Below are 43603 nucleotides of genomic sequence, written 5' to 3'. Positions count from 1 at the left end.
GAATTTTTTGCACAACTCTTTTTTCGTGTTTTTTGCCTGTTTGAATACTTTTCACTCCTTACGTGCAGATCTTGGTCGATCCGCTGTATTTTCACGGCGATCCCCGTGCTCAATTGGTTGTAATTCCATCAGCAAAGGCTAGTATTGCCGGTAAAGTACTTTCTTATAAAGAGGCTATTATTATGTCCGATGCTATTCGCCCCTATCTTCATTACTTACCTACGTTAGGTGAACGCGTCATGATTGATAGATCCAGTGTGATCATTGGTCATGTTGTTTTGGGTGATGATGTCAGTGTATGGCCATTAGTTGCCATTCGGGGTGATGTGAATCAAGTTAGCATTGGCGCGCGTTCTAATATTCAAGACGGCAGCGTGTTACATGTTACCCATCATTCTGAGCATAATCCTGAAGGAAACCCACTGGTGATTGGTGAAGATGTTACTGTTGGCCATAAAGCGATGCTTCACGGTTGCACTATTGGGAATCGGGTATTGGTGGGGATGGGTTCTATTGTGCTCGATGGTGCGGTTATAGAAGATGATGTGATGATTGGAGCGGGTAGCTTGGTTTCCCCCGGTAAGCGGTTAGTTGGCGGCTACCTTTATATGGGTAGCCCAGCCAGACAAGTCCGCCCTTTAACACCTGCTGAATTAGAAGGCCTGCTTTATTCTGCGGGTAACTATGTGCGCTGGAAAGATGACTATCTGGCAGAAACTAAATAAGCATCAATAATAAGATTGCAGGGGGTAAATGCTTACTTTCCCTGCATAACTCAATATCTTTCTATTTACCTAACTCATCACGCAGCTGATTTAGCACTGGCGTTATCTCCGGCATCACTCCATGCCAAAGTTTAAAAGCATGAGCAGCTTGCCCCACCAGCATTCCTAAACCATCAGCATAACTTGTCATTCCCAACGGCTTGGCCCAAGTTATAAATGGTGTGTCACCTGTTTGGTAAAACATGTCATAGCAGCGTGTTTCAGAGCTAATAATATCCTGAGGTAAGTTTGGCACTTCACCATAAATACCCGAAGCTGTCGCATTGATGATTAAATCAAAGGACTGCCCACTCAGATCTTGCATCTCGACGGCATCTATATCCCCTAAATGGTGGAATACTTCTGCAAGTTGCTGCGCGCGAGCATAAGTCCGATTAGTGATAACAAGCTTGCAGCCATATGAAAGTAAAGGAAGAATCACGCCACGCGCCGCCCCACCAGCACCCACCAATAAGATACTGTCTGTCACTTGGATCAAATGCTGTCGTTCAAGATCACTGAGTAAACCGATACCATCGGTATTATCACCCAATAAGCGTCCATCTTCTAATTGCTTAATTGTGTTGACGGCTCCCGCCAGTGATGCACGATCAGTCAATTCATCACACTTTGCATGAGCGCGCTCTTTAAACGGCGTGGTTATGTTCGCGCCCAGAGCACCATCAGCAAAAAACGATATTAATGTTTCTTCAAATGAGTCATTGGGAGCAAGTACCATACCGTATTGATGCTCGATACCGGTTTGCTTGGCAAAAAGCGCATGAATCCTAGGCGATTTACTGTGCCCTATTGGGTTACCAAACACTGCGAACTTCTGATCCATGCTTTTTCCTACCCTTGACGGAATTGCTTACCGGTCAACGCATCTTTGATTTCAGATGGATTCAAGCGACCACCAACCTCGCCGGAAAGCACCGGTAAAGAAGAGCCAAATTGTATTCTAACTTCTTCTTCTGTACGGCAAGGTTCCTGACCGCTTAAGTTTGCGCTGGTTGAAACCAGAGGCTTGCCATATTGGGAACAGAGTTTCTGTACAAGTGGGTGAGCACTCACTCTCACTGCTAATGAGTCAAAACTGCCCGTGAGCCAGAGTGGTGTCTCAGGACTAGCGGGGATGACCCAAGTGACCGGCCCCGGCCAAACGGAAAAAATCGTCTCTCGCTGGGCATCAGTGAGTGCCGAGTCATCCACATACGGTTTTAGCTGTTCATAATTGGCAGCAATCAGAATCAGTCCCTTCTGCCATGGCCGCTGTTTTAAGGCGAGCAATGCATTCACGGCTTTTTCGCTATCAGGATCGCAACCTAGCCCAAAAACAGCCTCTGTCGGATAAGCGATGACTTCATCTTGTTGCAATGCCCGCAACACATTTTTCAGAGAAGTATCCTCCTCTGGTTTAATCACACTGTTATTACTCACTGACGACTGCCTTCCCACATAACTTGCTGGCGCAAAAACGTTTTACACCTTGTGCTGTTCTCTTTTCCATTAATAATGGATAGTGGCAATAAGCACACTCTCCAGCAATGGGCTGCTGATTAATGGTAAACTGGCAATCGGGGTAGCGATTGCAGGCGTGGAAAACCTTTCCAAACCGGGATTTACGTTGTAGCAATTTGCCTTGACCACATTGCGGGCAATCTATAGATGTTTCATCTGGTTTATCAATTACTTCCGTATGAGTACATTGCGGGTATTGGCTACAACCGATAAACATCCCAAAGCGTCCTTGCCGCAGCACCATATCTGAACCACATTCAGGACAATGTTGCCCTTCCAGCACTTTTACGATATGCCCGTCAGCCTGCGCTTTCAGTGGGCGCATGTATTGACAGCCTGGATACTGTGAGCAACCAAGGAATGGGCCATGACCACCGCTGCGGATGACTAATGCCGATCCACACTCTGGACACGACCCATTATCCTTGGCAGGAACTGTTTTTGTCATAACGCCTTCTATATAAAGTTATTTACCCGTGATATTACCACTTAGTGTAAATAACCTTCATTGACTTCAAAAAGTAGCTCTTCCATCTGCTGGTAGGCGCTCTCATAACCAGGGATATTGAATAGCACCATTAATACCACCCATTTGAGATCCTCCAGATCAAGCTCGGTGGTATCCAGCGCCATTATTCGATCAATAACCATCTCACGGGTATCGAGTTGTAATACCTGAATTTGCTCCAGAAATAAGATGAATCCACGGCAAGTCACATCCAACCGTTGAGACTCTTCCGCCGTATAAATACGTAAAGCCTGCGGATCAGCAGCATAGAGATAAGGTGTTTTGTGCCCTTCTTGTAGGTCGGCAAGAGCCTCTAACCAATTCAAGGCGTTGTTGATATCCTCACGATAGAAACCCGCTTTAGCAAGATCATCACTAATATTGTCTTGATCAACAAGCATTTCCGACTCGTTGTGCATATAAGTTTCAAATAAGTAAATTAGAACGTCGAACATGGCCTGCCCTCCTTATTCGGACATAACCGCCGGGTACGGCTGCTACCCACCCTGCTAACTCCAGTTCGAGCAACTTGCTGACGATATCTGGCACAGGCTGGCCGGCACGTTCGGCGACGACATCAACAGGTGTCACCTCATCTCCTACGTTAGCCAACACATCAGCAAATGGCAATTCAACTTGCGCTTCTGATGAAGAAATAATTTCTTCGGCAGGTAATGATATCCATTGCAACTGCCCACTGAGTTGCTCCGATACTTCTTGCGCCGATCGAGCCAGATAAGCGCCTTGCTGAATTAGCCAATGCACACCTTCACTGGTCGCACTTCCTAACGGGCCGGGTAGCGCAAAAACATCTCTGCCTTGTTCCATCGCATACCGGGCTGTAATCAGAGAACCACTTTTCAGCGTGGCTTCCACAACCAATACCGCAGTACTTAACCCACTGATAATACGGTTGCGTCTGGGAAAATGTGCGGCAATGGGTAATGCGGTTGTCAAAAACTCCGAAACCAAAGCCCCACCTTGGGATTCAATTTCGCAGGCTAAATGGCTGTGTTGGCGTGGGTAGATGTTCTCCAACCCACTGCCTAATACCGCGATAGTCTGGCCTTGGACAGTTAAGGCTGCCTGATGGCAAATTCCATCGATCCCCATCGCCAAGCCACTGGTAATAACCAGCCCCGCAAGCGCCAGCTCAGAGGCAAAATGCCTGGCCCATTGTTCACCATAATGGCTAAAATGGCGGCTCCCAACCATCGCAAGCTGTGGGCGGTAGAGAACATCCAGTTCGCCGGAAACAAAAAGGATCAATGGCGCGGCAGAGATGTGTGTCAAACGAGGTGGGTAGCCAGGCTCCCCGTAACTGAGTAAGTGGTGTGAGGGATGAGTTAACCAGATTAATGCAGCCTCTATATAGCGGGGGTCCACTTGCGTAAATTGCTGACATTGTAGCGTATTCAGGCCGTAAGCGAGTAATCGCCCAGGGTGAATATCGCCACTGGCAAGTAACCGTCTAGCCAACAAGCTGCTTTTCACCGTCCCAACCCCCTTTACTTGGCTCATCCTGAGCCATAATTCCGCCGCTAACATATCGCCTCCCTGGCTTGCTGCCTAAGCTGATACCGATTTGTTCAATTGGTAGACGATGCTGTCAATCAGAGCCGGAAATGTCTAGAATGAAGATTGAATATCATTCACTACTCGGACGCAGATCTAGATATTTATGTCAGTATTACAAGTATTACATTACCCAGACGAGCGGCTGCGCAAAATTGCAGCGCCGGTAAAAGAAGTTAATGGTGAAATCCAGCGTATTGTGGACGACATGTTCGAGACAATGTACGCAGAGGAAGGCATTGGTCTTGCCGCAACCCAAGTGGATGTTCATAAACAAATTATCGTGATTGATGTTTCGGAAAATCGTGACCAGCGTTTAGTGTTGATTAACCCTGAGCTGCTGGAAAAAAGTGGTGAAACCGGCATCGAAGAAGGTTGCTTATCAATACCAGAGCAACGAGCCTTAGTCCCTCGCGCTGAAAAAGTGAAAGTCAGAGCGCTGGACCGCGACGGTAAACCGTTCGAACTCGAAGCGGATGATTTATTAGCAATCTGTATTCAGCACGAGATGGATCATTTGGTGGGTAAACTGTTTGTGGACTACTTATCACCACTGAAACGTCAGCGTATCCGCCAAAAGCTGGAGAAAATGGCTAAGCTGAATGCGCGCGCCAACTAACCCCTTTTAATTCAGGAAACCAATGTGTCTGATTCTTTGCGGATTATTTTTGCCGGAACTCCTGACTTTGCAGCGCGCCATTTAGGCGCGTTGTTGTCTTCTCAACATCAGATTGTGGGGGTTTTCACTCAACCAGACCGCCCAGCTGGCCGAGGGAATAAACTCACGCCAAGCCCGGTTAAGGTCTTAGCTGAACAACACAACATTCCAGTATTTCAGCCAAAATCATTGCGACCAGAAGAAAACCAGTATCTGGTTGCTGATCTTAAAGCAGATATTATGGTCGTTGTCGCCTATGGTTTGATTCTGCCAGCCGCTGTTTTAGCTATGCCACGACTAGGCTGCATTAATGTACATGGTTCACTGTTACCGCGCTGGCGCGGTGCTGCGCCGATCCAACGTTCATTATGGGCAGGAGACACAAAAACCGGTGTGACTATCATGCAAATGGATGTCGGGCTAGATACCGGTGATATGCTGCATAAAATTGAATGTGGTATTCAGCCAGAAGATACCAGCGCAACACTTTACGATAAATTAGCTCAGCTTGGCCCTCAGGGCTTATTGATAACGCTGCAACAATTGGCTGATGGCACTGCGCAGCCTGAAGTACAAGATGAAACGCAAGTTACCTATGCCGAAAAACTCAGCAAAGAGGAGGCCAGATTAGATTGGTCACTTTCTGCTGCTCAGCTAGAGCGTTGTATTCGTGCTTTTAATCCGTGGCCAGTTAGCTATTTTGTCGTTGATGAACAACCCATCAAAGTTTGGCAAGCACAAGTGCTCGCTGCCGTTGAGAATGCTACGCCAGGAATAATCATTCATGCCGATAAGCATGGCATTCAAGTTGCAACCGCTGATGGTGTTTTGAATATCACACAACTGCAACCGGCCGGGAAGAAAGCCATGTCCGCTGCTGACTTATTAAATTCACGACGCGAATGGTTTACACCCGGTAACCAACTAGCATAAAAGATCTATTAAATCATATACCCAATGGATTTCATGGTGCAGGAAGGCGGCAAACGAGAGAATCCCGATGAGCTTATACAAGTAAGTGATTCGGGTGACAAATCTGCCCGGAGCAGATTTGAACGTTGCTTGCAGCGGCCTCGCAGAGGCGAGGCCCATGGACGGGCCGAGTAGCGAAGGCAGCCAACGCATCTGCAACTTGAAAGATGACGGGTATAAGTTTCATCGCCCGGTATATCATCATCGGGCCACTTTCCCTTTATTTGCTGACGTTTGTCGGCTTTTTTGGTTATGAAAAACACATATAATCTCCGCAGCATCGCTGCTAAAGCAATTAGCCAGGTATTGGATCAGGGGCAATCGCTCAGTACCGTTCTACCTGAGCTTCAGAAAAATATTTCCGACAAAGATCGCGCTTTGCTACAGGAGTTGTGTTTTGGCGCTTTGCGTGTTCTACCACAGCTTGAATGGTGTATCCAGCAGTTGATGGCACGCCCATTGACCGGCAAACAGCGCATTTTCCATTATTTGATTATGGTCGGGTTGTACCAGCTGATTTATACCCGCATTCCTCCACATGCTGCTCTGGCCGAAACCGTTGAAGGTGCGACAGCCCTTAAACGCCCACAATTAAAAGGGCTGATCAACGGGGTACTGCGCCAATTCCAGCGCCAACAAGTAGAATTACTGGAACGTGCTGCCAATAACGATAGCCGCTATCTGCATCCAAGCTGGTTATTGGCGCGGATTAAGCAGGCATATCCAGACCAATGGCAACAAATTCTGGAGGCGAATAACCAAAAACCTCCTATGTGGCTGCGTGTGAGCCGGCTACACCATTCACGAAATGAATATCTTGAGCTATTAAAACAAGCCAATATTGATGCTCTGCCCCATGACTTTTATTCCGATGCCGTACGCCTCATTACGCCATGTGCCGTCAATGATCTGCCGGGTTTCGAACTCGGCTGGGTTACCGTGCAAGATGCATCGGCACAAGGCTGCGTTGATCTGCTTGATCCGCAAGATGGTGAGCAGATCCTCGATTTATGTGCCGCTCCAGGGGGCAAAACGACGCATATTCTGGAAGCTGCGCCTAAGGCCCATGTATTGGCTATCGATATAGATGAACAACGACTCAGTCGGGTTAAAGAAAACTTACAACGCCTGAATTTACATGCGGTCGTAAGAGTCGGCGATGGACGGACACCCGATGAATGGTGCGGTGATCAGCAGTTTGATCGAATACTATTAGATGCACCATGCTCTGCAACAGGCGTCATTCGTCGGCACCCAGATATCAAATGGCTACGTCGGGACAGCGATATTGCTGATTTGGCCAAATTACAATCAGAGATTGTTGAAGCTATCTGGCCTAAACTGAAAAAAGGCGGCGTAATGGTTTATGCTACCTGCTCTATATTACCGGACGAAAATCAGCAGCAGATTGCCGCTTTTTTGCAACGGCACTCCGAAGCTGAGTTAGTGGAGACGGGAACTGCCGTTGCCCCCGGTAAGCAGAACTTGCCCCATCCTGAGGATGGTGACGGTTTCTTTTATGCAAAGTTGATCAAAAGATAGTTGTGGCTTTTGCTATGCCTCGAAACCTAATGTCAGTGTGAAACAGAGAACGCTATGAAAATCATTATTCTTGGGGCGGGGCAAGTTGGCGGAACCCTGGCAGAAAACCTGGTAGGTGAAAATAACGATATTACAGTCGTTGATATTGACTCGGGCCGTTTGCGTCAATTGCAGGATAAATTTGACCTGCGCGTGGTCCAGGGGCATGGTTCTCACCCTCGGGTCTTGCGAGAAGCCGGGGCAGAAGATGCCGATATGTTGGTGGCGGTCACTAATTCAGATGAAACCAACATGATCGCGTGCCAAATCGCATACTCATTATTTAATACCCCAAATCGCATCGCTCGCATTCGTTCAGCCGAATATATTCGTGAAGCGGATAAGCTTTTTCTGCCAGAAGCGGTTCCTATCGACCATTTGATTTCGCCAGAACAACTCGTTATCGATTATATCTATAAGTTAATCGAATACCCTGGCGCATTACAGGTGGTTAACTTTGCTGAAGGTAAGGTCAGTATTGCTGCGGTTAAGGCCTATTATGGCGGGCCATTAGTCGGAAATGCATTATCGTCTTTACGTGAACATATGCCGCATATTGACACCCGAGTTGCCGCTATATTCCGCCAGGACCGGCCAATCCGCCCGCAAGGCTCGACAATCATTGAAGCCGGTGATGAAGTATTTTTCGTAGCTGCCTCCCAGCATATTCGGGCCGTAATGAGTGAACTGCAACGGCTGGAAAAACCCTACAAACGCATCATGATTGTGGGTGGTGGCAATGTGGGTGCTGGTTTGGCTTTACGGTTAGAGAAAGATTACAGCGTGAAATTAATTGAACGTGACCCACAACGCGCCGCTGATCTAGCCGAAATGTTGCATGATACTATCGTATTTTATGGCGATGCATCAGATCAGGAACTGTTAGCAGAAGAGCATATTGAGCAGGTTGATGTCTTTATTGCCATTACTAATGATGATGAAGCAAATATTATGTCCGCTATGCTCGCAAAGCGCATGGGCGCTAAAAAGGCAATGGTATTAATCCAGCGCAGCGCCTATGTCGATCTGGTTCAGGGAAGTGTTATTGATATAGTTATATCACCACAACAAGCCACGATTTCTGCACTACTGGGCCATGTGCGTAAAGCTGACATTGTTAGCGTATCATCCCTACGACGTGGCGTTGCTGAAGCGATAGAAGCTATTGCTCACGGTGATGAAAGCACATCAAAAGTGGTTGGTCGAATGGTAGAAGATATCAAGCTGCCACCTGGCACAACCATCGGGGCAATTGTACGCGGCGACGAAGTTATTATTGCCAACAGTAATTCCGTTATTAAGCAGGGCGATCATGTGGTGATGTTTATTACTCATAAAAAGTTTGTCCCTGATGTGGAACGGTTATTCCAACCAAGCCCATTCTTCTTGTAATCAGCACAATTAGCCTCTACGGAATAGTTTATAAATTAAAACTATTCTGATGGGGGATGAGAAAAAAATGTCTATAATTTGTGGCATTAGGATTTATTTAACTAAGATTAAGTAGTTCATTTTTAAAAGGAGTGTTGGTTATGAGTTTTATGAAGGAGTTTCGTGAATTTGCCATGCGTGGCAATGTGGTCGACTTGGCTGTCGGTGTAATTATCGGTGCTGCATTTGGCAGAATCGTTTCTTCGCTTGTTGCCGATATCATTATGCCACCACTGGGTGTATTACTGGGCGGCGTCGACTTCAAACAATTCCATGTGGTATTACGTGCAGCTGAGGGGACGGTTCCTGCAGTTGTAATGAATTACGGTATCTTTATTCAAAGCATTTTCGATTTTGTCATTGTCGCACTCGCCATATTTTCAGCAGTGAAGCTAATGAATAAAATGCGCCGCGAAAAAGCGGAAGAACCTGCAGCACCGCCAGCACCAACAACAGAAGAAAAACTGCTCGCAGAGATTCGTGATTTACTGAAAGCACAACAGCCAAAATAACTACAGCCTTATTTAACGTCAAAAGCCATCAAATGATGGCTTTTTTATTTAGTTTCAAATCGAGAAGGCCAGTGGTAATAAATCTATTGATTGCTTACCACTGGCCTCCCAGTTACCACCTTTTGCGTGTTTTTCTTTACGCTGATAGCTTCCTTTGCCTTTAACATTCTTTTCAATACGTTGCCTGAAAAGAGGATCATGAAGTAGAGCTTCCAGCGCGTTGTCCTTAATTTTTCCTTTGGCATGTCGATATGTCGTCATATTAGTTATCCTCATCAATCCTAGTTTTGCTTAAAAAACCTGCGGATAATACTGCGGTTTTCGACAAATTTAAAGATCTAACCGAAATAATTACCCTTTAACTAACTCTTCAGCGGCACCTTGTTCCAACGCTTCTAAAATAGAGCAATATGTTGTGGCATGGGTACTCCCACAACAAGCCTGACTAAGACGCTTTAGAGACTCACGCATTTTCTTTAGTTCTATAATCTTACTTTCTACATCGTGCAAACGCGAGTCTACGATCGCCTTAGATTCCTGACAAGTATGATGCGCAGGATCAACCCGGATCGACAGTAACTCAGCAATAGTCTCTAACGTGAATCCTAACTGTTTAGCATAACGGATAAAACGTAAACGCTGCAAATCTTGCTCATTATAAAGCCTGTATCCCCCTGTCGTTCGCTCTCCATGTTCCATCATGCCTTGCTTTTCATAATAGCGAATAGTATCTGGTGTAACATCAGCAAGTTTGGCGAGCTGCCCTATCTTTAACATTCGTTATTCCTTTTTAGAGAGTTGACCTGCCACTTTATCCTGGTATTCGTTATGCAAGGACTCTACATTAAAACCTGCCAGGTTTAATCTAAACTTCAGTAAAACCAAGCGATTAAGAAAATTCGAGTGGTTATTATTACACCTATCAAGTGGTGATAGCACATCAGTGAGAGTAAGTAATTCCTGCCTATCCTTTATGATGGGGAAAGTATCCTGCATTCTTGAGTAATCGGTATCCAGCCCTTAGATCTGCGGAAACACAGGTAGCATCATCAAATAGTGATGGTTGGCTGTATCCAGGAAAATTATCGAGTTCACCCTTTTCTTGAGCACTTATAATGTGTTTTTCAAACTGTTCATTGATTAATCCCATATCGCTACTAAGAGATCAAGGCTCAAAAAGTAGGATGGTAGTTAAGATTAATGGATTGGCAGATAAATAATAGGAGGAGAGAGAAAAAATACGAGGGATGGACACTTAGATCACTTAATTATGGGCGTAAAAAACCGGGCAAGCCCGGTTTTTTTACGCGTTTACAGATTACTCTGCAGCAACTACTTCTGCTTGCGATGCAGCACGATCAACTAACTCGATGTAAGCCATCGGTGCGTTGTCGCCTGCACGGAAGCCACACTTCAGAATGCGAGTGTAACCACCGGCGCGGCTCGCGAAACGCGGGCCTAGCTCGTTAAACAGTTTTGCCACGATCTCGTTATCACGAGTGCGGGCGAATGCCAGACGACGATTAGCTACGCTGTCGGTCTTGGCAAGAGTAATCAGCGGCTCAACAACGCGACGCAGCTCTTTCGCTTTCGGCAGGGTCGTCTTGATTATCTCATGACGAACCAAAGAGCCGGCCATGTTACGGAACATAGCCTGGCGATGGCTGCTGTTACGGTTCAGTTGACGACCACTCTTACGATGGCGCATGACCTTATCCTTCTCAGTAAAACCTTAACCTGTGATCCGGTTACTCGTCAGCAATGCTAGCTGGTGGCCAATTTTCTAGGCGCATGCCTAAAGAAAGACCACGGGAAGCAAGCACGTCTTTAATCTCAGTAAGAGATTTTTTACCCAGGTTCGGCGTTTTCAGCAACTCAACCTCGGTACGCTGTACCAGATCACCGATGTAGTGGATAGCTTCTGCCTTGAGGCAGTTAGCAGAGCGGACAGTCAATTCCAGATCGTCAACAGGGCGCAGCAGGATCGGATCGAACTCTGGCTTCTCTTCTTTAACTTCCGGCTGACGTACATCACGTAGGTCAACGAAAGCTTCAAGCTGTTCGGCCAAGATAGTTGCCGCACGGCGGATCGCCTCTTCAGGATCGATCGTACCATTGGTTTCCATCTCGATAACCAACTTGTCCAGGTCGGTACGCTGTTCTACACGCGCTGCTTCAACATTGTAGGCAATACGCTCTACAGGGCTATAGCATGCGTCTACTAACAGACGACCAATCGGGCGCTCATCTTCTTCCGAATGAATTCGGGCAGAAGCCGGCACATAACCCCGACCACGTTGAACTTTGATACGCATACTAATAGATGCGTTCTCATCGGTCAGGTGGCAGATAACGTGCTGCGGCTTGACGATTTCGACATCACCATCATGGGTAATATCGGCTGCAGTCACAGGGCCAATGCCAGATTTATTCAGGGTAAGAATAACTTCATCTTTGCCCTGAACTCTCACCGCCAGCCCTTTCAGGTTGAGCAGGATCTCCAGGATATCTTCCTGTACGCCTTCTTTGGTGCTGTACTCATGTAGTACACCATCAATCTCAACCTCGGTCACCGCGCAACCCGGCATAGATGAAAGCAGAATACGGCGCAGTGCGTTGCCGAGAGTATGGCCAAAGCCACGCTCTAACGGCTCAAGGGTCACCTTGGCGTGCGTCGAACTGACTTGCTCGATATCTACCAGGCGCGGTTTTAGAAACTCTGTCACAGAACCCTGCATTGTGTCCTCTCTTTGGTACTAAGCTTTACTTGGAGTAAAGCTCGACGATCAGGTGTTCGTTAATGTCCGCAGACAGATCAGTACGTTCAGGAATACGTTTGAACACACCTTCCATCTTGACAGCATCAACTTCCAGCCAAGTCGGCTTTTCACGCTGCTCAGCCAGCTCCAAAGCTGCCTTAACACGAGACTGCTTTTTAGCTTTCTCACGGATGCTGACTACGTCATTCGGAGATACCTGATAAGAAGCGATGTTAACAACGCGACCATTTACCATGATAGCTTTATGACTAACCAGCTGACGTGATTCAGCACGAGTTGCGCCAAAGCCCATACGGTAAACTACGTTATCCAGACGGCCTTCCAGCAATTGCAACAGGTTTGCACCAGTGTTGCCTTTCAGACGTGCTGCTTCTTTATAGTAGTTACGGAATTGACGTTCCAGAACACCATAGATACGGCGAACTTTTTGCTTCTCACGTAACTGCACACCGTAGTCAGACAGACGCGGTTTACGCGCACCGTGCTGGCCAGGTGGTTGTTCAATCTTACACTTGGTGTCAATCGCGCGAACGCCAGACTTAAGGAACAGGTCTGTGCCCTCACGACGGCTCAGCTTGAGCTTAGGACCCAAATATCTTGCCATTTTCTCTCTCCAACAAACCTAAAAGCAGCGTTATACGCGGCGCTTTTTCGGCGGACGACAACCGTTATGAGGGATCGGAGTCACATCAGTAATATTAGTGATGCGAAAACCAGCCGCGTTTAGCGCACGGATAGTAGACTCACGGCCCGGACCAGGTCCTTTAACCATAACTTCCAGATTCTTGATACCGTATTCTTTCACTGCGTCAGCGCAGCGCTCTGCTGCAACTTGCGCTGCAAACGGAGTAGACTTACGAGATCCACGGAAACCGGAACCACCTGCTGTTGCCCAACCCAATGCGTTACCTTGACGATCTGTAATAGTAACGATGGTGTTGTTGAAAGAAGCATGGATATGAGCCACACCGTCAGAGACTGTCTTTCTTACACGCTTGCGTGCACGAATAGGTGCCTTTGCCATTATTCAATCACCCCGATTATTTCTTGATCGGTTTACGCGGACCCTTACGGGTACGTGCGTTGGTCTTAGTACGCTGACCGCGAACTGGTAGACCACGACGATGACGCAAACCACGATAAGTCCCAAGGTCCATCAGACGCTTGATGCTCAGGGTCACCTCACGACGCAGATCACCTTCTACAACGTACTTGGCAACTTCGTCACGCAGCTTCTCGATTTGCTCTTCAGACAGCTCACTGATCTTAACATTTTCAGCAATACCCGCTGCAACACAGATAGCCTGTGAACGGGTCTTACCGATGCCGTAGATCGCGGTTAAAGCGATAACGGTATGTTTCTGATCAGGAATGTTAATGCCTGCTATACGGGCCACTATGCACTCCTACTATTTTATACAGCAATACCATTCTGAAAAGCCCGTTTTCAGGATACTCAAATAGTATTGCAGTCACATACAAAAGATTGGCTGGCTAATCTAGCCAGCTCAACCCAACTTTGCAAGAAAAATATGCAAGATAAATCAGCCTTGACGCTGTTTATGCTTTGGTTCGGCACTGCAGATTACGCGAACGACACCGTTACGCTTAACAATTTTGCAGTTACGACATAATTTCTTGACGGAAGCACGAACTTTCATTTTTACTCTCCGTAACTTCTCAAACATCCCTGATTAGCGGTTATAGCCTTTCAGGTTTGCTTTCTTCAATGCAGACTCGTATTGACTTGACATCATCAGAGTTTGCACTTGAGCCATAAAGTCCATGATGACCACCACTACAATAAGTAGGGAGGTACCACCAAAGTAAAATGGTACTTTCATCGCGTCACGCATGAACTCCGGGATCAGGCAGATGAAAGTAATATACATCGCACCAATTAAGGTTAGACGCGTCATTACTTTATCGATGTACTTCGCCGTTTGCTCTCCCGGACGAATTCCTGGCACGAATGCACCGGACTTCTTCAGGTTATCTGCTGTTTCACGCGGGTTAAACACCAACGCCGTGTAGAAGAAACAGAAGAAGATGATTGCAGACGCATAGAGTAACACATAAAGCGGCTGTCCCGGCTGCAAATACATCGAAATAGTCGTCAGCCAGTTCCAACCTGTCCCGCCCCCAAACCATGATGCAATCGTGGCAGGGAACAGAATTATGCTGGAAGCGAAGATTGCGGGGATAACCCCAGCCATATTCACTTTCAACGGTAAGTGTGTGCTCTGTGCTGCATAAACACGACGACCTTGTTGACGCTTGGCATAGTTAACGACGATACGACGTTGACCACGTTCAATGAAAACAACGAAGAAGGTTACTGCAAACACTAATACTGCAACCAACAGCAACAGGAGGAAGTGCAGGTCGCCTTGCCGAGCTTGCTCGATGGTATGGGCTATTGCAGGTGGAAGACCAGCAACAATACCAGCGAAGATTATGATTGAGATACCGTTGCCGATGCCTCTCTCAGTAATCTGTTCGCCAAGCCACATCAGGAACATTGTTCCTGTGACCAAGCTAACAACAGCGGTAAAGTAGAAAGCAAAGCCTGGATTGATTACCAGACCTTGCATCCCAGGCATATTCGGCAAACCGGTAGCAATACCGATCGACTGAAATATAGCCAATACCAACGTGCCATAGCGGGTGTACTGACTAATCTTACGACGGCCAGCTTCCCCTTCTTTCTTTATTTCAGCTAACGCTGGGTGAACCACCGTTAGTAGTTGGATAATAATTGATGCCGAAATATACGGCATAATACCCAAAGCAAAGATAGAGGCACGACTGAGTGCACCACCAGAGAACATGTTGAACATTTCAATGATGGTGCCTCTTTGCTGTTCGAGCAATTTGGCAAGCACAGTGGCATCGATACCAGGAATCGGAATAAAAGAGCCGATACGGAAAACAATAAGCGCACCGATAACAAACAAAAGTCTGCGCTTCAGTTCGCCTAATCCGCCTTTAGCACTTTGAAAATCTAATCCTGGTTGCTTAGCCATCAGCTCACTTATTCCTCAATTTTACCGCCAGCAGCTTCGATAGCAGCACGAGCGCCTTTGGTGACACGCAGACCACGCAGAGTTACCGCACGAGTGATTTCGCCTGAAAGCATAACTTTCGCGAATTCAATCTGGATACCAACAACGTTAGCGGCTTTCAGCGTGTTCAGGTCGATTACGTCGCCTTCCACTAAAGCCAGTTCAGACAGACGAACTTCTGCCGTGATCATCGCTTTGCGAGAGGTGAAGCCGAATTTCGGCAAACGACGATATAAAGGCATCTGACCACCTTCAAACCCACGGCGTACGCCACCGCCAGAACGTGAGTTCTGACCTTTGTGACCACGACCAGCGGTTTTACCCAGGCCAGAACCAATACCACGACCTACACGCTTCGGCGCATGCTTGGCACCTTCAGCCGGAGACAGAGTATTTAAACGCATCTGTTACTCCTCAACTTTAACCATGTAGGAAACCAAGTTGACCATACCACGCACAGCAGGAGTATCCTCACGCTCTACAGTATGACCAATACGACGCAGACCTAAACCGATCAGAGTTGCCTTATGTTTCGGCAAACGACCGATACTGCTTTTTGTTTGAGTTACTTTAATAGTCTTTGCCATGGTTATTTCCCTAGAATTTCTTCGACGGACTTACCACGCTTGGCAGCGACCATTTCTGGGGATTTCATATCTTCCAAGGCTGCAATAGTTGCACGAACCACGTTGATCGGGTTAGTAGAACCATAGGTCTTAGCTAATACGTTATGAACCCCTGCAACTTCTAAAACGGCGCGCATTGCACCACCGGCGATGATACCGGTACCTTCAGAAGCTGGTTGCATGAATACACGAGAACCTGTATGAGCACCTTTAACTGGGTGCTGCAGAGTACCGCTATTCAATGCAACATTAATCATAGCGCGACGGGCTTTTTCCATCGCTTTCTGGATCGCTGCCGGAACTTCGCGTGCTTTGCCGTAGCCAAAACCAACGCGACCGTTACCATCACCAACTACTGTCAGTGCGGTAAAGCTGAAAATACGGCCACCTTTTACGGTTTTAGATACGCGGTTTACCGCGATCAGCTTTTCCTGCAGTTCGCCAGCTTGTTTTTCGATGTGTGACATCTTACACCTCTACCTTAGAACTGAAGGCCAGCTTCACGGGCAGCATCTGCCAGTGCCTGGACTCGACCATGATATTGGAAACCGGAACGGTCAAAGGATACTTTCGTAATCCCTTTTTCCAACGCGCGCTCAGCAATAGTTTTGCCTACAGCTGTTGCGGCATCTTTGTTGCCGGCGTACTTCAATTGCTCATTGATAGCTTTTTCTAAAGTAGAAGCGGCGACCAAAATTTCAGAACCGTTTGGTGCAATAACCTGCGCGTAAATATGGCGTGGGGTACGATGTACCACCAGGCGAGTCGCACCCAGTTCTTTGAGCTTGCGGCGTGCGCGGGTCGCACGACGGATACGAGCTGCTTTCTTATCCATAGTGTTACCTTACTTCTTCTTAGCCTCTTTGGTACGCACGACTTCGTCGGCGTAACGGACACCCTTGCCTTTATAAGGCTCAGGACGACGGTAGGCACGTAAATCTGCTGCAACCTGACCAATCACCTGCTTATCAGCGCCTTTCAGCACGATTTCAGTTTGGGTCGGGCATTCGGCAGTAATGCCAGCCGGCAATTCATGGTCAACTGGATGAGAGAAGCCTAAAGCTAAATTCACCACGTTGCCTTTAACTGCGGCACGGTAACCTACACCTACCAATTGAAGCTTCTTAGTGAAGCCTTCGGTAACACCAACGACCATTGCATTAAGCAGTGCACGAGTGGTACCCGCTTGGGCCCAACCGTCTACAGCGCCTTCGCGTGGAGCGAAAGTCAGTGTATTTTCTTCTTGCTTAACTTCAACAGCGCTATGGACGGTACGAGTCAGCTCGCCGTTCTTACCCTTTATCGAAATAACCTGACCGTTGAGTTTTACCTCTACGCCGGCAGGAATGACGACGGGTGCTTTTGCAACACGAGACATTCTTTCCTCCCGAATTAAGCTACGTAGCAGATAATCTCGCCACCAAGACCAGCTTGGCGAGCTGCACGATCGGTCATAACACCTTTAGAGGTAGAAATAACAGCGATACCCAAACCGGCCATAACTTTTGGCAGCTCATCTTTTTTCTTATAGATGCGCAAACCTGGACGGCTGATACGTTGAATGCTTTCTACCACTGCCTTGCCTTGGAAATACTTAAGAGCTAATTCCAGAACTGGCTTGGTGTCGCCTTCGATTTTAAAATCTTCAATAAAACCTTCTTCCTTCAGAACGTTGGCAATTGCCACTTTCAGCTTGGAGGAAGGCATGGTGACCGCGACTTTGTTTGCGGATTGACCGTTACGGATACGGGTCAGCATATCCGCGATCGGATCTTGCATGCTCATCTGTCTTTACTCCCGTGATTCAATTGGTGACAATTACCAGCTAGCCTTTCTAAGGCCCGGGATTTCACCGCGCATTGCGGTTTCACGGACTTTAATACGGCTCAACCCGAACTTCCGCAAGAAACCATGCGGACGACCAGTTTGGTTGCAGCGGTTACGCTGACGGGACGGGCTGGAATCACGCGGCAGAGACTGCAGCTTCAGAACAGCATTCCAACGATCTTCGTCGGATGAGTTCACACCAGAGATAATAGCTTTTAATTCCTCGCGTTGAGCGCGGTATTTGTTAGCTAGTTTCACGCGAACGACTTCGCGTGCTTTCATTGATTGCTTAGCCATCAGTAACCCTACCTTACTTGCGGAATGGGAATTTAAAAGCTGCCAATAACGCGCGGCCTTCATCATCGGATTTCGCAGTAGTGGTAATGGTAATATCCAAACCACGTACACGATCGACTTTATCGTAGTCGATTTCCGGGAAGATGATCTGCTCGCGCACACCCATGCTGTAGTTACCACGACCATCGAATGACTTAGCGGACAAGCCACGGAAGTCACGGATACGAGGTACAGCAATGGTGATCAGTCGCTCAAAGAATTCCCACATGCGTTCGCCACGCAGGGTCACTTTACAGCCGATCGGATAGCCCTGACGGATTTTGAAGCCTGCAACAGATTTGCGTGCTTTGGTGATAAACGGCTTTTGACCGGAGATTGCTGCCAAGTCTGCTGCTGCATTATCCAGCAGTTTCTTGTCAGCGATCGCTTCACCAACACCCATATTCAGGGTGATCTTCTCGACCCGAGGGACTTGCATGACAGAGTTGTAGCCAAACTGAGACATCAGTTGTTTGACCACCTCGTCTTTGTAGTAATCATGCAGTTTCGCCATCGTATTACTCCAAATTACTTGATAGTTTCGCCGTTAGATTTGAAGAAACGAACTTTTTTTCCGTCTTCAAATCTAAAGCCTACACGGTCAGCCTTACCAGTTGTCGCGTTGAACAGCGCAAGGTTGGAAACTTGAATAGCAGCTTCTTTTTCAACAATGCCACCTGGTTGGTTCAGGGCCGGAACCGGCTTCTGATGTTTTTTAACCAGGTTGATACCTTCAACAATGACCTTACCAGCAGACAGGACATTCTTTATTTTACCGCGCTTACCTTTGTCTTTCCCGGTTAGCACGATAACTTCGTCATCACGACGGATTTTCGCTGCCATGGTTCGCTCCTTAGAGTACTTCTGGTGCCAGAGAGATAATTTTCATGAACTTCTCATTACGCAGTTCACGAGTTACCGGCCCAAAAATACGCGTGCCGATTGGCTGCTCGCTGTTATTATTTAAAATAACACAAGCGTTACCATCGAAGCGAATGACAGAACCGTCCGGGCGACGTACACCCTTCTTGGTGCGCACCACTACCGCCTTCAGAACATCGCCTTTCTTCACCTTGCCACGAGGAATTGCTTCCTTGATGGTGATCTTGATGATGTCGCCGATGCCTGCGTAGCGACGGTGCGAGCCACCTAGAACCTTGATACACATTACGCGACGTGCACCGGAGTTGTCGGCCACGTTCAGCATAGTCTGTTCTTGGATCATGTTAGTGCTCCGCTAATGTCAACTACTACTTTAGGACCCAGAATAGGTCGTTTAAAAGCCCCACTAATGAGGGCGCAGCATTATAACACCGCTTCCAAATTATGGGTAGAAAAAATAAACGGCCCACATTCTGAGCCGTTTACTATGTTCGAGTTGGCTACTCTATTACAGAATCGCTTTCTCTACAACGCGAACAAGCGTCCAAGACTTAGTCTTTGACAGTGGACGGCATTCGCGGATTTCTACCACGTCACCGATACCACATTCGTTGTTCTCGTCATGTACATGCAATTTCGTCGTACGACGGATGAATTTCCCGTAAATCGGGTGTTTCACCACACGTTCGATAGCAACAACCATGGATTTCTCCATTTTGTCACTAACTACGCGACCTTGCAGAGTACGGATTTGCTCAGTCATTACGCACCCGCCTTCTCAGTCAGTAAAGTCTTAACACGTGCAATATTACGGCGCACTTGTTTCGACAGGTGAGTTTGTTGCAGCTGGCCACTAGCCGCCTGCATGCGCAAATTAAATTGCTCACGCAGCAGGTTGAGCAGCTCAGTGTTCAGCTCTTCAACGCTTTTTTCACGCAGCTCTTGTGCTTTCATCACATCACCGTCTTAGTTACAAAGGTGGTTCCTACAGGCAGTTTCGCTGCTGCGAGCTTAAATGCTTCGCGAGCAGTTTCTTCAGGTACACCAGCCATTTCAAACAACATTTTTCCTGGCTGAATCAGGGCAACCCAATACTCTACGTTACCCTTACCTTTACCCATACGCACTTCGAGCGGCTTCTCAGTGATCGGCTTGTCCGGGAATACACGGATCCAGACCTTACCTTGACGCTTAATTGCACGTGTCATCGCACGACGGGCTGCTTCGATTTGACGAGCCGTCAGGCGGCAACGGCCACAAGCTTTCAGGCCGAACTCACCGAAGCTAACATCCGTACCTTGCGCAAGGCCACGGTTACGGCCTTTGTGCATCTTACGGAATTTTGTACGCTTTGGTTGTAACATCAGCGATTCTCCTTACTTGCGGCCTTTACGCTGCTGCTTTTTAGGTTGAGCAGCCGGTTCCGGTTGTTCAACAGCAGCCATACCACCCAAGATCTCACCTTTGAAGATCCATACCTTAACGCCGATTACACCATAAGTGGTGTGCGCTTCAGATGTGTTGTAATCGATATCCGCACGCAGTGTATGCAACGGAACACGACCTTCACGGTACCATTCGGTACGCGCGATTTCAGCACCGCCAAGGCGGCCGCTTACTTCAACTTTGATACCTTTAGCGCCAAGACGCATTGCGTTCTGTACAGCACGCTTCATAGCACGACGGAACATAACACGACGTTCCAGCTGTGAAGTGATGCTGTCAGCAACCAATTTTGCGTCCAGTTCCGGTTTACGGACTTCGGCGATGTTAATCTGTGCAGGAACGCCAGCGATATCCGCTACGACCTTACGCAGTTTTTCGACATCTTCACCTTTCTTGCCGATAACGATGCCAGGGCGAGCGGTGTGAATAGTCACACGGATGCTCTTCGCTGGACGCTCGATAACGATGCGAGAAACGGAAGCTTTCGCTAATTCTTTAGTCAAGAATTGGCGAACTTTAAAGTCGCTGTCCAGGTTGTCAGCGAATTCTTTGGTATTTGCGTACCAGGTAGAGTTCCAAGCTTTGACAATACCTAGTCGAATACCATTAGGATGTACTTTCTGACCCATTGCTAGTCTCCAGAGTCTCAGCGATCGGACACAACCACAGTAATGTGGCTGGTGCGCTTCAGGATGCGATCTGCACGACCTTTTGCACGCGGCATAATGCGCTTCATGCTAGGGCCTTCGTCTACGAAGATCTTCGTGACTTTCAGATCATCGATGTCAGCGCCATCGTTGTGTTCTGCGTTAGCAATGGCAGACTCCAGTACCTTCTTAACCAAACCAGCAGCTTTCTTGTTGGTATAGGCCAGAGTTTCCAGAGCTTGCGACACTTTCTTACCGCGAATCAGGTCCGCTACCAAGCGAACCTTCTGAGCAGAAGAACGAGCGTGGCGATGTTTAGCGATAGTTTCCATCTCTTCCTCCTACCTTAGCGCTTTTTAGCCTTTTTATCGGCCGCATGGCCGCGATAAGTACGGCTCGGCGCGAATTCACCCAGTTTGTGACCGACCATTTCATCGGAAACAAAAACGGGAACGTGCTGACGACCATTATGGACAGCGATGGTCAAACCGATCATATTTGGAAAGACCGTTGAACGACGGGACCAAGTCCGAATTGGCTTCTTGTCTCCGCTTTCCACCGCTTTCTCTACCTTCTTCAGCAAGTGCAGGTCAATGAAGGGACCTTTCTTGAGAGAACGTGGCATGGCTTATCCTCTAATTATTTTTTACTACGGCGACGTACGATGAACTTATCAGTACGCTTGTTGCTACGGGTCTTCTTACCTTTGGTTTGAACGCCCCACGGGGTTACCGGGTGCTTACCAAAGTTACGACCTTCACCACCACCGTGTGGGTGATCTACCGGGTTCATCGCCGTACCGCGAACGGTAGGACGAATACCACGCCAACGACTGGCACCTGCTTTACCCAGGACACGCAGCATATGTTCAGCGTTACCGACTTCACCTAAGGTGGCGCGGCAATCAGCTAGAACTTTGCGCATTTCGCCGGAGCGCAGACGCAGAGTAACGTAGGAACCGTCACGAGCAACGATCTGAACGTATGCACCAGCAGAACGAGCCAATTGGCCGCCTTTACCTGGTTTCATTTCTACGTTATGAACCGTTGAACCAACTGGGATGTTACGCATAGGCAGGGTGTTACCCGCTTTAATTGCAGCATCAACACCAGATTGAATCTGGTCACCAGCTTTCAGGCCTTTCGGCGCCAGGATATAACGACGTTCGCCGTCTTTGTACAGAACCAGCGCAATGTTTGCGGAACGGTTCGGATCGTACTCCAGACGCTCAACCACAGCAGGGATACCATCTTTGTTGCGTTTGAAGTCAACCAGACGATAATGTTGCTTGTGGCCACCACCGATATGACGGGTGGTGATACGACCATTGTTGTTACGGCCACCGCTTTTGCTTAATTTCTCAAGCAACGGAGCATAAGGCTTACCCTTATGCAACTCCTGGTTAACCACTTTAACAACGTGGCGACGACCCGGAGATGTAGGTTTACATTTAACAATTGCCATTGCTTACTCCTCCGACTTACTCTGCGCCGCCGATGAAGTCCAGATTCTGGCCTTCTTTCAGGGTGACGTAAGCTTTTTTCCAGTCGCTACGACGACCAACACGCTGACCGTGACGCTTACTCTTGCCTTTAACCAGCAAGGTGTTAACGTCTTCGACTTCGACTTCAAACAGTTTCTGCACTGCAGCTTTAATTTCTGCTTTGGTCGCGTCTTTGGCAACTTTGAGAACGATGGTGTTATTCTTTTCCATCGCAGCGGACGCTTTTTCAGATACATGCGGCGCGCGCAGTACTTTTAGCAGACGTTCTTCACGAATCATGCCAGCATCTCCTCAACTTGCTTCACAGCATCAGCAGTCATAACCACTTTGTCGAAGGCGATCAGGCTAACTGGGTCGATACCGGCTACATCGCGAACGTCAACCTTATACAGGTTGCGAGCTGCCAAGAACAAGTTCTCGTCCAGTTCGCCCGTTACGATCAGCACATCTTCCAGAGCCATATCTTTCAGTTTCTGCGCCAGCAACTTAGTTTTAGGTGCTTCAACAGAGAACTTTTCGACAATGATCAGACGATCTTGACGTACCAACTCGGACAGGATGCTTTTCAGCGCGCCGCGGTACATCTTTTTATTTACTTTCTGACTGTGGTCCTGAGGCTTTGCAGCAAAGGTCACACCACCTGAACGCCAGATTGGGCTCTTTACAGAACCTGCACGCGCACGGCCGGTACCTTTCTGACGCCACGGTTTTTTACCGGAACCTGTTACTTCAGCACGGGTCTTCTGAGCACGAGTACCTTGACGGGCACCTGCTGCGTAAGCAACAACAACCTGATGTACAAGCGCTTCATTGAAATCACGCCCGAAGGTAGTTTCGGAAACAGTCAGCGCGCCTTGCGCGTCTTTCATTACCAATTCCATTCCTATCTCCTCGACGTTACGCCTTGACAGCCGGTTTTACGATCAGGTTGCCGCCGGTAGCTCCCGGTACAGCGCCCTTGACCAGCAGTAGGTTGCGCTCAGCGTCAACACGTACTACATCCAGGCTTTGAACAGTTACACGTTCATCACCCATGTGGCCTGCCATTTTCTTGCCTTTAAACACTTTGCCCGGAGTCTGGTTCTGACCGATAGAACCCGGAACGCGGTGAGACAAGGAGTTACCATGAGTAGCATCTTGGGTGCGGAAGTTCCAGCGCTTAACAGTACCGGCAAAACCTTTACCTTTAGACGTACCTGTAACGTCGACTTTCTTAACGTCTGCAAAAATTTCGACGCTAATTTCTTGACCCGCAGTGAACTCTTGACCTTCTGCAAGGCGGAATTCCCACAGACCACGGCCAGCTTCTACGCCAGCTTTAGCGAAGTGACCCGCTTCTGGTTTGGTTACACGGTTAGCTTTTTTGCTACCAGTAGTAACCTGCACAGCACGGTAACCGTCGTTAGCCAGATCTTTGACCTGAGTTACGCGGTTTGCTTCAATTTCGATAACAGTTACTGGGATTGAAACGCCATCTTCAGTGAAGATACGCGTCATGCCCACTTTCTTACCGACTAAACCAATCATTGTTTCAACCTCTCAATCGCTCAATGACCTGATTAACCCAGGCTGATCTGCACGTCTACACCAGCAGCCAGATCCAGACGCATCAGAGCATCAACGGTTTTCTCGGTTGGCTCAACGATGTCAACCAGACGCTTGTGAGTGCGAATCTCGTACTGATCGCGCGCATCTTTATTGACGTGCGGAGAAATCAGAACGGTAAAGCGCTCTTTGCGGGTCGGCAGCGGGATCGGACCACGAACCTGCGCACCAGTGCGCTTGGCAGTCTCGACGATTTCCGCAGTTGATTGATCGATCAAACGATGATCAAACGCTTTCAGGCGGATACGGATTCTTTGGTTCTGCATGAGACCAGAGCTCCAATTATTTATAAACGTAAATGATTACTCCTCGCACCCATTTCGATTGATGGGGGAGTGTAATCGTTCAACATATAACCCCCATATCGGGAGTATTGTTCAGTTACGGCACCAGGCCGTGACTGACAGATTAGTTTCAATCTGACCCACCAAGATTAGGTAGGCCCGCGCATTATACGTAAATACCAGCAGGAAGCAAGCCAGTGTTGGAAATCTATGCGAAAACTTGCCAGATAATTTACTTTGGGGGGCGAATGAGGTTGGTTGAGCAGGTAAAGAAGGATTTCGTGGTGAGAACGAGAGTGAGCCAAGTAACTGAGTTGGTACTCACTCTCTTTATTTAGACAGTACCATATCGTGAGGGTTAATCTTATGCCAGCTGGGCCTGAGCATAGTTCTGTATACCCAAACGGTCAATCAAGCTAAGCTCGGTTTCCAGCCAATCAATATGCCCTTCTTCATCAGCCAGAACTTCCTTCAGTAAATCTCTGGTGACATAATCATGGACAGAGTCAGCATAGGCAATGCCGTCACGTAAATCCTTCGCGCCCGCTAATTCAAGAGCTAGATCTGATTTCAGCATTTCTTCAACATCTTCACCAATATTCAACTTACCCAGATCTTGTAAGTTAGGGATACCCTCAAGGAATAAGATGCGCTCGATGTATTTATCTGCATGTTTCATTTCATCAATTGATTCTTGATACTCCTTATCATTAAGGCGCATCAGCCCCCAGTTTTTAAACATTCGGGCATGGAGAAAATATTGGTTGATAGCAACTAACTCGTTGCCGAGCAGTTTATTGAGATGTGCAATTATTTTTTTATCGCCTTTCATAGGTAAACCCTCCGCTTCCAGTACTAAAAGTGTAGTACCAGATGGCAAAGAGTGGGGGAAAACTTCTCCCAGCTATCTATTAAGCAACATCGTTCATTTCTGGAATATTAGCGCGCTCCTCGATCAAGATCTCTCTGGCTTGTCGAATACACTTACCGCAGTCTGTACCAATAGGCACTAATTGACGCAGCTGTTTAAGGGTATGTGGATGATGCTGACGTACAGCTTGACGGATAACTTTGTCAGATACCGCATTACACAGGCAAACGTACATAAAGAGACTCATTTCTTAACCAGTCCCTGAAGTGTAAATAAGAATGCGAGTTATTTCAATTAAGATTATTAAGTTTGGACAATAAAAAAGGGCGCCGAAGCGCCCTTATCACTTGATCAATAAAAGAATTAATCAATAAAACAATTAAGCGATAACTTTAGCAACAACACCAGCGCCTACAGTACGGCCGCCTTCACGGATTGCGAAACGCAGACCGTCGTCCATTGCGATTGGGTGAATCAAGGTAACAACCATGTTCACGTTATCACCAGGCATTACCATTTCAACGCCTTCTGGCAGTTCGATGGTACCGGTTACGTCAGTTGTACGGAAGTAGAACTGAGGACGGTAGCCTTTGAAGAACGGAGTATGACGGCCGCCTTCATCTTTGCTCAGAATATAAACTTCTGAATCAAAGGTAGTGTGTGGTTTGATAGAACCTGGTTTAGCAAGAACTTGACCACGTTCGATATCTTCACGTTTGATACCACGCAGAAGAACACCAACGTTCTCACCCGCACGGCCTTCGTCCAGCAATTTGCGGAACATTTCAACGCCAGTACAAGTAGATTTAACAGTATCTTTGATACCAACGATCTCTACTTCTTCACCAACTTTAACGATACCGCGCTCTACACGACCGGTTACAACAGTACCACGGCCAGAGATTGAGAATACGTCTTCGATTGGCAGCAGGAACGGCTTATCGATAGCACGTTCTGGCAGTGGAATGTAGCTATCCAGTGCTTCAGCCAGCTCAATGATTTTAGCTTCCCACTCAGGAACGCCTTCCAGTGCTTTCAGCGCTGAACCTTTGATTACTGGGATGTCGTCGCCTGGGAAATCGTAAGCAGACAGAAGTTCACGAACTTCCATTTCTACCAGTTCCAGCAGCTCTTCGTCATCAACCATGTCACATTTATTCATGAATACGATCATGTATGGAACGCCAACCTGGCGACCCAACAGGATGTGCTCACGCGTCTGTGGCATAGGGCCATCAGTTGCAGCAACAACCAGGATCGCGCCATCCATCTGCGCAGCACCGGTGATCATGTTTTTAACGTAGTCGGCGTGTCCTGGGCAGTCAACGTGCGCATAGTGACGTGACGGGGTGTCATATTCAACGTGAGAAGTGTTGATGGTGATACCACGTGCTTTTTCTTCTGGTGCGTTATCGATCTGATCGAAAGCACGAGCGCTGCCGCCGTAGGTTTTAGCCAGAACGGTGGTGATTGCCGCAGTCAGGGTAGTTTTACCATGGTCAACGTGGCCGATAGTACCGACGTTTACATGGGGTTTGTTACGTTCAAATTTTTCTTTAGACACGACTATATTCCTTACTCTGGTGCTCTACCACTTATGAGAGAGCACTGGATCATTGTTTTAAACCCGAAAGCTTATTTGCCACGGGCTTCGATAACGGCTTGAGCGACGTTACTCGGCGCTTCAGCATACTTCAGGAACTCCATAGAGTATGAAGCACGGCCCTGGGTCTGAGAACGCAGATCAGTAGCATAACCGAACATTTCAGACAACGGAACCTGGGCACGAATAGTCTTACCAGTTAACGTATCTTCCATACCTTCGATCATGCCACGACGACGACTCAGGTCACCCATGACGTCACCCGCATAATCTTCAGGGGTTTCGATTTCAACCTTCATGATTGGCTCAAGCAGAACCGGTTTCGCTCGTTTGAAACCTTCTTTAAAGGCGATAGAACCGGCTAATTTAAACGCCAATTCTGAGGAGTCAACATCATGGTAAGAACCGTAGTGCAGACGGACTTTAACATCCACAACCGGATAACCAGCCAGAGGGCCAGATTTCAGTTGTTCCTGAATACCTTTATCAACCGCAGGGATGAACTCTTTAGGAATAGAACCACCAACGATTTCGTTGACGAATTCATAACCTTCACCACCCGGTGGTAACGGAGACATGTCGATAACAACATGACCGTACTGACCACGACCGCCTGACTGTTTAGCGTGCTTACCTTCCACGTCCTTAACGGTATCGCGGATAGTTTCACGGTAAGCAACCTGAGGTTTACCGATATTTGCTTCTACGCTAAATTCACGGCGCATACGGTCAACCAAGATATCCAGATGCAGCTCACCCATACCAGCGATGATAGTCTGACCTGATTCTTCGTCAGTCCACACACGGAATGATGGATCTTCTTTTGCCAGACGCCCCAGAGCCATACCCATTTTTTCCTGGTCGGCTTTGGTTTTTGGTTCAACGGCAACAGAGATTACTGGCTCTGGGAACTCCATACGTTCCAGAATGATCACATTCTTTGGATCGCATAAAGTGTCACCCGTCGTCACGTCTTTCAGGCCGATCGCTGCTGCGATGTCGCCTGCGCGAACTTCTTTGATCTCTTCACGTTTGTTGGCGTGCATCTGTACGATACGGCCCAAACGCTCTTCACGCGAACGTACTGAGTTCAGTACGGTGTCACCGGAGTTAACAATACCAGAGTACACACGGAAGAACGTCAAGTTACCCACAAACGGGTCGGTAGCAATTTTGAATGCCAACGCAGAGAACGGCTCTTTGTCGTCTGAATGACGAACAGCCGGAGTATCTTTACCATCGTCCAAAATACCGTTGATTGCTTCAACGTCAGTTGGCGCGGGCAGATAGTCGATAACTGCATCCAGCATTGCCTGTACGCCTTTGTTTTTAAACGCAGAGCCACAGGTAACCAAGATAATTTCGTTGCGCAGAACACGTTGACGCAGAGCTTTCTTGATTTCTTCTTCAGTCAGCTCTTCGCCGCCCAAATACTTATCCATCAGCTCATCTGATGCTTCAGCAGCAGACTCAACCAGATTCTGGTGCCATTCAGCAGCCAGCTCAGCCATATCCGCAGGGATCTCTTCGTATTCGAAGGTCACACCCAGATCCGCTTCATTCCAGTTGATCGCTTTCATTTTCACCAGATCGATAACACCGGTGAATTTCTCTTCCGCGCCGATTGCCAGTTGCAATGGAACTGGATTCGCGCCCAGACGAGACTTAATCTGACCAACAACTTTCAGGAAGTTAGCACCCATGCGGTCCATTTTGTTAACGAACGCAATGCGTGGAACTTTATATTTATTCGCCTGACGCCATACGGTCTCAGACTGTGGCTGAACACCACCAACTGCACAGTAAACCATTACCGCGCCGTCAAGAACACGCATGGAACGTTCTACTTCAATGGTGAAGTCAACGTGTCCAGGGGTGTCAATGATATTGACGTGATGTGGTTCGTACTGTTTAGCCATACCAGACCAGAAGCAGGTAGTAGCCGCAGAAGTAATGGTAATACCACGCTCCTGCTCCTGTTCCATCCAGTCCATAGTGGCTGCGCCGTTATGAACTTCACCGATCTTATGGTTTACACCGGTGTAGAACAGAATACGTTCGGTAGTGGTTGTCTTACCGGCGTCGATGTGAGCGCTGATACCGATATTACGATAGCGCTCAATGGGTGTTTTACGAGCCATTTGATTCCTCTATTGCCTTAGGCGTTCATTCGGTTAACCCATGCGGGCATGATAAATCACCCGCATGGTTAGCATGACTACTGCGTGGTAATTACCAGCGGTAGTGCGCGAACGCCTTGTTAGCCTCGGCCATACGGTGAACGTCTTCACGTTTCTTAACAGCAGAACCTTTGTTCTCTGCTGCGTCAGACAGTTCATTCGCCAAGCGCAAAGCCATGGATTTATCACCGCGTTTACGAGCAGCATCAACGATCCAACGCATTGCTAAAGCATTACGACGAACCGGACGAACTTCAACTGGTACCTGGTAGGTTGAACCACCAACGCGGCGAGACTTAACTTCGACAGTCGGGCGCACGTTATCAAGAGCAGTTTCAAACGCTTCCAGATAGTCTTTACCAGAACGCTGAGCCAGGGTTTCCAGCGCGGTATAGACGATTGCTTCTGCAGTAGATTTTTTACCATCTACCATCAGGATATTTACAAATTTAGCCAGCAATTCAGATCCGAACTTAGGATCGGGTAAAATTTTACGTTGGCCAATTACACGACGACGTGGCATGGAAATACTCCGTTGTTAATTCAGGGTTGTCCAAAACTCTAAGAGTTTATTTTGACATTAATGTGAAAATGTTTGGCCTTACTTAACGGAGAACCATTAAGCCTTTGGCTTCTTCACGCCGTACTTAGAACGTGATTGCTTACGGTCTTTAACACCTGAGCAGTCAAGCGCGCCGCGAACGGTGTGGTAACGCACACCTGGCAAGTCTTTTACACGACCGCCACGGATCAGGATCACGGAGTGTTCCTGAAGGTTATGACCTTCACCGCCGATGTAGGAGGTGACTTCAAAACCGTTAGTTAAACGCACACGACAAACTTTACGCAGTGCGGAGTTAGGTTTTTTTGGAGTGGTGGTATATACGCGGGTACATACACCACGTTTCTGCGGGCATGCTTCCAGCGCAGGAACGTTGCTTTTAGCAACCTTCATGCTGCGTGGCTTGCGAACCAGCTGGTTAATCGTTGCCATTATTAAAAAAGCTCCTGGTTTTTGCTTCGTAAACACATGATAAATCCACCTCGTTTGCACGACTGGCATAGAACGAGGACGCAGAATTTTATGGCTGACTATCTAAGGTGTCAAGAAATATACAGCATTGACTGCATTACCATGCCAGTTGTTGCTGATGTTTTAGGGTCAAATCCACGAAGTGAGTATAACCGATTAGCGTGACGCTGTCCGAAATTTGACCAGTCAAGCCGCGTGCAATAACATCATTTTCCAGAACAAACAGCGAAGCGGGGTTATTTAACAATAGGTTAAGGCTTTCACTGTTTTTCAATACCGCCATTACGCCATCTTGCAAAAAGAGAATCTCATCTTCGGATGTCGCTAATCTCAGTAACGCAGATAAATCGCAGTGATAGGGAGAATGACTGACGGTAAACAGCATTATGGTTACTCAAACCTCATTAAAAAGTCAGCACAACGTCATAAGTTGCCATTTGGCTGCGTAAATCTGCCGGAGAAAGTTCCTCCACATCGAGGACCCAGTCAGTAACTTCACTCAATCCGCGTTGCTGTATTGATGCTGCGCAAATATAACAATTTTCGACATCGTACAGAGGTAAGACACCGAAAGTTGCAATATAGTTTCTGGCAAGAATTCTTTCCGGTTGCTGTTGAGGTAGCAACTGCAAGACACCATCTGAGATGAAGAATACCCCGATATCTTCACTCAGTGCAGAAGTGGCCAGCAAAGCATCCAACCCTTCGCGCCCTGCGGAATTACCGTGTGGGCCTTGGGTGAAAATAAAAGCAATACGTTTCATTTTCATTAAAATTGCACCATGCGATCACAGGTCAGTGCTGCTTCTGCCAGCGTACCCAGCCCACTTAACGTAAAACCGGGTTGTAGATTTGCGGCCACCAAATTGAGTTGTTCAGCTTCATGTTGGTTAGTTACACCACGGCGCAATGCCGCCGCCACACAGACATTCAGCTCAACCGCATGTTCTAACGCCAATTGCTGCCATGCGCGCACCAAATCGTATTCATCGCTGGCTGGCGCGGTTAATTGGTTAGCATTCAAAACGCCTTCGCGATAGAAAAAAACACTAACCAAATGGTGACCTGAATTTACCAGCGCTTGTGCAAACTGATAGGCACTGCTGGCCTGCTGGGTGCCATAGGCCGGCCCGGTGACCATCAGACAATATCTTTTCCCCCCAGACATTAACGCTCATGCCCCACGAGGTCGCCACTTTTGAATTGGCGAATGTAGAGATAGACGGTGTGTTTAGAGATATTAAGCCGTTCTGCAACCTGATTGATGGCATCTTTGATATCAAAAATACCCTTTTCATAAAGATTAAGTACCACTTGGCGGTTCTTCGCATTGTTAGAAACGTTGCGATCCGCGTTAACCTCTTCGATGGTGAATTCCAATGTTTGCGCCACCAAATCATCAACCGATGAGGCAAAATTGACCGAGGAAGCAACTTCCTGCGTTTCGGGCGGCATAAACGTCTGAATGATTTGCGAGAAAGGTACATCCAGATTCATGTTGATACAAAGTAAACCAATCACCCGCTGATCACGATTACGGATAGCGATAGTGACCGATTTCATCAGCACGCCACTTTTGGCGCGGGTGAAGTAGGCTCTGGAAACACTGCTATCCGCACCCGCCATATCATGCAGCATCCGCAGAGCCAGATCAGTTATCGGAGAACCAATCTGCCGCCCGGTATGTTCGCCATTAGCAATTCTAACCGCAGAGCTTTTCAGGTCTTCCAATGAATGCAGCACAATTTCACAGTGGCCACCAATAAGCATCGCTAAGCCATCAACCACCGCTTCATATGATTTGAGTATTTCATGATCCGTCTGACTAAACGGACGTTCATCCAGTAAATCCAGTTCACTGGTTTCGCTGCTGAGAAGCGAATTAGACATCGAAGACACCATCCTCTACGTAAAGCCTGTCTCAATATCGTTGGCAGACTCGTAACTCAATATCTTAGATTTTAAGTCTAGCAAATATGCCGATATAAAATCCTTGCGTTTGCATGTGGTATTGACGTTAAGCCCACAAGCTATAAACCGTCAAGTTATCAACGAGCAGAAGTGCAAATTGATATACCGCAAAAAAAAACCGCCACGACAATTATCGCAGCGGTTATTTGAGAAGAACGTTTAACTAAGCTGAATTACTTCTTAGCTTTTGTATCCGCAGCAGCAGGTTGTTCTTCTGGAGCATCAGCTTTAGGCGCGGCTTTAACATCCAACAGCTCTACATCGAATACCAGAGTAGAGTTAGCAGGGATGCCCGGAACGCCCGTTTTGCCGTAAGCCAGCTCTGGCGGGATAACCAGCGTGATTTTGCCGCCTTTCTTGATTTGCTTCAGGCCCTCAGTCCAGCCAGGGATAACACCATCCAGGCGGAATGACAGTGGCTCACCGCGTTTGTAAGAGTTATCAAACTCAGTACCATCAGTCAGCGTTCCCTTGTAGTTAACCACCACAGTGTCGCTGTCTTTTGGTGTATCACCTGTACCGGCTTTCTCAACCTTGTACAACAGGCCAGATGCGGTTTTCTTCACATCTTTCTGTTTGGCAAAATCTTCGCGATATTTAGCGCCTTTATCGGCATTTTCTTTAGAATCCTGCTCCATTTTGGCCTGAGCAGAAGCTTTTACGCGCGTTTCAAAACCTTGTAAGGTTTTTTCAATTTCTTCGTCAGTCAGTTTGCTTTTGTTGGCAAACGCATCCTGAACACCGGAGATTAGCTGATCTTTATCCAGCTTGATGCCCAGTTTCTCCTGCTCTTTCAGTGAGTTATCCATATAGCGGCCCAAAGATGCGCCTAATGCATAAGCTGACTGCTGGTCATCATTCTTAAATGCGCTATTGGTCGTTGCTGGCGCAGTTGCCGTTTTTGCTGCTTCAGCAGCGAAAACAACAGAGGTATTCAGGGTTAGCGCCACGGTGGTAGCCAGTAGCGTTACTTTAAACAGTGATTTCATCCATTTCTCCATTGGCTCAAGGAGTCTTACCCCAAGCAACGATTATAAGAGTAACTAGTACTATAGCTGTCTGTGCGAACACAAAACAATCTCAATACTCATGCTATTAAGTGATATTAGGACTTTTTTTACTACAATAAGTTTCGTTTTTATAGATATCTTGACCCTTAAAGGGTAATCGCAGGGTTTTACAGGTAGAATCAAGCCTGCCCTGCCATTGAGTCATTTGGCCATAAAACCGAAAATGCCCTGAAGGTGTGGCTTGCCGTGACGCCGCTTGTATTTAGGCCATGTATAGCTGCATCGGGTGCAGTCATGAGAGGAAATATGATGGAACCGTCCCTGTTTGAGCAACGCCTCGAAATGCTGGAAAGCCGTTTGGCATTTCAGGAAGTGACGATTGAAGAACTCAATTTGATCGTGACCGAGCATCAGATGGAAATGACCAAGCTGCGAGAGCATCTGCGTTTACTGACTGATAAACTGCGCGAGTCTCAGTCGTCCATGATGGCCTCACCCGCAGATGAAACACCGCCGCCGCACTATTAGCGCTAACGGTCAAAACCTGTGGTGTAGATAGCAAAAAGCCAGCCGCAAGGCTGGCTTTTGACTGACCATATCAAATTTAGTAACAAGTCAGATTTTAGTGACAGCCACAGCCGCCTTTACCACAACCACCTTTGCCGTGCTCATGGTCGTGATCGTGCTCACTCTCATCATGGCCGTGGCCACCGCAGCAACCGTCACCGTGTTCGTGGTGATGGTCATGCTCGCCATGTACGTGGCCATGTTGCAGCTCTTCTTCTGTTGCTTCACGGATAGCAACAACATCAACGTGGAAGTTCAGATCCTGACCCGCCAGCATGTGGTTACCATCAACCACGACGTGCTCGTCTTCAACCGCTGTGATTTCGACCGGCACTGGGCCTTGATCGGTATCAGCCAGGAAACGCATACCTACTTCTAGCTCGTCAACGCCCATGAAGACATCTTTCGGTACGCGCTGCACCAGATTTTCATCATAGCTGCCGTAGCCGTCGTCTGCATTCACACGCACGTCAAAGCTGTCACCAGCTTCATGACCTTCGAGTGCTTTTTCCAAACCCGCGATCAGGGAACCGTGTCCGTGCAGGTAGTCCAACGGCGCACTCACCGGAGACTCATCAACTAAAACACCGTCTTCTGTACGCACCTGGTAAGCCAGGCTGACCACCAAGTCTTTTGCTACTTTCATGATATCTCCTACCCTTGGAACAAAAATTGGCACAGATTGTAGCGGAAATCTGCGCCGCTGTACCCTTCAGCATAAAAAATCGCGGAAGATAACGCTACTCTGGATGGAAAATACCGATCACTTGTTCATGCGCACGGACGTGTTGACTGACCTGTTCATCCGTCTGTCGCTGATGGTGACCGCACTTGACACACTCCACCACTTCCACCTGATCTTCACGCCATAATGCTAGTGTATCCAATGCCTTGCATTGCGGACAGACGGCTCCGGCGATAAACCTTTTACGTGTCTTTGCCTGGTTATTTGGCGTCATTGTCATCGTTTTCTCCGACATTATTCGTATTCATCCCACCCATCTAATTGCCGACTTTCATGCAGCATTTCTCGTTGGAAAATATCTTCCAGCTCGCGGCGGGCTTCTTTAACTCTGGATATTTGTGCCACATCGCCATGATGCTGTGGCATCAATTCGCGCAGCATCCGCATATCGAGACGGCGGAAATGTTGTTGCGCCCGATAAGCCTGATGTGGATGCATACCCAATTCCAACAGCGTCTTGCGCCCTAACTCCAGTGCACTGGAAAAGGTTTCACGGGTGAAATCTTTAACGCCGCTTTGCAGCAACTCATGCGCCTCCACACGCCCTCTGGCACGGGCCAGAATGTGCAAATTAGGGAAATGCTGCTGACACAGATGCACCAACGTCATGGTGTCTTCTGGCTCATTACAGGTGACAACGATGGCTTTGGCTTTTTCTGCCCCCGCCGCTCGTAGTAACTCCAATTCGGTGGCGTCACCGTAATACACTTTGTAACCGTATTTACGCATCACGCTAACGGCGCTGACATCACGCTCCAGCACGGTAATGCGCATTTTATTCGCCATCAGCAAGCGGCCAATCACCTGACCAAAGCGCCCAAAGCCTACAATAATTACCTGCGGATCATTATCTTCCACAAAGGGCTTCTCATCGCTCTCTTCTTGCGCGTTGTAGCGGCGCACCAAAATGCGGTCAATCACCTGCATCAGCAGCGGTGTGGTCATCATCGACAATGTCACAACTACCAGCAATAACGCCAGTTGTTCAGCATTTAAAACATGTTGAGAGAACGCGGCTGAAAACAGCACGAAGGCAAACTCACCGCCTTGACTGAGCACCCCGGCAAATTGTAGCCGTACTGAACGGCGCAAACCAAATATTCGCGCCAGGCCATACAACACGGTGCTTTTGATAAAGACCAGCGCCAAAACACCTAACAACACATCCAACAGATGAGTGAACAACACACCGATATTCAGCGCCATTCCAACCGAAATAAAGAATAACCCAAGCAGCAACCCTTTAAACGGCTCAATGGCAATCTCCAGTTCGTGCTGGAATTCACTTTCAGCCAGCAATATTCCTGCGATGAATGTCCCTAGCGCCATCGATAGACCCAGCGCATCCATAAACAGGGCAGACCCCAAGACCACCAGCAAGGCCGCCGCAGTAAAAACCTCCCGCACACCCGAGGCGACGATATAGCGGAACAGTGGGCGTAGCAGGTAACGGCCACCAATTAACATTCCGGCAAAAGCCGCAACTTTCAGACCAATCCTGGCCCAGTCGTTAGCACCACCACCGCCGCCAGCCAGAATCGGGATTAGGGCCAACGCCGGGATAACCGCCATATCCTGAAAGAGTAAAACCGAGAAACCGAGCTGCCCACCCTCGTTGCGGTTCATGCCTTTTTCGCGCATCAGTTGCAGCGCCATCGCGGTTGAAGACATCGCCAACCCGATACCGCCAATAACCGCCGCCTGCCAGGCAAATTGGGTGAAATAGAGCAATGCGCCCAACACTGCCGCCGTTATCACCACCTGGCCAGCACCAACACCAAAAATAGAGCGCCGCAACTGCCACAGCTTGGCTGGATTTAATTCCAACCCAATGATAAACATCAGGAAACCACACCCAACTCAGAAAAATGGAGGATTTCATCGACGTCACGGATAAAACCCAATCCCCACGGGCCGATGGCGATACCGGCTATCAGGTAGCCCAACACCGCACCAATACCCAAGCGCTGGGCGATAGGAACGGCCACCACAGCGGCGAACAGGAATAACATAATGGCGGTCAGTAGCGCCGAGCCTTCCATATTCAGTGCCCTCCGGTAGGCAGTGGTGACTGCAACCACTGCGCATAAGCTTGTGCATGGCTGGCTAAGACTTCAGGCTTTTGACGCCGCGCCCAGTAAATAATCATCGGGTTCAACCAATGCATATGACACATTGCTGCCGTCAATTCAAATGGGCGCAGAATATCTTCCATCGGGTAGCGGTTATATCCCCCCACCCGATAAGCTCCTTCCGGCTCACCCGTGGTAATCACCGAGCGCCAATATTTACCGGTCAATGCATGACCACCTACACCATTGGCAAACCCACGCGCCAATACCCTGTCTAACCATTCCTTTAATAAGGCCGGGCAGCTATAAGTGTATAAAGGATGTTGAAATACAATAATTTGATGCTCACGCAGCAATTTCTGCTCATGATGAATATCAATAAAGAAATCCGGATAATGTGCATAAAGATCGTGCACAGTGACATGTTCTAATTGCTGCACCGGTTGCAGTAAAACCCGATTGGCCACCGAGTCCTGTGATTCCGGATGGGCATACAGCAGCAAAACCTTTGGTGGCTGCGACATCATTCCCCTCCAAAGCGTCGTCAGGGTCCGGTTTTTCCGTTACCATGCTCCGCAAAGACCAAAAAGACTAAGATTTATACCCAAAGTCATTGGCGTTACCCGTCGGTAGCGACAAGAACCACGGGGATAATAATTTAACATATACCCAAAATAATTCGAGTTGCAGGAAGGCGGCAAGCGAGAGAATCCCGATGAGCTTACTAGAGTAAGTGATTCGGGTGAGCGAGCGCAGCCAACACACATGCAGCTTGAAGTATGACGGGTAAACTCTAAACATACGGCACTCTATGATTGTTTTTTCTTCACTTCAAATTCGACGTGGTACCCGTGTCTTGCTGGACAACGCGACAGCCACGATTAACCCCGGTCAAAAGGTCGGGCTGGTCGGCAAAAACGGTTGTGGTAAATCCACTCTGCTGGCGTTGCTCAAAGGCGAACTGAGCGCCGATGGCGGTAATGCCACTTTCCCCAGTAACTGGGCATTGGCTTGGGTTAATCAGGAAACCCCGGCCCTGGATATTCCGGCGATAGAGTATGTTATCGACGGAGATCGCGAATATCGCCAGTTAGAGGCTGAACTACAGGCCGCCAATGAAAAAAATGATGGTCATGCCATCGCAACCGTACACGGTAAGCTGGATGCCATCCACGCCTGGACCATTCATTCCCGTGCCGCCAGTTTGCTTCACGGGCTGGGATTTTCTCAAGATCAATTGCAACAGCCGGTGCGCTCCTTCTCCGGTGGCTGGCGGATGCGCCTTAATCTGGCCCAAGCGCTGGTGTGCCGCTCTGATTTGCTGCTGCTGGATGAACCGACCAACCACTTGGATTTGGACGCGGTAATCTGGCTGGAGAAATGGCTGAAAAGCTATTCTGGCACGTTAGTATTAATTTCTCATGACCGCGATTTCCTTGATCCTATTATTGATAAGATTCTGCATATTGAACAGCAGACGCTGAATGAATATACCGGTAACTATTCATCCTTCGAACGTCAGCGCGCCACCAAGCTGTCACAGCAACAATCAATGTATCAGCATCAACAAGAGAAAGTCGCGCATCTGCAAAGCTATATTGATCGTTTCCGCGCGCAAGCAACCAAAGCTAAACAGGCCCAGAGCCGCATCAAAATGCTGGAACGGATGGAACTGATTGCCCCTGCCCATGTGGATAATCCATTCCACTTCAGCTTCCGCACACCGGAAAGCCTGCCTGACCCCCTGCTGCGCATGGAGAAAGTGAGCGCCGGTTACGGCGATCGCACTATCTTGCAGTCCATTAAACTCAATCTGGTACCCGGTTCGCGCATCGGCCTGTTAGGGCGTAACGGCGCAGGTAAATCCACACTTATCAAGCTGTTGGCTGGTACATTAGAGCCACAAAGCGGCGAAATTGGTTTGTCCAAAGGGATTAAACTGGGTTACTTCGCCCAGCATCAGCTTGAATTCTTAAGAGCTGATGAATCGCCACTACAGCATATGAGCCGTCTGGCACCGAAGGAGTCAGAGCAACAACTGCGTGACTACCTGGGCGGTTACGGTTTTCAGGGCGATCAGGTGACCGACCCTACCGCCCGCTTCTCCGGCGGTGAAAAAGCGCGCCTGGTGCTAGCACTGATTATCTGGCAGCGCCCTAACCTGTTGCTGCTTGATGAGCCAACCAACCACCTTGATCTGGATATGCGCCAGGCACTGACCGAAGCCTTAATTGATTTTGAAGGCGCATTGGTGGTGGTTTCACATGATCGTCATTTATTGCGTTCTACCACCGATGACCTCTATCTGGTGCATGATGGCAAAGTCGAACAGTTCGACGGCGATCTGGAAGATTATCAGCAGTTTTTGGTGGACGCGCAGCGCCAGCAAAGCCAGCAGGACAATCCGGCAAAAGAGTTGTCAGGCAACAGTGCCCAGCAGCGCAAAGATCAAAAACGCCGCGATGCCGAGTTCCGAACCCAGACACAACCACTGCGTAAGCAGGTTATGACGCTGGAAAAGCAGATGGATAAGCTCGGCGCCGAACTGGCCGCTATCGAAGAGCAACTGGCTGATTCTGCCCTGTATGATATTGCTCGCAAGGCAGATTTAACCCACTGTTTACAGCAGCAGACGCAAGTGAAATCCAGGTTGGAAGAGACTGAAATGCAGTGGTTGGATGCCCAAGAGCAGTTGGAGAATCTCACCAAGATATTTGAAGCGGGGTAATCCATTGTTTAGAAAATACCTTTATTAAGGATAATAAGGTCATGTGTAATAAGGATATTAGCGTGGTAGTGCCGGTATTTAATTGCGGCACTTACCTCGCACCGTTATTTGATTCATTGTACGAACAGACGGGGGTGTCGTTGGAGATTATCGCCGTCAATGATGGTTCGACCGATCACAGTCTGGCGGTTTTAGAAGACGCGGCCCGTCGTGACTCGCGGCTGGTCATCATTAATCAACCCAATCAAGGGCTTTCCGCTGCCCGTAATGCGGGTATACGCCGGGCCACCGCACGCTGGATTGCATTTGCTGACGGTGACGACTGGCTGGCTCCACATACCTTATCAACCTGGTTGCAACAGGCCAATCAGCAGCAATTGGATTTACTAATAGGTAATGGTTTTACATTTACCACTAACCCCGATTTACCCCCTGAGCGCCCGTTGTTGCGTAAACAATCGTGGGGCGAGATACTTAGCGGTCAGCAATGGATTATCCGTAGTGTTGAGCATAATGAGTGGCCACATTACGCATGGTTGCAATTAATTCGCCGCGAACTGATCAACACCTACCAGTTGGCATTCATCCCCGGAATGCTACATGAAGATATTCTGTGGACTACCCATCTGGCTCTGGTCACCCAACGTATCGGTTTCTGTGATACCCCATTCTATGGCTATCGTACTAACCCACAATCAATCACCCACTCGCCATCAACCCAAGCCTTATTAGCCCGCGCCAATAGCTATCTCCATATTATTAAAGCGTTAGTTAGCCTCTCAGCCACGCAGGAGCCACCATTGCGCCGTGCATTGCTACGTCATGCTAATCAAGAGAGCGGCCATTTTTTAGGACTAATGCGTAAGAGATTACCCCCTTCGCCAGAGCGCACGGCACTAGCCATTAAGTTTCGAGAACTCAGTTTACCCTCGGCTCTGTTTCAGGGGGCGGGTAATATCCATGAGTTTTGGCGGGCATTACGTTGTTCCGTGATTTTGGCACGTTTAGCGCAACAAAATCATAAGTGAAAGAAATGGATGGTAAATTTATACTTACTCCAGTGAATGCTTAGAAGATTTTAATGTCTAATAAGGCAATAAGAATTTTCGTAGGAATAAGCATAAATGCAGCGCATTTTGGTGATCCGGATTGATTTCCTTGGCGATATGGTCTGTACCACAGGGTTATTACATGCACTAAAGCAACGTTGGCCATCAGCAGAGATTCACGTATTAGCTAATAAATACAATCAGGCAGTGCTGGCCCATAACCCTGCGGTCAGCGCTGTTCACACCTATGTGTACAGCAAACAATGTGAGCGGAACCAACAGTCAGGCAGACTGACGGCGCTGTTACATCGTCTGGCGCTCATTCGGCGCTTGCGGCGACTACGTTTTGATCTGCTGCTAATTCCTAACGGTGGTATCAGCAAGAATAGCATTCAATTTGCCAGACAGCTTAATGTGGTGGATTGCCGCTGGCATACTGCGGAAAGCGAATTCGACGATCGCAACCCAAGCCATGTTGCCAACCGGCCAATACGCCACGAGGCACTCTCGGGCTTTGCGCTGATACCAGAGTTGGGGAAAGTCGATATTGAGGCCGTGAAACTACACATTTACCCTGACACGCAATTGCAGGCGAAATGGCGGGCGGAATTGGGCAAACAAAACCGGCCACGCATTGGCTTATTCATTTCCAATAAATCCCCCGAACGGCGTTGGTGCTATGAAAAGTGGCAACAACTGGCGCAAAAGCTCAGTGATCAGGCCGAAATGGTGATTTTATATGACCCGACAGACCCACCCAGCGCACAACAACTGGCGGGTTTTAATGGCCGCTGCTTACTCACCTCCTGCGTTAATGAATTCGTGGCAGCTATGAGTCTGCTAGATTTGGTTATCTCCGCCGATAGTTCACCAATACATATCAGTTCAGCGCTGCAAATACCGGTGGTCGCACTGTTTGAATCCCGGCCAGAGAAATACCTGCGCTGGTACCCATTGGTACGCCATGTCTTGTTACACGCGGGGCCACAAGTTGAAGACATCCCGGTGAATGCTGTCGAAACAGCAGCCCGCGCGTTGTTGGCCAACCCACCATCAGCGCCTGAATCCACGAAGGCCGGAACAACGGTTTATCCCCAAGGATCGTCGCTTTGTACATAATGCGCCGCTACAGTAGATAGCCTGTATTGGTACACGATTATCTCAGAAAGCCGCGTCACCCTGCGGCGAACGATAAATTCAGTATTGGGCTTAGTACTGGCTAAAAAGGAATAAAAAAATACGTTTTATTCCTTTTGGTGATAATTAGCATCTGAAGGCGTTAGCCACAACGCTAACTTATAAGTCTATTTGGCCTTTCATGAAAATGCGAGCATCACCGGCGATTAAGGTGCGATCACCGGCTAAAGTGCAGAATAACTCGCCACCGCGTGCTGATAGCTGCCGGGCATGGAGTGAGACTCTGCCCAGCCGCGCCACCCAATAGGGCATCAGGCTGCAATGAGTAGAACCCGTCACCGGGTCTTCATTACTGCCGAGTGTGAAGTAACGGGAGACAAAATCCACCACATCGCCGGGTGCCGTGATAATCACACCACAGCCAGTATAGGCAATTAGCGCGGCGATATCCGGCTGTAACTGCTGCACCTGCTGCTCACTCTCCAGCACCACCAGCAAGGCTTTAGCCTGCCATACTTGCTGGATATTCACGCCAATCAAGGCTTGGAGCTGTGCATCAATCGCAATTTGTTGCGGTGGCAAAGAGGGGAAATCCAATGATAAGCGGCCAAAGTTTTCCGCATCACGTTTTACATACAAATCGCCACTGGCGGATCGGAAGCGAATATCATGCAAACCGGGGTTAACCATACTGAAAATCACATGGGCTGCCGCCAAAGTACCGTGACCACATAAATCCACTTCACGATCTGGTGTAAACCAGCGGATCGCTGACTTATCCCCCTCATCCCAGACAAAGCTGGTTTCCGGCAAATTAATCTCAGCGGCGATACGTTGCATTTGCTCAGCCAAGAGCGGTTTTTTCAGCAAATAGACCCCGGAAGGATTACCGGACAGACCTTCGCCAATAAACGCATCGACATGAAAATAGTTATAAGCCATCAATTAGCTCCACGGTTAATACTCTAAATAATTCGAGTTGCAGGAAGGCGGCAACTGAGTAAGTCCCCAGGAGCTTACTCAAGTAAGTGACTGGGGGTGACAAATCGGTCGGGAACCGATTTGAACGCTGTTTGCAGCGGCCTCGAAGAGGCGAGGCCCATCAATGGGCCGGGTAATGAAAGCAGCCAACGCACATGCAGTTTGAAGTATGACGAGTATCATTAATGCCAAATCAGCAACACACAGGCTGCCGTCAGCAAGCCCATCGCGATATTAAAGGTAAACCAGGCGCGACGACTGCGTAGCAAACGGCCAATCAAAGTACCAAAACCCAGCCAAATAATACCGGCCACCAGATTCACCATAAACATACCAAGGCTTATCATGACAATGGAGTGATTGTAAGCCGCCCCCGCCATACTGAAACTGGCCACCGAACCTAATCCCATCAGCCAGGCTTTGGGGTTAAGGAATTGCAATAACCAGCCCTGATATAAACGTAGCGGTTTAGGTGGTACGACGTTGGTTTCCAGCTTTTCATAGGCAGAAGTGGCAATTTTCCACGCCAGCCACAGCAAATACAGGCTACCCAGCACCTTCAGAGCCAAATGGAGCGACGGATAGATAAGAATCAGGCCACCCACACCAAAGGCCACCAGCAGCAACATACTCTGCATACCTAACATAATGCCAAGCATCAGCCAGATAGAGCGCATAAAGCCAAAATTAGCCCCAGCAGAGGTGAGTAGCATATTGTTCGGGCCAGGGGTAATAGCGGCAACCCAGAGAAAACCTACCATTGAAAGAAATAAACTCAGTTCCATGAGACGGGTGCCTCTCACCCAAAATGATGCGCGATATACCCATGAAGCTAACAGTGTGTTATTGATCACACAAGAGCCACAACATGATTTCCATTCATCATATGCATGAAATATTTCGCCCATTGACCGGTGCCAGTAATCCACATCTGCAAACACTGCTGCCACGGCTGGTTCGGCGGCGAGTGCAATTGCAACCCTTCTGGCAGCGGCTGGAATTGCCCGACGGCGATTTTGTCGATCTGGCCTGGAGCGAAAATCCTGAGTTGGCACGGCATAAACCCAGGGTGGTGCTATTCCACGGATTAGAAGGGAATTTTTACAGCCCTTATGCTCACGGGTTACTGCAT

General features: G+C 48.3%; 63 protein-coding genes and 1 pseudogene (1 of these 64 running past the window's edge). 11 read left to right on the top strand and 53 right to left on the bottom strand.

The genetic code is table 11. The features are described 5' to 3' along the window. Positions 1-182 precede the first annotated feature (182 nt). On the top strand, positions 183-725 hold the full coding sequence (locus YALDO0001_RS09370) for a gamma carbonic anhydrase family protein (RefSeq protein ID WP_042839642.1): 543 nt from the start codon (positions 183-185) through the stop codon (positions 723-725). 61 nt (positions 726-786) lie between these two features. On the opposite strand, the gene aroE is transcribed toward YALDO0001_RS09370, so the two are convergent. Genes aroE through dprA form a run of 5 tightly spaced genes read right to left on the bottom strand, consistent with a single transcriptional unit; the run spans position 787 to position 4341 of the window. Further along, positions 787-1608, bottom strand: coding sequence for a shikimate dehydrogenase (gene aroE / locus YALDO0001_RS09365; protein ID WP_004702373.1), 822 nt, complete (start codon positions 1606-1608; stop codon positions 787-789). An 8-nt stretch (positions 1609-1616) separates the two neighbouring features. Next, a complete protein-coding gene (gene tsaC / locus YALDO0001_RS09360) occupies positions 1617-2189 on the bottom strand; it encodes an L-threonylcarbamoyladenylate synthase type 1 TsaC (RefSeq protein WP_004702371.1) in 573 nt (190 codons plus the stop codon). 7 nt (positions 2190-2196) lie between these two features. Further along, positions 2197-2733, bottom strand: a complete 537-nt coding sequence (locus tag YALDO0001_RS09355) for a DNA topoisomerase family protein (RefSeq protein WP_042839635.1) — start codon at positions 2731-2733, stop codon at positions 2197-2199. 41 nt (positions 2734-2774) lie between these two features. Continuing rightward, positions 2775-3248, bottom strand: coding sequence for a DUF494 family protein (locus YALDO0001_RS09350; protein WP_042547556.1), 474 nt, complete (start codon positions 3246-3248; stop codon positions 2775-2777). Next, complete coding sequence (gene dprA, locus YALDO0001_RS09345; protein ID WP_004702365.1) at positions 3220-4341, bottom strand: DNA-protecting protein DprA; 1122 nt, start codon at positions 4339-4341, stop codon at positions 3220-3222. The genes YALDO0001_RS09350 and dprA overlap by 29 nt, the downstream gene beginning before the upstream one ends. Before the next feature lie 133 nt (positions 4342-4474). Between dprA and def the strand changes: the two genes are divergently transcribed. The 5 genes from def to mscL all read left to right on the top strand — a co-directional run bounded on the left by def (position 4475) and on the right by mscL (position 9522). Next, positions 4475-4987 carry a peptide deformylase gene (gene def / locus YALDO0001_RS09340; protein WP_004702362.1) on the top strand — a complete coding sequence of 171 codons (513 nt, stop codon included), beginning with the start codon at positions 4475-4477 and terminating at the stop codon, positions 4985-4987. Between the two features lie 24 nt (positions 4988-5011). Continuing rightward, positions 5012-5959, top strand: a complete 948-nt coding sequence (gene fmt, locus YALDO0001_RS09335; RefSeq protein ID WP_004702360.1) for a methionyl-tRNA formyltransferase — start codon at positions 5012-5014, stop codon at positions 5957-5959. 291 nt (positions 5960-6250) lie between these two features. Continuing rightward, entirely contained in the window at positions 6251-7540 is a 1290-nt protein-coding gene (rsmB, locus tag YALDO0001_RS09330; RefSeq protein ID WP_004702358.1) for a 16S rRNA (cytosine(967)-C(5))-methyltransferase RsmB, read from the top strand. Between the two features lie 54 nt (positions 7541-7594). Further along, positions 7595-8971 carry a Trk system potassium transporter TrkA gene (gene trkA / locus YALDO0001_RS09325; RefSeq protein ID WP_004702357.1) on the top strand — a complete coding sequence of 459 codons (1377 nt, stop codon included), beginning with the start codon at positions 7595-7597 and terminating at the stop codon, positions 8969-8971. A gap of 140 nt (positions 8972-9111) precedes the next feature. Further along, complete coding sequence (gene mscL / locus YALDO0001_RS09320) at positions 9112-9522, top strand: large-conductance mechanosensitive channel protein MscL (RefSeq protein ID WP_042839634.1); 411 nt, start codon at positions 9112-9114, stop codon at positions 9520-9522. 54 nt (positions 9523-9576) lie between these two features. Here mscL and YALDO0001_RS09315 read toward each other — a convergent pair whose 3' ends face one another. The 42 genes from YALDO0001_RS09315 to fkpA all read right to left on the bottom strand — a co-directional run bounded on the left by YALDO0001_RS09315 (position 9577) and on the right by fkpA (position 33171). Continuing rightward, positions 9577-9783 carry an alternative ribosome-rescue factor A gene (locus YALDO0001_RS09315; protein WP_004702355.1) on the bottom strand — a complete coding sequence of 69 codons (207 nt, stop codon included), beginning with the start codon at positions 9781-9783 and terminating at the stop codon, positions 9577-9579. A gap of 90 nt (positions 9784-9873) precedes the next feature. Continuing rightward, positions 9874-10299: a Zn(2+)-responsive transcriptional regulator gene (gene zntR, locus YALDO0001_RS09310; protein ID WP_004702354.1), complete on the bottom strand. Its 426-nt coding sequence runs from the start codon at positions 10297-10299 to the stop codon at positions 9874-9876. 187 nt (positions 10300-10486) lie between these two features. Further along, positions 10487-10672, bottom strand: coding sequence for a DnaJ family domain-containing protein (locus YALDO0001_RS21855; protein WP_231583078.1), 186 nt, complete (start codon positions 10670-10672; stop codon positions 10487-10489). A 168-nt stretch (positions 10673-10840) separates the two neighbouring features. Then, on the bottom strand, positions 10841-11230 hold the full coding sequence (gene rplQ / locus YALDO0001_RS09300; RefSeq protein WP_004391407.1) for a 50S ribosomal protein L17: 390 nt from the start codon (positions 11228-11230) through the stop codon (positions 10841-10843). Between the two features lie 40 nt (positions 11231-11270). Continuing rightward, complete coding sequence (locus tag YALDO0001_RS09295) at positions 11271-12260, bottom strand: DNA-directed RNA polymerase subunit alpha (protein ID WP_002438685.1); 990 nt, start codon at positions 12258-12260, stop codon at positions 11271-11273. A 25-nt stretch (positions 12261-12285) separates the two neighbouring features. After that, on the bottom strand, positions 12286-12906 hold the full coding sequence (gene rpsD, locus YALDO0001_RS09290; RefSeq protein WP_002218949.1) for a 30S ribosomal protein S4: 621 nt from the start codon (positions 12904-12906) through the stop codon (positions 12286-12288). Positions 12907-12936: 30 nt separating this feature from the next. Beyond that, positions 12937-13326, bottom strand: coding sequence for a 30S ribosomal protein S11 (gene rpsK, locus YALDO0001_RS09285; RefSeq protein ID WP_004709234.1), 390 nt, complete (start codon positions 13324-13326; stop codon positions 12937-12939). Between the two features lie 16 nt (positions 13327-13342). Continuing rightward, positions 13343-13699, bottom strand: coding sequence for a 30S ribosomal protein S13 (gene rpsM / locus YALDO0001_RS09280; RefSeq protein WP_004702348.1), 357 nt, complete (start codon positions 13697-13699; stop codon positions 13343-13345). 147 nt (positions 13700-13846) lie between these two features. After that, positions 13847-13963 carry a 50S ribosomal protein L36 gene (gene rpmJ, locus YALDO0001_RS09275; protein ID WP_002227352.1) on the bottom strand — a complete coding sequence of 39 codons (117 nt, stop codon included), beginning with the start codon at positions 13961-13963 and terminating at the stop codon, positions 13847-13849. A 33-nt stretch (positions 13964-13996) separates the two neighbouring features. Next, the gene (gene secY / locus YALDO0001_RS09270; RefSeq protein ID WP_002213344.1) at positions 13997-15328 is read right to left on the bottom strand and encodes a preprotein translocase subunit SecY; all 1332 of its coding nucleotides are present in this window, start codon (positions 15326-15328) and stop codon (positions 13997-13999) included. 8 nt (positions 15329-15336) lie between these two features. Continuing rightward, positions 15337-15771 (bottom strand): 50S ribosomal protein L15, encoded by a 435-nt coding sequence (rplO, locus tag YALDO0001_RS09265; protein WP_004702343.1) that lies wholly within the window; start codon positions 15769-15771, stop codon positions 15337-15339. Between the two features lie 3 nt (positions 15772-15774). After that, positions 15775-15954, bottom strand: a complete 180-nt coding sequence (gene rpmD, locus YALDO0001_RS09260) for a 50S ribosomal protein L30 (RefSeq protein ID WP_002213339.1) — start codon at positions 15952-15954, stop codon at positions 15775-15777. A gap of 2 nt (positions 15955-15956) precedes the next feature. Further along, a complete protein-coding gene (gene rpsE, locus YALDO0001_RS09255; RefSeq protein WP_004702341.1) occupies positions 15957-16460 on the bottom strand; it encodes a 30S ribosomal protein S5 in 504 nt (167 codons plus the stop codon). 14 nt (positions 16461-16474) lie between these two features. Continuing rightward, a complete protein-coding gene (gene rplR / locus YALDO0001_RS09250; RefSeq protein WP_004702337.1) occupies positions 16475-16828 on the bottom strand; it encodes a 50S ribosomal protein L18 in 354 nt (117 codons plus the stop codon). 9 nt (positions 16829-16837) lie between these two features. Further along, positions 16838-17371 carry a 50S ribosomal protein L6 gene (gene rplF / locus YALDO0001_RS09245; protein ID WP_004391415.1) on the bottom strand — a complete coding sequence of 178 codons (534 nt, stop codon included), beginning with the start codon at positions 17369-17371 and terminating at the stop codon, positions 16838-16840. A 14-nt stretch (positions 17372-17385) separates the two neighbouring features. Then, the gene (gene rpsH, locus YALDO0001_RS09240) at positions 17386-17778 is read right to left on the bottom strand and encodes a 30S ribosomal protein S8 (RefSeq protein WP_032820216.1); all 393 of its coding nucleotides are present in this window, start codon (positions 17776-17778) and stop codon (positions 17386-17388) included. 33 nt (positions 17779-17811) lie between these two features. Beyond that, positions 17812-18117 carry a 30S ribosomal protein S14 gene (rpsN, locus tag YALDO0001_RS09235; RefSeq protein WP_032906605.1) on the bottom strand — a complete coding sequence of 102 codons (306 nt, stop codon included), beginning with the start codon at positions 18115-18117 and terminating at the stop codon, positions 17812-17814. Between the two features lie 13 nt (positions 18118-18130). Next, positions 18131-18670 carry a 50S ribosomal protein L5 gene (gene rplE / locus YALDO0001_RS09230; protein WP_004391419.1) on the bottom strand — a complete coding sequence of 180 codons (540 nt, stop codon included), beginning with the start codon at positions 18668-18670 and terminating at the stop codon, positions 18131-18133. A 14-nt stretch (positions 18671-18684) separates the two neighbouring features. After that, positions 18685-18999 carry a 50S ribosomal protein L24 gene (gene rplX / locus YALDO0001_RS09225; RefSeq protein ID WP_004702335.1) on the bottom strand — a complete coding sequence of 105 codons (315 nt, stop codon included), beginning with the start codon at positions 18997-18999 and terminating at the stop codon, positions 18685-18687. Between the two features lie 10 nt (positions 19000-19009). After that, on the bottom strand, positions 19010-19381 hold the full coding sequence (gene rplN, locus YALDO0001_RS09220; RefSeq protein WP_002213325.1) for a 50S ribosomal protein L14: 372 nt from the start codon (positions 19379-19381) through the stop codon (positions 19010-19012). 165 nt (positions 19382-19546) lie between these two features. Continuing rightward, the gene (rpsQ, locus tag YALDO0001_RS09215) at positions 19547-19801 is read right to left on the bottom strand and encodes a 30S ribosomal protein S17 (protein WP_032820219.1); all 255 of its coding nucleotides are present in this window, start codon (positions 19799-19801) and stop codon (positions 19547-19549) included. Continuing rightward, positions 19801-19992: a 50S ribosomal protein L29 gene (gene rpmC / locus YALDO0001_RS09210; protein ID WP_005159843.1), complete on the bottom strand. Its 192-nt coding sequence runs from the start codon at positions 19990-19992 to the stop codon at positions 19801-19803. The genes rpsQ and rpmC overlap by 1 nt, the downstream gene beginning before the upstream one ends. Further along, positions 19992-20402: a 50S ribosomal protein L16 gene (gene rplP / locus YALDO0001_RS09205; protein WP_038242806.1), complete on the bottom strand. Its 411-nt coding sequence runs from the start codon at positions 20400-20402 to the stop codon at positions 19992-19994. Before rplP ends, rpmC begins: the two co-directional genes overlap by 1 nt. A 12-nt stretch (positions 20403-20414) precedes the next feature. Further along, positions 20415-21113: a 30S ribosomal protein S3 gene (rpsC, locus tag YALDO0001_RS09200; RefSeq protein WP_002221644.1), complete on the bottom strand. Its 699-nt coding sequence runs from the start codon at positions 21111-21113 to the stop codon at positions 20415-20417. A 17-nt stretch (positions 21114-21130) separates the two neighbouring features. Then, positions 21131-21463: a 50S ribosomal protein L22 gene (gene rplV, locus YALDO0001_RS09195; RefSeq protein ID WP_004391423.1), complete on the bottom strand. Its 333-nt coding sequence runs from the start codon at positions 21461-21463 to the stop codon at positions 21131-21133. Positions 21464-21477: 14 nt separating this feature from the next. After that, positions 21478-21756, bottom strand: coding sequence for a 30S ribosomal protein S19 (gene rpsS / locus YALDO0001_RS09190; RefSeq protein ID WP_042839632.1), 279 nt, complete (start codon positions 21754-21756; stop codon positions 21478-21480). 14 nt (positions 21757-21770) lie between these two features. Further along, positions 21771-22595 (bottom strand): 50S ribosomal protein L2, encoded by an 825-nt coding sequence (rplB, locus tag YALDO0001_RS09185; protein WP_004391424.1) that lies wholly within the window; start codon positions 22593-22595, stop codon positions 21771-21773. A gap of 16 nt (positions 22596-22611) precedes the next feature. Further along, positions 22612-22914, bottom strand: a complete 303-nt coding sequence (gene rplW / locus YALDO0001_RS09180; protein ID WP_005159841.1) for a 50S ribosomal protein L23 — start codon at positions 22912-22914, stop codon at positions 22612-22614. Continuing rightward, positions 22911-23516, bottom strand: a complete 606-nt coding sequence (gene rplD / locus YALDO0001_RS09175) for a 50S ribosomal protein L4 (RefSeq protein WP_004702326.1) — start codon at positions 23514-23516, stop codon at positions 22911-22913. The genes rplW and rplD overlap by 4 nt, the downstream gene beginning before the upstream one ends. Positions 23517-23532: 16 nt before the next feature. Further along, positions 23533-24162, bottom strand: coding sequence for a 50S ribosomal protein L3 (gene rplC, locus YALDO0001_RS09170; RefSeq protein ID WP_004702324.1), 630 nt, complete (start codon positions 24160-24162; stop codon positions 23533-23535). Positions 24163-24194: 32 nt separating this feature from the next. Next, positions 24195-24506: a 30S ribosomal protein S10 gene (gene rpsJ, locus YALDO0001_RS09165; RefSeq protein ID WP_001181005.1), complete on the bottom strand. Its 312-nt coding sequence runs from the start codon at positions 24504-24506 to the stop codon at positions 24195-24197. Positions 24507-24888: 382 nt separating this feature from the next. After that, positions 24889-25356 carry a bacterioferritin gene (gene bfr / locus YALDO0001_RS09160; RefSeq protein WP_004702321.1) on the bottom strand — a complete coding sequence of 156 codons (468 nt, stop codon included), beginning with the start codon at positions 25354-25356 and terminating at the stop codon, positions 24889-24891. A 79-nt stretch (positions 25357-25435) separates the two neighbouring features. Beyond that, positions 25436-25630: a bacterioferritin-associated ferredoxin gene (bfd, locus tag YALDO0001_RS09155; protein ID WP_004702312.1), complete on the bottom strand. Its 195-nt coding sequence runs from the start codon at positions 25628-25630 to the stop codon at positions 25436-25438. A gap of 144 nt (positions 25631-25774) precedes the next feature. Next, the gene (gene tuf / locus YALDO0001_RS09150; protein WP_004702310.1) at positions 25775-26959 is read right to left on the bottom strand and encodes an elongation factor Tu; all 1185 of its coding nucleotides are present in this window, start codon (positions 26957-26959) and stop codon (positions 25775-25777) included. 71 nt (positions 26960-27030) lie between these two features. Further along, a complete protein-coding gene (fusA, locus tag YALDO0001_RS09145; RefSeq protein WP_004702308.1) occupies positions 27031-29139 on the bottom strand; it encodes an elongation factor G in 2109 nt (702 codons plus the stop codon). Positions 29140-29230: 91 nt separating this feature from the next. Continuing rightward, positions 29231-29701 (bottom strand): 30S ribosomal protein S7, encoded by a 471-nt coding sequence (rpsG, locus tag YALDO0001_RS09140; protein WP_004702306.1) that lies wholly within the window; start codon positions 29699-29701, stop codon positions 29231-29233. A 96-nt stretch (positions 29702-29797) separates the two neighbouring features. Continuing rightward, entirely contained in the window at positions 29798-30172 is a 375-nt protein-coding gene (rpsL, locus tag YALDO0001_RS09135) for a 30S ribosomal protein S12 (protein WP_002212323.1), read from the bottom strand. A 136-nt stretch (positions 30173-30308) separates the two neighbouring features. Continuing rightward, positions 30309-30596, bottom strand: a complete 288-nt coding sequence (gene tusB, locus YALDO0001_RS09130) for a sulfurtransferase complex subunit TusB (RefSeq protein ID WP_004702304.1) — start codon at positions 30594-30596, stop codon at positions 30309-30311. A gap of 19 nt (positions 30597-30615) precedes the next feature. After that, positions 30616-30981, bottom strand: a complete 366-nt coding sequence (tusC, locus tag YALDO0001_RS09125; RefSeq protein ID WP_082167889.1) for a sulfurtransferase complex subunit TusC — start codon at positions 30979-30981, stop codon at positions 30616-30618. Then, positions 30981-31379 (bottom strand): sulfurtransferase complex subunit TusD, encoded by a 399-nt coding sequence (gene tusD / locus YALDO0001_RS09120; RefSeq protein ID WP_042839631.1) that lies wholly within the window; start codon positions 31377-31379, stop codon positions 30981-30983. Before tusD ends, tusC begins: the two co-directional genes overlap by 1 nt. Continuing rightward, entirely contained in the window at positions 31379-32101 is a 723-nt protein-coding gene (locus tag YALDO0001_RS09115) for a helix-turn-helix transcriptional regulator (protein WP_004702300.1), read from the bottom strand. The genes tusD and YALDO0001_RS09115 overlap by 1 nt, the downstream gene beginning before the upstream one ends. 254 nt (positions 32102-32355) lie before the next feature. Next, positions 32356-33171 carry an FKBP-type peptidyl-prolyl cis-trans isomerase gene (fkpA, locus tag YALDO0001_RS09110; RefSeq protein ID WP_042839630.1) on the bottom strand — a complete coding sequence of 272 codons (816 nt, stop codon included), beginning with the start codon at positions 33169-33171 and terminating at the stop codon, positions 32356-32358. A gap of 330 nt (positions 33172-33501) precedes the next feature. Between fkpA and YALDO0001_RS09105 the strand changes: the two genes are divergently transcribed. Beyond that, positions 33502-33720 carry a protein SlyX gene (locus YALDO0001_RS09105; protein WP_004702296.1) on the top strand — a complete coding sequence of 73 codons (219 nt, stop codon included), beginning with the start codon at positions 33502-33504 and terminating at the stop codon, positions 33718-33720. A 94-nt stretch (positions 33721-33814) separates the two neighbouring features. Here the strand turns inward: YALDO0001_RS09105 and slyD are convergent, their stop codons facing one another. The 4 genes and pseudogenes from slyD to kefG all read right to left on the bottom strand — a co-directional run bounded on the left by slyD (position 33815) and on the right by kefG (position 37100). Next, positions 33815-34405 carry a peptidylprolyl isomerase gene (gene slyD / locus YALDO0001_RS09100; protein WP_004702293.1) on the bottom strand — a complete coding sequence of 197 codons (591 nt, stop codon included), beginning with the start codon at positions 34403-34405 and terminating at the stop codon, positions 33815-33817. Positions 34406-34499: 94 nt separating this feature from the next. Continuing rightward, positions 34500-34718, bottom strand: coding sequence for a YheV family putative zinc ribbon protein (locus tag YALDO0001_RS09095; protein WP_390170111.1), 219 nt, complete (start codon positions 34716-34718; stop codon positions 34500-34502). Positions 34719-34738: 20 nt separating this feature from the next. Beyond that, a pseudogene (kefB, locus tag YALDO0001_RS09090) lies at positions 34739-36546 on the bottom strand (glutathione-regulated potassium-efflux system protein KefB). Between the two features lie 2 nt (positions 36547-36548). Then, on the bottom strand, positions 36549-37100 hold the full coding sequence (gene kefG, locus YALDO0001_RS09085) for a glutathione-regulated potassium-efflux system ancillary protein KefG (protein ID WP_042547516.1): 552 nt from the start codon (positions 37098-37100) through the stop codon (positions 36549-36551). A gap of 287 nt (positions 37101-37387) precedes the next feature. Here kefG and YALDO0001_RS09080 point away from each other — a divergent pair, with 287 nt between their 5' ends. The 3 genes from YALDO0001_RS09080 to YALDO0001_RS09070 all read left to right on the top strand — a co-directional run bounded on the left by YALDO0001_RS09080 (position 37388) and on the right by YALDO0001_RS09070 (position 41472). Further along, on the top strand, positions 37388-39304 hold the full coding sequence (locus YALDO0001_RS09080) for an ABC transporter ATP-binding protein (RefSeq protein ID WP_004702286.1): 1917 nt from the start codon (positions 37388-37390) through the stop codon (positions 39302-39304). A gap of 41 nt (positions 39305-39345) precedes the next feature. After that, the gene (locus tag YALDO0001_RS09075) at positions 39346-40332 is read left to right on the top strand and encodes a glycosyltransferase (protein ID WP_004702284.1); all 987 of its coding nucleotides are present in this window, start codon (positions 39346-39348) and stop codon (positions 40330-40332) included. 96 nt (positions 40333-40428) lie between these two features. Then, positions 40429-41472, top strand: coding sequence for a glycosyltransferase family 9 protein (locus tag YALDO0001_RS09070; RefSeq protein WP_004702282.1), 1044 nt, complete (start codon positions 40429-40431; stop codon positions 41470-41472). Positions 41473-41649: 177 nt separating this feature from the next. Here YALDO0001_RS09070 and YALDO0001_RS09065 read toward each other — a convergent pair whose 3' ends face one another. Then, positions 41650-42432 carry a PhzF family phenazine biosynthesis protein gene (locus YALDO0001_RS09065; RefSeq protein WP_004702280.1) on the bottom strand — a complete coding sequence of 261 codons (783 nt, stop codon included), beginning with the start codon at positions 42430-42432 and terminating at the stop codon, positions 41650-41652. 221 nt (positions 42433-42653) lie between these two features. Beyond that, positions 42654-43256 carry a LysE family translocator gene (locus tag YALDO0001_RS09060; RefSeq protein ID WP_004702278.1) on the bottom strand — a complete coding sequence of 201 codons (603 nt, stop codon included), beginning with the start codon at positions 43254-43256 and terminating at the stop codon, positions 42654-42656. A gap of 101 nt (positions 43257-43357) precedes the next feature. Here YALDO0001_RS09060 and YALDO0001_RS09055 point away from each other — a divergent pair, with 101 nt between their 5' ends. Beyond that, positions 43358-43603, top strand: partial view of a hydrolase gene (locus YALDO0001_RS09055; protein ID WP_042839638.1) — the 5' end (the start) only. The gene runs 732 nt beyond the window's last position; 246 of the gene's 978 nt are visible here — the first part of the coding sequence; it begins with the start codon at positions 43358-43360; its stop codon lies beyond the right edge, outside the window.

It is taken from the genome of Yersinia aldovae ATCC 35236, assembly GCF_000173735.1.
Lineage (GTDB): Bacteria > Pseudomonadota > Gammaproteobacteria > Enterobacterales > Enterobacteriaceae > Yersinia > Yersinia aldovae.
Note: the sequence above shows the minus strand (reverse complement) of the source record. Positions and strands in the feature narration are given on the sequence as shown.

Excerpts from the sequence above, each read along its gene's own strand:
- YALDO0001_RS09370 (WP_042839642.1), top strand. The coding sequence starts at position 183 with ATGTCCGATGCTATTCGCCCCTATCTTCATTACTTACCTACGTTAGGT.
- aroE (WP_004702373.1), bottom strand. The coding sequence starts at position 1,608 with ATGGATCAGAAGTTCGCAGTGTTTGGTAACCCAATAGGGCACAGTAAA.
- YALDO0001_RS09355 (WP_042839635.1), bottom strand. The coding sequence starts at position 2,733 with ATGACAAAAACAGTTCCTGCCAAGGATAATGGGTCGTGTCCAGAGTGT.
- YALDO0001_RS09350 (WP_042547556.1), bottom strand. The coding sequence starts at position 3,248 with ATGTTCGACGTTCTAATTTACTTATTTGAAACTTATATGCACAACGAG.
- dprA (WP_004702365.1), bottom strand. The coding sequence starts at position 4,341 with ATGTTAGCGGCGGAATTATGGCTCAGGATGAGCCAAGTAAAGGGGGTT.
- def (WP_004702362.1), top strand. The coding sequence starts at position 4,475 with ATGTCAGTATTACAAGTATTACATTACCCAGACGAGCGGCTGCGCAAA.
- rsmB (WP_004702358.1), top strand. The coding sequence starts at position 6,251 with ATGAAAAACACATATAATCTCCGCAGCATCGCTGCTAAAGCAATTAGC.
- trkA (WP_004702357.1), top strand. The coding sequence starts at position 7,595 with ATGAAAATCATTATTCTTGGGGCGGGGCAAGTTGGCGGAACCCTGGCA.
- mscL (WP_042839634.1), top strand. The coding sequence starts at position 9,112 with ATGAGTTTTATGAAGGAGTTTCGTGAATTTGCCATGCGTGGCAATGTG.
- YALDO0001_RS09315 (WP_004702355.1), bottom strand. The coding sequence starts at position 9,783 with ATGACGACATATCGACATGCCAAAGGAAAAATTAAGGACAACGCGCTG.
- zntR (WP_004702354.1), bottom strand. The coding sequence starts at position 10,299 with ATGTTAAAGATAGGGCAGCTCGCCAAACTTGCTGATGTTACACCAGAT.
- YALDO0001_RS21855 (WP_231583078.1), bottom strand. The coding sequence starts at position 10,672 with ATGGGATTAATCAATGAACAGTTTGAAAAACACATTATAAGTGCTCAA.
- rplQ (WP_004391407.1), bottom strand. The coding sequence starts at position 11,230 with ATGCGCCATCGTAAGAGTGGTCGTCAACTGAACCGTAACAGCAGCCAT.
- YALDO0001_RS09295 (WP_002438685.1), bottom strand. The coding sequence starts at position 12,260 with ATGCAGGGTTCTGTGACAGAGTTTCTAAAACCGCGCCTGGTAGATATC.
- rpsD (WP_002218949.1), bottom strand. The coding sequence starts at position 12,906 with ATGGCAAGATATTTGGGTCCTAAGCTCAAGCTGAGCCGTCGTGAGGGC.
- rpsK (WP_004709234.1), bottom strand. The coding sequence starts at position 13,326 with ATGGCAAAGGCACCTATTCGTGCACGCAAGCGTGTAAGAAAGACAGTC.
- rpmJ (WP_002227352.1), bottom strand. The coding sequence starts at position 13,963 with ATGAAAGTTCGTGCTTCCGTCAAGAAATTATGTCGTAACTGCAAAATT.
- secY (WP_002213344.1), bottom strand. The coding sequence starts at position 15,328 with ATGGCTAAGCAACCAGGATTAGATTTTCAAAGTGCTAAAGGCGGATTA.
- rplO (WP_004702343.1), bottom strand. The coding sequence starts at position 15,771 with ATGCGTTTAAATACTCTGTCTCCGGCTGAAGGTGCCAAGCATGCGCCG.
- rpmD (WP_002213339.1), bottom strand. The coding sequence starts at position 15,954 with ATGGCAAAGACTATTAAAGTAACTCAAACAAAAAGCAGTATCGGTCGT.
- rpsE (WP_004702341.1), bottom strand. The coding sequence starts at position 16,460 with ATGTCACACATCGAAAAACAAGCTGGCGAACTGCAGGAAAAGCTGATC.
- rplR (WP_004702337.1), bottom strand. The coding sequence starts at position 16,828 with ATGGATAAGAAAGCAGCTCGTATCCGTCGTGCGACCCGCGCACGCCGC.
- rplF (WP_004391415.1), bottom strand. The coding sequence starts at position 17,371 with ATGTCTCGTGTTGCAAAAGCACCCGTCGTCATTCCTGCCGGCGTAGAG.
- rpsH (WP_032820216.1), bottom strand. The coding sequence starts at position 17,778 with ATGAGCATGCAAGATCCGATCGCGGATATGCTGACCCGTATCCGTAAC.
- rpsN (WP_032906605.1), bottom strand. The coding sequence starts at position 18,117 with ATGGCTAAGCAATCAATGAAAGCACGCGAAGTCGTTCGCGTGAAACTA.
- rplE (WP_004391419.1), bottom strand. The coding sequence starts at position 18,670 with ATGGCGAAACTGCATGATTACTACAAAGACGAGGTGGTCAAACAACTG.
- rplX (WP_004702335.1), bottom strand. The coding sequence starts at position 18,999 with ATGGCAGCGAAAATCCGTCGTGATGACGAAGTTATCGTGCTAACCGGG.
- rplN (WP_002213325.1), bottom strand. The coding sequence starts at position 19,381 with ATGATCCAAGAACAGACTATGCTGAACGTGGCCGACAACTCCGGTGCA.
- rpsQ (WP_032820219.1), bottom strand. The coding sequence starts at position 19,801 with ATGACTGAGCAAATCCGTACTCTGCAAGGTCGCGTAGTTAGTGACAAA.
- rpmC (WP_005159843.1), bottom strand. The coding sequence starts at position 19,992 with ATGAAAGCACAAGAGCTGCGTGAAAAAAGCGTTGAAGAGCTGAACACT.
- rplP (WP_038242806.1), bottom strand. The coding sequence starts at position 20,402 with ATGTTACAACCAAAGCGTACAAAATTCCGTAAGATGCACAAAGGCCGT.
- rpsC (WP_002221644.1), bottom strand. The coding sequence starts at position 21,113 with ATGGGTCAGAAAGTACATCCTAATGGTATTCGACTAGGTATTGTCAAA.
- rplV (WP_004391423.1), bottom strand. The coding sequence starts at position 21,463 with ATGGAAACTATCGCTAAACATCGCCACGCTCGTTCTTCTGCTCAGAAG.
- rpsS (WP_042839632.1), bottom strand. The coding sequence starts at position 21,756 with ATGCCACGTTCTCTCAAGAAAGGTCCCTTCATTGACCTGCACTTGCTG.
- rplB (WP_004391424.1), bottom strand. The coding sequence starts at position 22,595 with ATGGCAATTGTTAAATGTAAACCTACATCTCCGGGTCGTCGCCACGTT.
- rplW (WP_005159841.1), bottom strand. The coding sequence starts at position 22,914 with ATGATTCGTGAAGAACGTCTGCTAAAAGTACTGCGCGCGCCGCATGTA.
- rplD (WP_004702326.1), bottom strand. The coding sequence starts at position 23,516 with ATGGAATTGGTAATGAAAGACGCGCAAGGCGCGCTGACTGTTTCCGAA.
- rplC (WP_004702324.1), bottom strand. The coding sequence starts at position 24,162 with ATGATTGGTTTAGTCGGTAAGAAAGTGGGCATGACGCGTATCTTCACT.
- rpsJ (WP_001181005.1), bottom strand. The coding sequence starts at position 24,506 with ATGCAGAACCAAAGAATCCGTATCCGCCTGAAAGCGTTTGATCATCGT.
- bfr (WP_004702321.1), bottom strand. The coding sequence starts at position 25,356 with ATGAAAGGCGATAAAAAAATAATTGCACATCTCAATAAACTGCTCGGC.
- bfd (WP_004702312.1), bottom strand. The coding sequence starts at position 25,630 with ATGTACGTTTGCCTGTGTAATGCGGTATCTGACAAAGTTATCCGTCAA.
- fusA (WP_004702308.1), bottom strand. The coding sequence starts at position 29,139 with ATGGCTCGTAAAACACCCATTGAGCGCTATCGTAATATCGGTATCAGC.
- rpsG (WP_004702306.1), bottom strand. The coding sequence starts at position 29,701 with ATGCCACGTCGTCGTGTAATTGGCCAACGTAAAATTTTACCCGATCCT.
- rpsL (WP_002212323.1), bottom strand. The coding sequence starts at position 30,172 with ATGGCAACGATTAACCAGCTGGTTCGCAAGCCACGCAGCATGAAGGTT.
- tusB (WP_004702304.1), bottom strand. The coding sequence starts at position 30,596 with ATGCTGTTTACCGTCAGTCATTCTCCCTATCACTGCGATTTATCTGCG.
- tusC (WP_082167889.1), bottom strand. The coding sequence starts at position 30,981 with ATGAAAATGAAACGTATTGCTTTTATTTTCACCCAAGGCCCACACGGT.
- tusD (WP_042839631.1), bottom strand. The coding sequence starts at position 31,379 with ATGTCTGGGGGGAAAAGATATTGTCTGATGGTCACCGGGCCGGCCTAT.
- YALDO0001_RS09115 (WP_004702300.1), bottom strand. The coding sequence starts at position 32,101 with ATGTCTAATTCGCTTCTCAGCAGCGAAACCAGTGAACTGGATTTACTG.
- fkpA (WP_042839630.1), bottom strand. The coding sequence starts at position 33,171 with ATGAAATCACTGTTTAAAGTAACGCTACTGGCTACCACCGTGGCGCTA.
- YALDO0001_RS09105 (WP_004702296.1), top strand. The coding sequence starts at position 33,502 with ATGGAACCGTCCCTGTTTGAGCAACGCCTCGAAATGCTGGAAAGCCGT.
- slyD (WP_004702293.1), bottom strand. The coding sequence starts at position 34,405 with ATGAAAGTAGCAAAAGACTTGGTGGTCAGCCTGGCTTACCAGGTGCGT.
- YALDO0001_RS09095 (WP_390170111.1), bottom strand. The coding sequence starts at position 34,718 with ATGACGCCAAATAACCAGGCAAAGACACGTAAAAGGTTTATCGCCGGA.
- kefG (WP_042547516.1), bottom strand. The coding sequence starts at position 37,100 with ATGTCGCAGCCACCAAAGGTTTTGCTGCTGTATGCCCATCCGGAATCA.
- YALDO0001_RS09080 (WP_004702286.1), top strand. The coding sequence starts at position 37,388 with ATGATTGTTTTTTCTTCACTTCAAATTCGACGTGGTACCCGTGTCTTG.
- YALDO0001_RS09075 (WP_004702284.1), top strand. The coding sequence starts at position 39,346 with ATGTGTAATAAGGATATTAGCGTGGTAGTGCCGGTATTTAATTGCGGC.
- YALDO0001_RS09070 (WP_004702282.1), top strand. The coding sequence starts at position 40,429 with ATGCAGCGCATTTTGGTGATCCGGATTGATTTCCTTGGCGATATGGTC.
- YALDO0001_RS09065 (WP_004702280.1), bottom strand. The coding sequence starts at position 42,432 with ATGGCTTATAACTATTTTCATGTCGATGCGTTTATTGGCGAAGGTCTG.
- YALDO0001_RS09060 (WP_004702278.1), bottom strand. The coding sequence starts at position 43,256 with ATGGAACTGAGTTTATTTCTTTCAATGGTAGGTTTTCTCTGGGTTGCC.